At 66.9% G+C, this 53,318-nt stretch carries 44 protein-coding genes, 1 tRNA gene, 1 pseudogene and 2 riboswitches (1 of these 48 only partly in view); of the genes and pseudogenes, 20 read left to right on the forward strand and 26 right to left on the reverse strand.

What is annotated here, in order from left to right; all coding sequences use genetic code 11:
• Positions 1–151, forward strand: partial view of a hypothetical protein gene (locus JYA52_RS11970; protein WP_205653402.1) — the 3' portion only. It extends 503 nt beyond the left edge of the window; only the last 151 of its 654 coding nucleotides appear in the window; its start codon lies beyond the left edge, outside the window; it ends in the stop codon at positions 149–151.
• A gap of 43 nt (positions 152–194) precedes the next feature.
• Here the strand turns inward: JYA52_RS11970 and JYA52_RS11975 are convergent, their stop codons facing one another.
• Positions 195–965, reverse strand: coding sequence for a hypothetical protein (locus JYA52_RS11975; protein WP_205653403.1), 771 nt, complete (start codon positions 963–965; stop codon positions 195–197).
• Between the two features lie 86 nt (positions 966–1,051).
• On the opposite strand from JYA52_RS11975, the gene JYA52_RS11980 reads away from it, so the two are divergent.
• The 4 genes from JYA52_RS11980 to JYA52_RS11995 all read left to right on the forward strand — a co-directional run bounded on the left by JYA52_RS11980 (position 1,052) and on the right by JYA52_RS11995 (position 5,001).
• A tRNA-Arg gene (locus tag JYA52_RS11980) sits at positions 1,052–1,124 on the forward strand.
• 1 nt (position 1,125) lies between these two features.
• On the forward strand, positions 1,126–1,662 hold the full coding sequence (locus JYA52_RS11985) for a DUF6314 family protein (RefSeq protein ID WP_240460250.1): 537 nt from the start codon (positions 1,126–1,128) through the stop codon (positions 1,660–1,662).
• Positions 1,659–2,081 carry an NUDIX hydrolase gene (locus tag JYA52_RS11990; protein WP_205653404.1) on the forward strand — a complete coding sequence of 141 codons (423 nt, stop codon included), beginning with the start codon at positions 1,659–1,661 and terminating at the stop codon, positions 2,079–2,081. The genes JYA52_RS11985 and JYA52_RS11990 overlap by 4 nt, the downstream gene beginning before the upstream one ends.
• A 145-nt stretch (positions 2,082–2,226) precedes the next feature.
• Positions 2,227–5,001 (forward strand): galactose oxidase family protein, encoded by a 2,775-nt coding sequence (locus JYA52_RS11995; protein WP_205653405.1) that lies wholly within the window; start codon positions 2,227–2,229, stop codon positions 4,999–5,001.
• 105 nt (positions 5,002–5,106) lie between these two features.
• On the opposite strand, the gene JYA52_RS12000 is transcribed toward JYA52_RS11995, so the two are convergent.
• Positions 5,107–7,020 (reverse strand): ABC transporter ATP-binding protein, encoded by a 1,914-nt coding sequence (locus JYA52_RS12000; RefSeq protein WP_205653406.1) that lies wholly within the window; start codon positions 7,018–7,020, stop codon positions 5,107–5,109.
• The gene (locus JYA52_RS12005) at positions 7,017–8,681 is read right to left on the reverse strand and encodes an ABC-F family ATP-binding cassette domain-containing protein (protein ID WP_205653407.1); all 1,665 of its coding nucleotides are present in this window, start codon (positions 8,679–8,681) and stop codon (positions 7,017–7,019) included. The genes JYA52_RS12000 and JYA52_RS12005 overlap by 4 nt, the downstream gene beginning before the upstream one ends.
• A 194-nt stretch (positions 8,682–8,875) precedes the next feature.
• Between JYA52_RS12005 and JYA52_RS12010 the strand changes: the two genes are divergently transcribed.
• The 6 genes from JYA52_RS12010 (at position 8,876) to JYA52_RS12035 (ending at position 13,736) form a co-directional block, all read left to right on the forward strand.
• Positions 8,876–9,634 carry a hypothetical protein gene (locus JYA52_RS12010; RefSeq protein ID WP_205653408.1) on the forward strand — a complete coding sequence of 253 codons (759 nt, stop codon included), beginning with the start codon at positions 8,876–8,878 and terminating at the stop codon, positions 9,632–9,634.
• Positions 9,631–10,371, forward strand: coding sequence for a hypothetical protein (locus JYA52_RS12015; protein ID WP_205653409.1), 741 nt, complete (start codon positions 9,631–9,633; stop codon positions 10,369–10,371). Before JYA52_RS12010 ends, JYA52_RS12015 begins: the two co-directional genes overlap by 4 nt.
• Positions 10,372–10,411: 40 nt before the next feature.
• Positions 10,412–11,161, forward strand: a complete 750-nt coding sequence (locus JYA52_RS12020; RefSeq protein ID WP_205653410.1) for a hypothetical protein — start codon at positions 10,412–10,414, stop codon at positions 11,159–11,161.
• 267 nt (positions 11,162–11,428) lie between these two features.
• Positions 11,429–12,247 (forward strand): amino acid ABC transporter substrate-binding protein, encoded by an 819-nt coding sequence (locus tag JYA52_RS12025; RefSeq protein ID WP_205653411.1) that lies wholly within the window; start codon positions 11,429–11,431, stop codon positions 12,245–12,247.
• Positions 12,248–12,913 carry an amino acid ABC transporter permease gene (locus tag JYA52_RS12030; protein ID WP_205653412.1) on the forward strand — a complete coding sequence of 222 codons (666 nt, stop codon included), beginning with the start codon at positions 12,248–12,250 and terminating at the stop codon, positions 12,911–12,913. It begins immediately after the preceding gene.
• Complete coding sequence (locus JYA52_RS12035) at positions 12,900–13,736, forward strand: amino acid ABC transporter ATP-binding protein (RefSeq protein ID WP_240460251.1); 837 nt, start codon at positions 12,900–12,902, stop codon at positions 13,734–13,736. Before JYA52_RS12030 ends, JYA52_RS12035 begins: the two co-directional genes overlap by 14 nt.
• Positions 13,737–13,797: 61 nt before the next feature.
• On the opposite strand, the gene JYA52_RS12040 is transcribed toward JYA52_RS12035, so the two are convergent.
• The 10 genes from JYA52_RS12040 to JYA52_RS12085 all read right to left on the reverse strand — a co-directional run bounded on the left by JYA52_RS12040 (position 13,798) and on the right by JYA52_RS12085 (position 25,069).
• On the reverse strand, positions 13,798–16,824 hold the full coding sequence (locus tag JYA52_RS12040) for an alpha-mannosidase (RefSeq protein WP_205653413.1): 3,027 nt from the start codon (positions 16,822–16,824) through the stop codon (positions 13,798–13,800).
• Positions 16,825–16,999: 175 nt separating this feature from the next.
• A complete protein-coding gene (gene fdhD, locus JYA52_RS12045; RefSeq protein ID WP_205653414.1) occupies positions 17,000–17,872 on the reverse strand; it encodes a formate dehydrogenase accessory sulfurtransferase FdhD in 873 nt (290 codons plus the stop codon).
• A gap of 86 nt (positions 17,873–17,958) precedes the next feature.
• Complete coding sequence (locus tag JYA52_RS12050) at positions 17,959–19,425, reverse strand: molybdopterin molybdotransferase MoeA (protein WP_205653415.1); 1,467 nt, start codon at positions 19,423–19,425, stop codon at positions 17,959–17,961.
• Positions 19,422–19,772 (reverse strand): DUF6457 domain-containing protein, encoded by a 351-nt coding sequence (locus tag JYA52_RS12055; protein WP_205653416.1) that lies wholly within the window; start codon positions 19,770–19,772, stop codon positions 19,422–19,424. The genes JYA52_RS12050 and JYA52_RS12055 overlap by 4 nt, the downstream gene beginning before the upstream one ends.
• A gap of 33 nt (positions 19,773–19,805) precedes the next feature.
• Entirely contained in the window at positions 19,806–20,486 is a 681-nt protein-coding gene (gene mobA / locus JYA52_RS12060; protein WP_205653417.1) for a molybdenum cofactor guanylyltransferase, read from the reverse strand.
• 22 nt (positions 20,487–20,508) lie between these two features.
• Positions 20,509–21,009, reverse strand: a complete 501-nt coding sequence (locus tag JYA52_RS12065; protein WP_205653418.1) for an HNH endonuclease — start codon at positions 21,007–21,009, stop codon at positions 20,509–20,511.
• 223 nt (positions 21,010–21,232) lie between these two features.
• Complete coding sequence (locus tag JYA52_RS12070; protein WP_205653419.1) at positions 21,233–22,018, reverse strand: NlpC/P60 family protein; 786 nt, start codon at positions 22,016–22,018, stop codon at positions 21,233–21,235.
• A 99-nt stretch (positions 22,019–22,117) separates the two neighbouring features.
• Positions 22,118–22,792, reverse strand: a complete 675-nt coding sequence (locus JYA52_RS12075) for a C40 family peptidase (RefSeq protein WP_372433827.1) — start codon at positions 22,790–22,792, stop codon at positions 22,118–22,120.
• A gap of 70 nt (positions 22,793–22,862) precedes the next feature.
• Positions 22,863–23,040: riboswitch (cyclic di-AMP (ydaO/yuaA leader) on the reverse strand.
• Positions 23,041–23,170: 130 nt separating this feature from the next.
• Positions 23,171–23,989, reverse strand: a complete 819-nt coding sequence (locus JYA52_RS12080) for a M23 family metallopeptidase (RefSeq protein ID WP_240460252.1) — start codon at positions 23,987–23,989, stop codon at positions 23,171–23,173.
• 6 nt (positions 23,990–23,995) lie between these two features.
• Positions 23,996–24,228, reverse strand: a riboswitch (cyclic di-AMP (ydaO/yuaA leader).
• Between the two features lie 145 nt (positions 24,229–24,373).
• Positions 24,374–25,069 carry an iron-dependent transcriptional repressor DtxR gene (locus JYA52_RS12085; RefSeq protein ID WP_205653421.1) on the reverse strand — a complete coding sequence of 232 codons (696 nt, stop codon included), beginning with the start codon at positions 25,067–25,069 and terminating at the stop codon, positions 24,374–24,376.
• Positions 25,070–25,409: 340 nt separating this feature from the next.
• Between JYA52_RS12085 and serC the strand changes: the two genes are divergently transcribed.
• Positions 25,410–26,540 (forward strand): phosphoserine transaminase, encoded by a 1,131-nt coding sequence (gene serC, locus JYA52_RS12090; RefSeq protein WP_205653422.1) that lies wholly within the window; start codon positions 25,410–25,412, stop codon positions 26,538–26,540.
• Positions 26,541–26,687: 147 nt separating this feature from the next.
• Here the strand turns inward: serC and JYA52_RS12095 are convergent, their stop codons facing one another.
• Entirely contained in the window at positions 26,688–27,248 is a 561-nt protein-coding gene (locus JYA52_RS12095) for a DUF3027 domain-containing protein (protein ID WP_205653423.1), read from the reverse strand.
• 6 nt (positions 27,249–27,254) lie between these two features.
• Positions 27,255–27,638 carry a cold-shock protein gene (locus JYA52_RS12100; protein ID WP_205653424.1) on the reverse strand — a complete coding sequence of 128 codons (384 nt, stop codon included), beginning with the start codon at positions 27,636–27,638 and terminating at the stop codon, positions 27,255–27,257.
• 183 nt (positions 27,639–27,821) lie between these two features.
• Here JYA52_RS12100 and JYA52_RS12105 point away from each other — a divergent pair, with 183 nt between their 5' ends.
• From JYA52_RS12105 to JYA52_RS12130, 6 genes are all read left to right on the forward strand, one after another.
• Positions 27,822–28,055 carry a hypothetical protein gene (locus JYA52_RS12105; protein ID WP_205653425.1) on the forward strand — a complete coding sequence of 78 codons (234 nt, stop codon included), beginning with the start codon at positions 27,822–27,824 and terminating at the stop codon, positions 28,053–28,055.
• 10 nt (positions 28,056–28,065) lie between these two features.
• Positions 28,066–30,564 (forward strand): helicase-associated domain-containing protein, encoded by a 2,499-nt coding sequence (locus JYA52_RS12110; protein WP_205653426.1) that lies wholly within the window; start codon positions 28,066–28,068, stop codon positions 30,562–30,564.
• A 13-nt stretch (positions 30,565–30,577) separates the two neighbouring features.
• On the forward strand, positions 30,578–32,224 hold the full coding sequence (locus JYA52_RS12115; protein ID WP_205653427.1) for a DNA repair helicase XPB: 1,647 nt from the start codon (positions 30,578–30,580) through the stop codon (positions 32,222–32,224).
• A 61-nt stretch (positions 32,225–32,285) separates the two neighbouring features.
• Positions 32,286–32,999: a response regulator transcription factor gene (locus tag JYA52_RS12120; RefSeq protein ID WP_205653428.1), complete on the forward strand. Its 714-nt coding sequence runs from the start codon at positions 32,286–32,288 to the stop codon at positions 32,997–32,999.
• Positions 33,000–33,001: 2 nt separating this feature from the next.
• The gene (locus JYA52_RS12125; protein ID WP_205653429.1) at positions 33,002–34,531 is read left to right on the forward strand and encodes a sensor histidine kinase; all 1,530 of its coding nucleotides are present in this window, start codon (positions 33,002–33,004) and stop codon (positions 34,529–34,531) included.
• Between the two features lie 116 nt (positions 34,532–34,647).
• Entirely contained in the window at positions 34,648–34,938 is a 291-nt protein-coding gene (locus tag JYA52_RS12130) for a WXG100 family type VII secretion target (RefSeq protein ID WP_205653430.1), read from the forward strand.
• 4 nt (positions 34,939–34,942) lie between these two features.
• Here JYA52_RS12130 and JYA52_RS12135 read toward each other — a convergent pair whose 3' ends face one another.
• From JYA52_RS12135 to JYA52_RS12160, 6 genes are all read right to left on the reverse strand, one after another.
• Complete coding sequence (locus JYA52_RS12135) at positions 34,943–35,929, reverse strand: RNase H family protein (RefSeq protein ID WP_205653431.1); 987 nt, start codon at positions 35,927–35,929, stop codon at positions 34,943–34,945.
• A gap of 181 nt (positions 35,930–36,110) precedes the next feature.
• A complete protein-coding gene (gene groL / locus JYA52_RS12140) occupies positions 36,111–37,739 on the reverse strand; it encodes a chaperonin GroEL (RefSeq protein WP_205653432.1) in 1,629 nt (542 codons plus the stop codon).
• A 291-nt stretch (positions 37,740–38,030) separates the two neighbouring features.
• On the reverse strand, positions 38,031–39,329 hold the full coding sequence (locus tag JYA52_RS12145) for an ABC transporter substrate-binding protein (RefSeq protein ID WP_205653433.1): 1,299 nt from the start codon (positions 39,327–39,329) through the stop codon (positions 38,031–38,033).
• 32 nt (positions 39,330–39,361) lie between these two features.
• Entirely contained in the window at positions 39,362–39,565 is a 204-nt protein-coding gene (locus JYA52_RS12150; protein ID WP_205653434.1) for a cold-shock protein, read from the reverse strand.
• 159 nt (positions 39,566–39,724) lie between these two features.
• A complete protein-coding gene (locus tag JYA52_RS12155) occupies positions 39,725–40,387 on the reverse strand; it encodes a LytR C-terminal domain-containing protein (protein WP_205653435.1) in 663 nt (220 codons plus the stop codon).
• A 50-nt stretch (positions 40,388–40,437) separates the two neighbouring features.
• Positions 40,438–40,800 carry a DUF3263 domain-containing protein gene (locus JYA52_RS12160; RefSeq protein ID WP_372433822.1) on the reverse strand — a complete coding sequence of 121 codons (363 nt, stop codon included), beginning with the start codon at positions 40,798–40,800 and terminating at the stop codon, positions 40,438–40,440.
• Positions 40,801–40,907: 107 nt separating this feature from the next.
• Here JYA52_RS12160 and JYA52_RS12165 point away from each other — a divergent pair, with 107 nt between their 5' ends.
• The gene (locus JYA52_RS12165; protein WP_205653436.1) at positions 40,908–41,726 is read left to right on the forward strand and encodes a uracil-DNA glycosylase; all 819 of its coding nucleotides are present in this window, start codon (positions 40,908–40,910) and stop codon (positions 41,724–41,726) included.
• On the opposite strand, the gene JYA52_RS12170 is transcribed toward JYA52_RS12165, so the two are convergent.
• Complete coding sequence (locus tag JYA52_RS12170) at positions 41,698–47,760, reverse strand: Ig-like domain-containing protein (protein ID WP_205653437.1); 6,063 nt, start codon at positions 47,758–47,760, stop codon at positions 41,698–41,700. The genes JYA52_RS12165 and JYA52_RS12170 overlap by 29 nt on opposite strands.
• Before the next feature lie 122 nt (positions 47,761–47,882).
• Here JYA52_RS12170 and JYA52_RS12175 point away from each other — a divergent pair, with 122 nt between their 5' ends.
• Positions 47,883–48,722, forward strand: coding sequence for a siderophore-interacting protein (locus tag JYA52_RS12175; RefSeq protein WP_205653438.1), 840 nt, complete (start codon positions 47,883–47,885; stop codon positions 48,720–48,722).
• A gap of 40 nt (positions 48,723–48,762) precedes the next feature.
• Here JYA52_RS12175 and JYA52_RS12180 read toward each other — a convergent pair whose 3' ends face one another.
• From JYA52_RS12180 to JYA52_RS22480, 4 genes and pseudogenes are all read right to left on the reverse strand, one after another.
• On the reverse strand, positions 48,763–50,259 hold the full coding sequence (locus JYA52_RS12180) for a threonine/serine exporter family protein (protein WP_205653439.1): 1,497 nt from the start codon (positions 50,257–50,259) through the stop codon (positions 48,763–48,765).
• 48 nt (positions 50,260–50,307) lie between these two features.
• Positions 50,308–51,381: a lipid II:glycine glycyltransferase FemX gene (locus JYA52_RS12185; RefSeq protein WP_205653440.1), complete on the reverse strand. Its 1,074-nt coding sequence runs from the start codon at positions 51,379–51,381 to the stop codon at positions 50,308–50,310.
• A 120-nt stretch (positions 51,382–51,501) separates the two neighbouring features.
• Positions 51,502–52,914, reverse strand: a complete 1,413-nt coding sequence (locus tag JYA52_RS12190; RefSeq protein WP_205653441.1) for an L-serine ammonia-lyase — start codon at positions 52,912–52,914, stop codon at positions 51,502–51,504.
• Positions 52,915–53,154: 240 nt separating this feature from the next.
• A pseudogene (locus JYA52_RS22480) lies at positions 53,155–53,318 on the reverse strand (serine hydroxymethyltransferase); the annotation flags it as partial.

Consider the following 53,318-nt stretch of genomic DNA (forward strand, 5'->3'; position numbering starts at 1 on the left):
CGACGCCGGACAAGTCGCCCTGGCGTCCTTCCTCACCGTGGCGGGCTGGGTGCTGCTGGTGCTGAGCCTGCTTGCCGGCGGAGCCGCCGTCTTCCTTGGACGCCGTCCCTCGAAGCGTGCTGCGCAGGCCAGTCCCCCAAACCAGCCCTGACGCAGGCTCGGCAAGATAGGCACGGGAACATAGGCCCGGGAGACTAGTCCGCGCCGGCCCTGAGCGCCTTGTGGACCGCACGTTCGTGATGGACGCGCTGGGCCACGACGAGGCCGGCCGCACTCAGGCCGATCGTGATCGGATAGCCCATCAGCCGCTCCAACGTGCCGGGTTCGGGCACTTTCATGTCGGTCAAACCACCGGTGACCAGAGCGCTGAGGGACACGACCCCGCACGCGAGGATGAACCTGCCCAGCGGCGTCTGCCCCAGCCACAGCCCGCCCAGCAGCAGCAGCGCGAGGGATCCGGCGGCGAAGTACATGACGGCCCCCGTATAGTGCCACCTGGTGTCCATGTCCTCGGGCACCAGCCCCACAATGATGGTTCCGGCGCCGGCCGTTCCGGTGAGGACGCGCGTGCCAACCGCCGCGTACCACGGCACTTCGCCGCTGTGGCTGGCCGCCACCCGCACTCCGGGCCGGGCGGCAATCCGCAGCAGCGCCGAACTCAGCAGCAGGGCACCCAGCAGCATCCCCATCCCCTGCACCACAAACGAGGCGTTCATCAGCGGGTGTAGCGGCGAGCAGACGCTCCGTTCATGAAAAACGCCGCAAGAAACGGCGCCGAGGTCGCTGATGAAGCCGGTCCGGCGGTCATAGGGTTCGGGGCCGGCCCAGGCCCCGATCACGGCCGCCTCCGCCACGAAATACTGGACCACGCTGAGCACGGCCCAGGCACCGATGTACTGCCTCGTGGAGGCGGTGTCGGGAAGGAATGTTCCCCGGGCGGACGGTGCTTGTGCTGCGGCGGCCATGCCAAGAGCGTAGTACGTGCCGGTACCTTGTATGCTTGTAAGCGTGTCCGAACGGGCCGGCCCCCAGCTGGCAGCGACGGACGCCCGCCCTCGTAGCTCAGTGGATAGAGCACGGCTCTCCTAAAGCCGGTGTCGTTGGTTCGATTCCAATCGAGGGCACTTGAATCTGCAGCCGTACTCCGGGCTCCGCGCCTATCTGTTAGGCACGTCGCAGGCAGGCGCGTCCCAGGCAAACGCGTCCCGGGGACGCTGGTCCGTGGAACGGACCCTTTTCGACCGGGCAGCGGGCATCCGCGGAACCTTTACCGGCGTCGTGATCTTTTCCGAAACGGACGACGGCGGCCAGCTGCGCTTCCACGAGGAAGGCACCGTGCGCTGGCCTGCTTCGGACGGCGGAACCTTCACCGGCCCTGCCATGCGGGACTACCTCCTCAAGCCCACGGACTCCCCCGACGCCCTCGACATGACATTTCCCGACGGCCGCCCGTTCCACAGGATGAGCTTTTCCGTGGACGCAAGCCAGGACCAGCACTGGTGCGATCCCGACACCTACCGCGTCAGGTACTCGCTGCTCGGTCCCGACGCCTTCAGCTATGTCTGGGACGTCGCGGGGCCCCGCAAGGACCTGCTGCTGGAATCCGTGCTCCGCCGTCAGCCTGCGGCACACGATGGCGAACAGTTAGGCTCATACGCGTGAATCCGCGCATCATTGTCTCCGCCGTCTGCGTCTACGACGCCGCCGGACGGCTCCTGACCGTCCGCAAGCGCGGCACGGACAAGTTCATGCATCCGGGAGGGAAGCCCGAGCCCGGCGAGACTGCGGTGCAGGCCGCAGCGCGGGAGCTCGAGGAAGAAGTGGGGATCGTTGTTGACCCGCGCGAGCTGGAGCTCATGGGCGTGTGGCTCGCGGACGCGGCCAATGAGGCGGCAACGGAAATCGAGGCAACTGTGTTCCGCGCGCCGGGCACCTGGATTGCCCACCCCTCTGCCGAGATCGCGGAAATCCGCTGGCTGGACCTGGCGGCGGAGCTGCCCGCCGACCTCGCGCCCCTGCTCACGGACCACATCCTGCCGGCGCTGGCCGCACCGGACGCGCGGGGCACCGCCCACACCTGACGTCCCTCGTCCCGGCTTCACGGGCCCGCACATCACGCGTGCCTTCGACCCCTTCCATGCCTTCATCCGCCGCCCAAGGTTTTTCCAACCTGCCCGGCCTAGCCTTCGTCTTGTCGTGGGGGGCTGAAGCCAGACGGAGGCGTTGATGTTTCGAATTGTATCCGCAGTTACGGCCGCATTCCTGCTAGTCACGGGGTACGTTGCCGTGGTCCCGCACGACGATGCGTCCAGCGCGCCGCCCGGACCACACGAGCACATCCCGGTGCTGCCGGCCTCGGAGCCGGCCCAGCCGCCATTGCCACGGGACGGGTGGACGGTTTCGGCCAGCGACGAAGAGATTACGGGCGAGAACGGCGGGGCCGCCAACGTCCTTGACGGGAACCCCGCCACGTTCTGGCACACCAAGGGGTCCGCGTCTGCTGCCCCGGTGCCGCATACCCTCACCATCGACACCAAGGTGACGCAAAATATCTCCGGGCTCCGCTATCTCCCACGCGCCGACGTCGAGAACGGCCGGATCGGCAGCTTCGAGATCACGGTGAGCACGAACGGCACCACATGGGGCGCCCCGGTGGCCCACGGGACCTGGGCGGACAACAGTGCCGAGAAAAGCGTGACGTTCGCGGCCGTAACGGCGCGCTATGTCCGGCTGCAGACCACAGCCGAGGCCGGCAACCGCGGATCGTGGAGCAGCGCCGCGGAGGTCAACCTGATTGGCCAAAGCGACGGCGGCATGATGACCACCCTGGCTGTGAACGGGGCACAGGGATCCTGGGGTCCCACCATCAACTTCCCGATTGTTCCGGTCGCAGCGGCGCTGCTGCCCGGCAACAAGCTGATGGCCTGGTCCTCCTACTCCGCCACCACCTTCGGTGGCACGAATGGCTACACGCAGACGTCCATCCTGAACCTCGGCACCGGCGCGGTGACCCGGACCGCCGTGGCCAACACCGCCCATGACATGTTCTGCCCCGGGACCTCGATGCTGCCGGACGGGCGGATCATGGTCAGCGGCGGCAGCAACAGCACGAAAACGAGCCTGTACGATCCTGCGGCCAACACCTGGACCCGGGGACCGGCCATGACGATGGGCCGCGGATACCAGTCCAACGTGACCACGTCCACCGGTGAGGTGTTAACCCTCGGCGGATCATGGTCCGGCCAGGTCGGCAACAAACACGGCGAGCTGTGGTCCGCGGCCGGCGGCTGGCGGGCGCTGCCGAACGTGCTGTCCGACAATATCCTGACCGACGATCCCGATGGCGAATTCCGTTCCGACAATCACGCCTGGCTGTTTGCCGCCCCTGGCGGCCGGGTGTTCCATGCCGGGCCGAGCCGGCAGATGAACTGGATCTCCACCACCGGTGCCGGCAGCATCGCCTCGGCCGGCTTGCGGTCCGACAGCGCGGACGCGATGAACGGCGATGCCGTGATGTACGACATCGGCAAGATCCTCACCGTGGGCGGCGCGCCTGCGTACTCGGGCGTGGCTGCCACGCCGCGGGCCTACACCATCGACATCAACAACGGAGCCACCGCGGCCCGGACCGCGGACATGGCCGTCAGCCGGTCGTTCGCGAACGGGGTCGCGCTGCCTGACGGCAAGGTGCTTGTGGTCGGCGGTCAGGCCACCCCCGTTCCATGGACCGACACCAACGCCAGGATGTCTCCGGAAATCTGGAACCCGGCGACCGGACTGTGGACCACGATGGCTCCGATGGCCATTCCCCGGACCTATCACAGCGTGGCCCTGCTGCTCCCGGATGCCCGGGTGTTCGTCGGCGGCGGCGGGCTGTGCGAGGGGGACTGCAACACCAACCACCTGGACGGAGAGATCTTCACCCCGCCGTACCTGCTGAACGCCGATGGCAGCGCGCGCGTCCGGCCGAGGATCGCGGCTGCACCAACGTTCGCCACACCCGGCAGCACGATTGCCGTGACCACCGGGGCGCCGACCACCAAGTTCTCCCTGATGCGGATGAGCACGGTGACCCACACCGTGAACACCGACCAGCGGCGGATACCGCTGACCGCAACTGCGGTCTCGGGCAACACCGCGTCGCTGAGGTTGCCGTCGGATCGCGGCGTGCTGGTGCCGGGCAACTACATGCTCTTTGCACTGGACGCCAACGGCGTGCCGAGCGTCGCCTCGACGATCAACATCGGTACCACGCCACCTGCCCCCTCCGGGCCGAGCATCGCCAGTGCCGCTGATACCGTGGCGGCCGGAGCCGACGGCGTGCTGTGGAACTACCGGGCCACCGGCGCTGGCGGTATCCAGCCGCGGCACATGATCGGCAGCGGCTGGGCCGGCCTGGCTAAGGGGTACGTGATCGACTGGAACAGCGACGGCGTCTACGACATCGTCGCCCAGTGGAAGGACGGGCGGCTGAATTACTACCTTGGAAAGCACGGTGGAGGATTCGCTCCGGCCCAGTCCCTCGGCGGAGGATGGGGCAGTTACCACGTGACGGTCGGCCGCTGGCGCACAGCCGACAAGTACCCTGGCATCCTGGCCTACGACGCGGCCGGAAGTCTCTGGTACTACGGCAACGGAACCGGAAAAACGTTGTCGCCGCGCACCTACGGCGGAAGCGGATGGCGTGGCCTCTACCTCACCATGGCTGACTTCGACCAGAACGGGACGCAGGACCTCCTCGCCAAACGCAGTGACGGCAGCCTCCTGCTGTACCGCTCCAACGGAACCGGTGGCTTCGTCAACCAAACCAGGCCTGTGGTCGGCACAGGGTGGAACAGCATCAACAGCATCACCAATGTGGCTGGATTCACCCCCGGAAGTAACGGACTCATCGCCCGGCTCACCGACGGCCGGCTAGCCCACTACCCCTACAGCAAGGGGACCTGGGGTACCCGGACCTTCATCAGCGGGGGCTGGGGCCCCTACAACATCTTCCGGTAGCGCCCCAGCAAGCGGCCGGACGGCCTGGCATATGGGCAGGGCCCTGGAGACATTCCTCCAGGGCCCTGCCCATGTCTCTGCCACCGACCTGATGGCTGGGTAGAGCTAGAGCTCCGGGACGGCTTCCTCAGCCACTGCGGTGGCCTCGGCGAACTGCGTCCGGTACAGCTCGGCGTAGCGGCCGTCGGCGGCGAGCAGCGCCGTATGGGTGCCACGCTCCACGATCGAGCCGTCCTCCACCACGAGGATGACATCGGCGGCGCGGATGGTGGACAGCCGGTGGGCAATCACGACGGCGGTGCGCCCCTCGAGTGCCGCGCCCAGCGCCGCCTGCACGGCGGCTTCGTTGGTGGAGTCCAGTGCAGCTGTTGCCTCGTCCAGGATGACCACGCGTGGCTGGGCGATCAGCAGCCGGGCGATGGTGAGGCGCTGGCGCTCCCCGCCGGAGAGCCGGTAGCCGCGTTCCCCCACCACGGTGTCCAGCCCGTCCGGAAGCGACCGGATCATGTATTCAAGCCGTGCTTGGCGCAGCACATCCCACATGTCCTCGTCGGTGGCGTCGGGACGCGCCAGCCGCAGGTTGGAGGCGATGGATTCGTGGAAGAGGTGCCCGTCCTGGGTCACCATCCCGAGGGTGGCGCGCATCGAGTCGAACGTCAGGTCGCGGACGTCCAGCCCTGCTGCGGCACCGCGGCCGCCGAGGCGCACGGCGCCGGAGTCGACGTCGTAAAGCCGCGAGAGCAGCTGCGCGATGGTGGATTTCCCCGCCCCGGAGGAGCCCACCAACGCCACGGTCTGCCCCGGTTCCACCCGGAAGCTGATGCCGTGCAGCACCTCTTCGCCGCCGCGCGTGTCCAGGGTGGAGACTTCCTCCAGCGACGCCAGGGAGACCTTGTCCGCCGAAGGGTAGGCGAACCGCACATCGTCGAATTCCACGGCGACGGGCCCCGGCGGGACCTCCACGGCGTCCGGCTTTTCCTGGATGAGCGGCTTGAGGTCAAGGATTTCGAAGACGCGTTCAAAGCTGACGAGAGCGCTCATGATCTCCACGCGGGCGTTGGACAGTGCGGTGAGCGGCGCGTAGAGGCGGGTGAGCAGCAGTGCCAGCACAACGACGTCGCCCGGTGCGAGCTGGCCTTCGATGGCGAGCCAGCCGCCCAGACCGTACACGAGGGCGAGCGCGAGGGCCGATACCAGCGTCAGCGCGGTCACGAACGTGAACTGCAGCATCGCGGTCCGCACGCCGATGTCACGGACGCGGCCGGCACGCAGGGCGAACTCGCGGGATTCGTCGGCGGGGCGGCCGAAGAGCTTGACGAGGGTGGCACCGGGGGCCGAGAAGCGTTCCGTCATCTGGGTGCCCATGGCCGCGTTGTGCTCCGCGGCTTCGCGGCGCAGGTCCGCCAGCTTGGAGCCCATCCGCCGGGCAGGGATGAGGAAGATGGGCAGCAGGACCATGGCCAGCACGGTGACCAGCCATGAGGTGTTGAGCATGACCACGAGGGTGAGAATGAGGGCGACGACGTTGCTCACCACCCCGGACAGCGTGCCCGCGAAGGCCGACTGGGCACCGATGACGTCGTTGTTCAGCCGGCTGACGAGGGCGCCCGTGCGGGTCCGGGTGAAGAAGGCAATGGGCATTTTCTGCACGTGGTCGAACACCCGGGTGCGCAGGTCAACAATGACCCCCTCGCCAATGGTGGAGGACAGCCAGCGGCTCACCATGCCCAGCGCCGCTTCGGCGACGGCCACGGCGGCGATCAGCGCCGCCAGGCGGATCACTTCGCCCGTGCCGGCCGCAGCCACGATGGCATCAACCACCTGGCCGGCAAGGACCGGTGTTGCCACGGCCAGGAAGGCCATGGCCACCGACACGGCCACGAAGGCGATGAGCTTGCCCCGGTGCGGCCGGGCGAAGCCCATGACGCGTTTCAGCGTCTCCTTGGAGAACGGCTTGGAGCCGCTCTTGGCCCGAGTGATGTTGTACAGCGAGCGCCAGGCGACGCCATCCATGCTCATTTTTTCTGCTCCATTTTTCCGGTCATGGCTTCAGTGACCACGCCGTTGCCCACGTTCCAGCGCGCATCAAGCCGGACATTCTCCAGGAGGCGGCGGTCGTGGGTGACCAGCAGGAGCGCGCCCTCGTAGCTCTCCAGGGCTTCCTCCAGCTGTTCGATCGCCGGGAGGTCCAGGTGGTTGGTTGGCTCGTCCAGGACCAGCAGGTTGACACCGCGGGCCTGCAGCAGGGCCAGGGCGGCACGGGTGCGTTCACCCGGCGAGAGCGAGTCCACGGCGCGGGACGTGTGGTCGGCCTTGAGGCCGAATTTAGCCAGCAGGGTGCGGACCTCTGCCGGTGTCTGGTCGGCCAGCACAGCTTCGACAGCGTCGCCCAGCTTTAGGTGGCCGGCCAGCAGCCCGCGGGCCTGGTCGATCTCGCCGACGGCCACCGAGGCCCCTCTGGAGACGTTCCCGGAATCCGGTTCCTGAAGGCCGAGCAGCAGGCGGAGCAGTGTTGACTTGCCCGCACCGTTCGGGCCGGTGATCCCGATCCGCTCACCGGCGTTGAGCTGCAGGTTGACCGGTCCGAGCGTGAAGTCGCCCTGGCGGACCACGGCGTCCCGGAGTGTCGCCACCACGGAGCTGGACCGCGGCGCCTGGCCGATACTGAACTGCAGCTGCCATTCCTTCCGGGGCTCGTCCACGACGTCGAGCCGGGCGATGCGCGATTCCATCTGCCGGACCTTCTGCGCCTGCTTCTCGGATGACTCGGTGCTGGCCGCACGCCGGATCTTGTCGTTGTCCGGGTTTTTCTTCATCGCGTTGCGGACGCCCTGGGAGCTCCACTCGCGCTGGGTGCGTGCCCGGGACACCAGATCCGCTTTCGTGGAGGCGAACTCCTCGTACCGTTCGCGGGCGTGCCGGCGGGCGACGGCGCGCTCCTCGAGGAACGCCTCGTAGCCGCCGTCGTAGACTGCCACCGAGTTCTGGGCGAGGTCCAGCTCAACGATCGTGGTCACGCAGCGGGCCAGGAACTCGCGGTCGTGCGAAACCAGCACGGCGCCTCCGCGCAGCCCCTGGACGAAGGCCTCCAGCTTGGCAAGGCCGTCCAGGTCGAGGTCGTTCGTGGGCTCATCCAGCAGCACGATGTCGAAGCGGCTCAGCAGCAGGGCGGCGAGCGCCACCCGTGCGGCCTGGCCGCCCGAAAGCCCCGTCATGTCCGCGTCCGCCCCGACGTCCAGGCCGAGGTCGGCGAGGACAGGGGGAATCCGCTCGTCCAGGTCGGCTGCGCCGGAGGCCATCCAGCGGTCGAAGGCCAGGGAGTACGCATCGTCCGTGCCGGGGCCTCCCCCGCCGAGCGCCTCGGCTGTGGCCTCCATGTCGGCGGTGGCGCTGGCGCAGCCTGTGCGGCGGGCAATGTAGGCGCCTACCGTCTCGCCGGCGACCCGTTCGTGTTCCTGCGGGAGCCATCCCACGAAGGCGTCCGCGGGAGCCAGGCTGACCGTTCCGTCCTGCGGCTCATCCACTCCGGCAAGGAGCCGGAGCAGGGTGGATTTGCCGGCTCCGTTCGCCCCGACCACGCCGACCACGTCCCCGGGCGCCACGGTCAGGGAAAGTCTTGAGAAGAGGGTGCGGTGGTCATGACCGCCCGCCAGGTCCTTCGCAACTAGGGTTGCCGTCATCTGTCCATCCTCTCACCGCTGCCCGGATCGGCCCGAAATTCCGGCGGGCATGAAAGAACCCGCTGGTCCGGACTTGGGGGGTGTACGGACCAGCGGGTTCGAGAAACTAGCATAGTGGAAGCAGCGGCCCGCGTAAAATCGATAGTGCCGGCAGCTACCATCGTGCCAATCATTCGTTCAGCAGAGAGCGTTCCATGCCACTCCCCGCCAAAGCGTTCCAGCGCTGGCTGCACGGCATTGCACCCGACACCAGCATGGCCGACGTCTGCAGGCTGTCGCAGGTCAAGCGAACCACCCTGGCGCAGCAGCTCGTCCGGGGCAAAGTGGCCGAGGCAACCGTGGTCAGCATCAGCCGGGCGTTCAATGTGAGTCCTGTAACTTCCCTTGCCTACTTCGAGGTGTACCGCGACCTCGCCGGTCCCCTCGTCCCGCCCACCAGGCAGGAGCTGGTCAGCCAAATCGCCACCGTGGACCTGCTGCGCGCGGTCATCGCCCGCACGGCACCGGAAGAAGGCGGCGGCGGGGCCGAGGAGTCAACGGCCCGGCCCGCCGAATCATGGGAGCTCAGCCCCGTACCCCACGCAACCTCCGTGAAGAACTGGGTGGACGCAATCGACGACGGCGAACTCCGGCACCGAGTCTCTGCCGCCACGGGAATCGCCCCGCAGAATTATTCCGCGCAGCTGACCGCGAACCGGCTTGCCCCCGAAGTGGCGATCGCCACCTCCCGGGCTGCCGGCGTCGGACTGGCCGGCGGACTGGTGGCCACCGGACTGATCACGGAAGCCGAAGCAGGCTGGGCGGCGGGCGCCCGCAGGGCCGCCCTGGACGGGCTGTCCGACGGCGAACTCACCGCACTCGCGGGAGATCGCCTCCAGACTCTCGGGAAGGCGCTGCGCCGTCAGGAACATGACCAGGAACAAACCGAGAAAATCTGGGAGAATCTGGGATGATCGAGATCCTGCAATGGACCACCCTGGTGGCGTGCGCTGCGGCTACCCTGTCCCGGATCCCGAACCTGGTCCGCAAGAAAAACAGGTCCCTCTTCTACATCTTTGCGTTGATGACCGTGGCCACGCTCCTGAGCATCAAGGCCCCGTATCTGGCAATCGATGGCATGCTGGGCAACACGAACGTGGCCAACCTCCTGTTGCGCTTCATCATCTTTGGCGCCATCTACTTCCTCGGCATGCGGATCGCCAAAGGGTTCGGAGACGTCCACGGCCTGCAGTTCATCCGGGGACGCGCCGGAACCGTGGTCCTGGGGCTGATCTCCCTTGCGCTGCTGATTCTGTTCGCCCTCATGGACAGCGAAGGCTCGTCCGTGGGAATGATGGATGTCTACGCCAAGGACGAACGGAACAGGCTCCTGGTGGAGTACTACGGTGCCGCCGGCCGCGCCTACCCTGCCTACGTGTGCCTGGCCATCCTGCCTGCCATGCTGCGCGCGGCGGGCAGCACCCTGCCGGCCATGCTCCGGATCAGCGCCCTGCTCCTGGCGGTAGGCGGGATAGCCATCACGCTCAGCCTCCTCTTTCCGGTGATTCCGCCCGCGCTGGGATACCTGACCTTCATCATCAACTACACCGCCATCCTGTGCTTCGTCTTCGGCCTGATGCTGATCTGGCTGGCCAAGGCGATGGCCCGCAGGAAGGTCCCGGAGCATATCCGGAAGCCCGCCGGCACCTAGCAGTCCACCAGCAAACCAAAAAGATCCGGGGGTACCCCGCATGGTCGAGATCCTGCAATGGACCACCTTGATCGTTTGCGCCTTGGCCGCCGTCTTCCGTATTCCGAGCGCCCTGCATGGCAGGAACCGGTCGCTCTTCCTGGTTTTCCTGCTGGCCACCGCGGCGTCCGTGCTGAGCCTGGAGCCGTTCTACCTGGCCATCGATGGCGCCGTGGGCGGTATTAATATTGCCCACCTCCTGTTGCGGCTCATCGTTTTTGCCACGATTTACCTGGTGGCGCTGCTCGTGTGCAAGGCTTTTGGGGCCGCCGGCTCCCAGCATCTTATCGCGGGTCCGGCAGGTCTCGCTGTGCTGGGCATTTTCACGGCTGCCCTGGTGACCGTCTTTGTACTGATGGAGCCGGAAGCTTCCTCGGTGGGGCTGGCGGGAATCACTGACACGAGCGCCCGGAACGCCGCGCTGCTGCCGTTCTACTGGGCCGTTGCCCGGGGCTACCCGGTGTACGTCGTGGTGGCCCTGCTGCCCGCCCTGATCCGGACGGTCAACAGCCGCCTGCCTGCCCTCGTCCGCGTCGGCGCGGGCTTCATGGCGGGCGGCGCAGCGGCCACTGCTGCGGGGTTCCTGCTTGAATTCACCGGCCCCGGGCCTGGCGTCCTGCGCTCAGCTGTCAACAATGCGGCCGTGGTCTTCTTCGTGCTCGGACTGGGATTAGTGTGGCTGGCCAGGGTGAGGGCAATCGGTTCCCGCAGGCCAGGGGAAAGACGCGGGACGTCATCTACTGAAAGGTAGCCTGATGGGATTCACAAAATCATTAGATCGTGAGAGAATCATGAATGTGTGAAAGCAGCTGCTGCCTGGGCCTCCGTTAATCCGGAGGACCGTGGCGCCTGCCGGAGCATACATTGGGGGGATGAGTGGTGGCGGCCGTTGGGGACCGCCCCCACTCAGCCTGTTTAAGGCCTGGTTCCGGCCCCCGTATGATGGCGAAATAAAAGGACGTCACCCGGGCGTTGCCGGTACGAAGCCCCTACGCAGCCAGCAGAAGAAGGAACCGCCATGAACCGCCTCCATACCCGCCGCAGTGCAATCGCCGCCTCTCTCGCCGGCCTGGCGCTGGCACTGTCCGCCTGCGGCGGCTCGCAGGCTCCGTCGGCAACCAGCGGCTCGGATACCTCGCTGAGCGATGTGAAGTCCAAGGGCGAGATCGTGATCGCTACGGAGGGCACGTACAAGCCGTTCAGCTTCCACGCCGAAGGAGCGGGCGACCTCACCGGGTTCGACGTCGAAATCTCCAAGGCTGTGGCGGACAAGCTGGGCGTGAAGGCCAAGTTCGAGGAGACCCAGTTCGACGGGATCTTCGCCGGCCTTGACGCAAAGCGCTTCGACACCATCGCCAACCAGATCTCCGTCAATGCCGAACGCAAGGCAAAGTACGACTTCTCCACTCCGTACACGGTCTCCACCGGCGTCATCGTGACCAAGGCGGACAACAGCAGCATCACGAGCTTCGAGAGCCTCAAAGGCAAGACCACGGCCCAGTCGCTGACGAGCAACTTCTACAAGATGGCCGTGGACGCCGGCGCAAACGTCCAGTCCGTTGAAGGCTGGGCGCAGGGCGTGACGCTGGTCCGCCAGGGCCGCGTGGACGCGATCGTCAATGACAAGCTCACCTACCTGGATTACGCCAAGACCAATCCGGACTCTGGCCTGAAGATCGCCGCCGAAACCACGGAAAAGTCGGAAAGCGCGTTCGTCTTCCGGAAGGGTTCCACGGAACTCACCTCAGCCGTGGACAAAGCCCTGGCAGATCTCAGGGCGGACGGCACCCTGGCCAAAATCTCGGAGAAGTACTTCGGCGCGGACGTCACGAAGTAAATGCCGTTCAACTGGGACCTCGTCTGGAGCTCCTTCGGCCCGATCATTGCCGGTGCTGTCACGGGCACGATCCCGCTGACCCTGGCCTCGTTCGCGTTCGGCCTGGCCCTGGCGCTGCTGGTGGCGCTCATGCGGCTCAGCCGAAACGCCGTGATCTCCGGGGCGGCTCGGTTCTACGTGTCCGTGATCCGCGGAACGCCGCTGCTGGTACAGCTCTTCGTGATCTTCTACGGCCTGCCCAGCCTGGGCGTGAAACTGGATCCCTGGCCCAGCGCCATCATCGCGTTTTCGCTCAACGTCGGCGGCTATGCGGCGGAAGTGATCCGGGCGGCCATCCTCTCGGTCCCCAAGGGCCAGTGGGAGGCCGGACACACCATCGGCATGTCGCGGGGACAGTCACTGCGCCGCCTCATCCTTCCGCAGGCGGCCAGGGTATCCGTGCCACCGCTGTCCAACACGTTCATCTCCCTGGTCAAGGACACCTCGTTGGCCTCCCTGATCCTGGTCACCGAACTCTTCCGGAACGCCCAGCAGATCGCTGCCTTCAGCCAGGAGTTCATGGTGCTGTACCTTGAAGCCGCGCTGGTCTACTGGGTCATCTGCCTCGCGCTGTCCTCGGGACAATCCGCCCTCGAAAAGAGATTGGACCGCTATGTCGCCCACTAGCCCGCCCTCCGGTGCTCCCTCAGGCGAGCCCGGCCGCGACGGCAGGCCCCAGCCAAAACCCGTGCTGTCGGTCCGCAACCTGGCCAAAGCCTTCGGCAGCAACGTGGTGCTCCGGGACATCGACCTGGACGTGCGCCGCGGGAACGTGGTAGCCCTCATCGGGCCTTCGGGCTCCGGCAAGACCACAGTGCTCCGTTCGCTGAACGGACTGGAAACGCCCGACGCCGGCACCGTCACCTTCGCGGACACCGCCACCGGCAAGGACCTGGCGCTCGACTTTTCCGCCAAGGTGGCCAAGAAGGACATCTCGGACCTGCGCGACCGCAGTGCCATGGTCTTCCAGCACTACAACCTCTTTCCGCACATGACGGTACTGCAGAACGTCATCGAAGGCCCGGTCCAGGTGCAGAAGCGCAAGCGCGCAGAAGCCGTCGCCGAGGCGGAGAAACTGCTGGCCCGGGTCGGCATGGCGGAAAAGCGCGACGCCTACCCGTTTGAGCTCTCCGGCGGGCAACAGCAGCGGGTGGGCATTGTGCGCGCCCTCGCCCTGAAGCCCCAGCTTCTGCTGTTCGACGAACCCACGTCAGCCCTGGACCCGGAACTCGTTGGCGATGTCCTGGGCGTCATCCAGGAACTGGCCGAAGAGGGCTGGACCATGGTGATCGTCACGCACGAGCTCGCCTTCGCCCGGCAAGTGGCCGACGAGGTCATCTTCATGGACGGCGGCGTTGTGGTAGAGCGCGGACCGGCGGCAGAGGTGCTGCGGGCGCCGCGCCAGGAACGCACCCGTCAGTTCGTCCGGCGGCTGCTTCACGAGTTCTAGCGGCACGTTTTTTCGGGGCGGCAGGCCGCCGGCCTGCCGCCCCTGCGAGCGTCCAAACCTCTCAGCGTTCGAACCTCAGGGTGACCAGCTGGAACGGTCGCAGCGTGAGGTCCGCCGAGTTCTTTCCCGCCACGACCCCCGGCGCCTCGACCTTCCGCTCCAGCAGATCCACGGTGTGGATGTTCCGGACTGGGAAGTTGGCCGTGAGCCGACCCTCGGACCGTTCGCCCAGCGACTCGTACAGTCGCACGATGACGTCCCCGGACCCGTCCTCCGCCAGCTTCACGGCTTCCACCACAAGCGCCGCGTTATCCACGGAAACCAGCGGCTCCACGGGATGCCCGCCCTGCACGGTCCGCGGCGCGAGGTTGGCGCGGTAGCCCTCCTCGACGGCGTCCGCGATGCCGGCGCCGGGCCGGATCCAAATATCCAGCACGTGGCGGCCGCGGTCTGCCTGCGGGTCGGGGAACTTCGCCGCCCGCAGCAGTGAGAGCCGGACGGTGGTGGTGGTTCCGCCGTCGTTCCTGATGCTCCGGGCGACGTCGTGCCCGTAGGTGGAGGCGTTGGCGATGGCCACGCCATACCCGGGTTCGGCCACATGGATCCAGCGGTGTGCGCAGATCTCGAACTTCGCAGCCTCCCAGGACGTGTTGACGTGGGTGGGCCGGAAAACGTGGCCGAACTGGGTCTCGGCGGCCGAGCGGTCGGCCCGGAGATCGAGCGGGAACCCCAGCTTCAGCAGCTTCTCGCGCTCCTGCCAGTCGATGTCGGTGGAGATGCCGAGCGAACTGCCGCCGGGCGCCAGGGTGATGCGCTGGATAATCCGGGAGGCACCGAAGATCCGCCCAACCACGACGACGGCCTCACCGCCGTGCCGCTCCAACGCCACCGACGCTGCGTCGGTCAGGGACGTGACGTTCCGCCGGTAGAACTGGTCGATGTCCCACGCGTCCCATTCGTTGGGGGTGTCGCGGTGCAGTTCGAGGTGGTTCCCGAAGTCGCCCGGGGCTATGGCTTCCCTGCCGCTGGCGTGGTCGCGCAGTGAGGTCAGCAGTCCGTTGGCGTCCAGCACCGCACGGATGATGCCGTTATCCAGCACGAAGCCGCCGTCCTGCGCGGTAACCTCCACGGATTGGCCTGCCTGGAAGGGCCGGGCGGCAGCGAGCGCCGGGACACCTGCGCGTTCGCTGGGACCTGCGTTGAGCAGGAACTCCTCGCTGCCCTCCCCCAGCGCAGCGGCCGCGGCCTGGCTGATGAGCTGTTCGAGTCCCTTGGCCACGGCGGCGTAGTTCCGTTCGGCGTCCTGATGTACCCAGGCGATGGAGCTGCCGGGCAGGATGTCGTGGAACTGCTGCAGGAGCACCAGCCGCCATAGCCGTTTCAGCTCGGCTGCCGGGTAGGCGTAGGAGCCTCCGGTGCGGACCGCCGCTGTGGCGCACCACAGCTCGGCTTCACGGAGGAGGTGCTCGCTGCGCCGGTTTCCCTGCTTGGTGCGGGCCTGGCTGGTGTAGGTGCCGCGGTGGAGTTCGAGGTACATCTCCCCCAGCCACACGGGCAGGGCGGTGTACTCGGCCTGGGCCTGCTCGAAGAAGCTGCGTGCTGTCCCGATCCGGACCTTGGGCGAGCCTTCCAGGTCCGCGGTGCGGTGGGCGGCGGCAAGCATTTCCCGGGTGGGGCCGCCTCCGCCGTCGCCGTATCCGAAGGGGACCAGTGAGATGGTGCCGTGCCCGTGGTCCCGGTAGTTGCGTTCGGCATGGGCGAGTTCACGGGCAGTGAGCTCCGAGTTGTAGGTGTCCACGGGCGGGAAGTGGGTAAAGAGCCGTGTGCCGTCAATCCCTTCCCAGTTGAAGGTGTGGTGCGGCATCCGGTTGATCTGGTTCCAGGAAATCTTCTGCGTCAGGAACCACTGGCTGCCGGCGGACTTGACGATCTGCGGCAGCGCCGCGGAATAGCCGAACGAATCCGGAAGCCACGCCTCCTGGCATTCAATGCCAAACTCGTCCAGGAAGAAACTCTTGCCCTCCAGGAACTGCCGGGCCATGGCTTCCCCGCCGGGCATGTTGGTGTCCGATTCCACCCACATTCCGCCCACGGGGACGAACTGCCCTGCCTTCACCTTCTCCCGGATCCGCCCGAACAGCTCGGGATAAAATTCCTTGATCCAGGCCAGCTGCTGCGCTGAGGAACAGGAGAACACGAAATCGGGATCATCGTCCATGAGCGCGACCACGTTCGAAAACGTCCGCGCGCATTTCCTCATGGTCTCCCGCACCGGCCACAGCCAGGCGGAATCAATGTGGGCGTGGCCGGTGGCGAGCAGCCGGTGGGCTGAGGCGTAGGCGGGCCGGGCAAGGACTTCAGCGAGCGCTTCCCTGCCTGCCGCCGCGGTGCCCGGGACGTCGTCCGGGTCCATGGCGTCCAGCATTCGCTCCAGAGCGCGGAGGATCTCGTGGCGGCGCGGCAGCTCCATCGGCAGCTCATGCATCAAGCCCCGGAGGGCCGCGATGTCTTGCTGCAGCTCCCAGACCGACCGGTTGAGTTCGGCGATGGCAATGCTGCCGAGCCGGTACTGCGGCTGGTCGCCGGCGGTCGCTTTGTCCCCGTACGGCGTGGCCGCGAAGGTCCAGCCCTGGGCCACATCGGGGTTGGCCGCAGCTTCGACGTAGAAGTCCACAGCCATCCCGCTGCCCAGCAGCTTGAGTGGGATGTACTGGTTGCGCGGCGAAATTGCCTTGATGACGCTGCCGTCCGGCCGCCACGCGGTGCCTTCACACTGGAAGCCGGGAATTTCGGTGGTGAACCCGATGTCCACCACCATCTCCACCTCGGTATCCGGCGCGGTCCCCCACGAGTCGGGAACCTCGCCCTGGAGGCGAAGCCATTTGGTGCCCCAGGGCCGGCCCCAGGCGGCGCCGTGTTCCTGCGGCAGGAAATCCTGCCGCAGCGCCTCCGTGACGGGGACGGGCTCATCCGGGACGTCCCAGCTGCTCAGGGTCAGGGGTACGCTTCGCGAGTAGATCGCGGGGGTGATCCGCTCCCGCAGGAAGCGGTCGAGACGGACTTCCGTGATCCGGCGGTCGTCGTGCACTGTGTTCCTCTTTAATGCGTGAGGCTGGCGGCGCCGGTGCCGGCTGCTTCGCCGGCCTGGGCTTCATCCAGCTGATGTCCGGGCAGGTTCGCTGCCCTGAAAGAGCGGATCAACGTGTCCATTCGATGGATAAAATCTACTGCGTCGTGCCTGATTAGCCAAGCGTCCGCGGCTGCTACCGGGGCAGGTCCGCCGGCAGCGAAATGCGGTGTCCACCGGTGTAGACGTTCAGGCTGCTCCCCCTGCTGAAGCCGGCCAGGGTGACCCCGCTGGACTCAGCAAGTTCGACGGCGAGGCTGGACGGGGCACTGACAGCAGCCAGCACCGGGATGCCCGCCAGTGCCGCCTTCTGCACCAGTTCAAAGGACGCACGGCCGGACACCTGAAGCACCGTGCCGGACAGCGGCAGGCGCTGCTCACGCAGCGCCCAGCCCACGACCTTGTCCACGGCGTTGTGACGCCCGACGTCCTCGCGCAGGCACAGCAGCCGGGCGGCGCCGTCGTCGTCGATGCTGAAGAGGCCGGCGGCGTGCACGCCGCCCGTGGCCTCGAAGACGGCCTGTGCCTCCCTGAGGAGGTCAGGCAGGGATGCGAGGGTGCCCACGGGAACCGTGAGGGTGTCATCAGCCGGGCTGAAGTGCGAGGACTTCCGGACAGCCTCGATCGAATCCGTACCGCAGATCCCGCAGGAACTAGATGTGTAGACGTGGCGTCCGGTGTCCGGGAGCACGACGTCGGGCCGCAGCTGGGCTTCCACGACGTTGAAGGTCTGGACGCCGTTTTCATCCTCGCCGGCGCAGAACCTCAGCGAGATGAGCTGGTCGGGGCTCCATATGACGCCCTCAGAGACCAGGAATCCTGCCACCAGGTCGAAGTCGTCCCCCGGAGTGCGCATGGTCACGGAGTAGGAAAGACTCCCGAGCCGGATCTCCAGCGGCTCCTCCACGGCCAGCACGTCCTCACGGTGCCGCACAGGAAATTCGAGGGCGGATGGTGAGCCGTCCAGGACGTATCGGTGAATCTTGCGTCGTTGCGTCACGCGTCCCATCGGGTCACCCCTGGTGCCAGCCTGTTCATGACTCCATCATTGCAAGTGCCGTGCCAGTACACCAACGGCATCAGCGGCGGGCTCGCCTACTGATCCAGCAGCGCACTCCAGTCCACGGGGCCGCTGGCCGCGGCAGGCTTGCCGGCGGACCGGTTGCCCGCCCTGCGCGGCAACGACTTGGATTTCGATTCGCGGGTCTTGGGCTCGGGAATGGCCGGCCCCCATGGCAGCGCAAAGGCTGGAACGGCCTCTCCCAGCTGGACACCGTGCGGAGGCACCACCATCACGCCGTCGGCGGAGGCCAGTCCCCGCATCATCCCGGGCCCGGTGTGCTGGGAGGGCGAGGCCATGCCGTAGAGGAGCCGGAACGGCAGGAGGCGGGTCCGGCCGGGGTCGGGCTCGATCATGGTTCCGCACGGCACCTCCTGCACGGGAGGCATGGTGCCGTGTCCAAGGGCCGCGAGCAGCGGAGCGCCGACCGTGGACAGCGCCATCATCGCCGCGAGCGGATTGCCGGGCAGACCCAGTACGAAGCGCCCGTCCGGAAGTTCGGCAAGGACAGCCGGGTGGCCGGGGCGCATCGCCACGCCGTCGATCACGAGCCGTCCGCCGAGATCAGCCACGGCTCGCCTGAAGTGATCGGTACCGGACACTCCGGTACCGCCGGTAGTGATCACGACGTCGGGAGGCAGGGCGGACGCTGACGCCTCCGCCATGGGATCGTCCGGTCCGGCTGCCGGACCTTCGTCCTCCAGCGCTTCCAGCCACTCGCCGTAGCTGTCCCCAATCCTGACCTGCCGGGTACAGATCCCGCCCAGCATCTCCACCACGGAAGCCAGCTGCGGGCCGAAGGTGTCGCGGACCTGTCCTGCTTCCGGGAGGCCGTGGTCGACGATCTCGGAGCCCGTGAGCAGCAGCGTTACCACCGGTTTGCCCACGACCTTCACATGGTCGTGGCCACCCAGGGCGGCGAGTGCCAGGTGGGCGGGGTTTAGTGTGGTTCCGGCCTTGACCAGCACCTCACCGGCAACGGCTTCTTCGGCCGCTTTGCGGATGTGCTGGCCGTTCCGCGGTTCGCCGGGGCGGGCGCCACCGCCGAGCGCCAGTACCGGCAGGCCCTCATCGTCCTTGGAAATAACGCCGCTTTCACGGCGCAGCACGGCCTTGGCGCCGGGGGGAATGAGTCCGCCGGTCACGATCACGCTTGCCTGGTGCGGCGCGAGGCGTTGCCCGGGTTCAGCAAGGATCCAGGGACCGGTGCCGTTCACGGCCCACCCGTCCATCGCGGAGGAAGCGTAGTGGGGCATGTCCTGCAGCGCGGTGATGTCTGCGGCCAGGGTCCGGCGGAGGGCTTCCCGCAGGGGAACCGAGCCGGCAGGGATCGGAGCGGCACAGTCAAAGGCGGCCTGCCGTGCTTCTTCCCAGGTGTGCGCCAAATGTCCGCTCGGCGCAGGCGCAGCGGGTGCTTCGTCCTCCGTCGAACTGGCGTCCTCGGCTGGGTTCATGGCCGGCTGGGCGGCCTCGGCGGCGGGATGTCCGGGGGCGGCGGTCATTCCCCCGGTGTCCCGCTGGGAGCCGGAACGCCGGTGGAACTGCCTGCAACCGGCGGGACGGAGTCTTCCCCTGCCTCATCTGCCGAGTACGCCTTGGAAACGGACCGGGCGACATCCATGGCGGCCTTCATCGACGTGGCGTCCGGCGCCTGGCCCGAACCTGACGCAAGCCCTGCGGCAAAGCCAGCGATAAACGTGGTCAGCGGCGCGGCGGGCCGTACCACCGAGTGCGCGGCCACCCCCGCAAGGGACAACACCTCATTGACGTCCACCTGCACGTCTTCGAGCTCAAAGGCCCGTAGCAGTAGGCGGCACCACTCCTCAAGCGTTTCGTCCTGGCTTTTCATGCCTGCCTCCAAACTCAACTGCGGCTGCGACGTTCAGCCCGGATGATTGCTGGCGTCCACTCCCAATATGGCGGCATCATCCCAGGTATCCACATCATCTGTGGAGCCGGCGGGGACAGTGACAGCCTGTAAGTCAAGACTAGCAAGCAGAGCGAAAACTGACCCATGGTTCAAAGCGTTCCGGGCCGCCGCATCCGCCACAGCGCGTTGCAGTGCAGCAGTGCGGTAAAAGGCTGCCAAGGGCTGGCGCCGCCCGTCACCGGAAACAGCCATGGCGCCGTCCTTGCCCGCGCCGTCCCTGCCCTTGCCGCCCTGGAGTGCTTCCAGAAGGGCTCTCACGGCCTCGGCCGCGCGGGGCATGTCACACGCCAGAACAAGAACATAGGCATCGGCGTCAGCGCCAGGCTGCTCAGCGGGAACGCCGGGATGGGCCGCGGGCGGGCTGCCGGGTGCCCGGTCCGGGGATCCCAGCCGCGCCAGGCCTGCTGCTATCGCCGCCGCTGGCCCGGCGAACGGCGGATCCTCGCGGCAGCTCAACACGCCAGGGGGAAGGTCCCGGAATTCAGGCCCCACGACGACGAGACGGCGGGCACCGCGGGCGGCCGTGACCGACCGGTGAAGCAGGGTCTCGCCGTCATAGGTCAGTTCGGCCTTGGGCGAACCGCCGAGCCGCGAAGAACGGCCGCCGGCCAGGATTATTGCGTCAAAGTACACATACCAAGCGTAGTGCCAGGCGTCAGGCGGCCGTCTCCGGAAGCAGGAACGGATCCCATGCAGGGGTCGGCTTCTCCAGTTCCTTGATTTGCCACATGGTGCCAACGGGCGGCGCCGGGACGAAACGCAATTTCCAGCCCATTTCCGCCGGAGTGTGGTCCCCCTTGACGTTGTTGCACCGGAGGCAGGCCGCCACGAGGTTTTCCCAGCTGTCCGCACCGCCCCGGGATTTCGGCTGGACGTGGTCTATGGTGTGGGCTGCCTTGCCGCAGTACGCGCACCGGTGGCCGTCCCTGCGCAGCACCCCGCGCCGGCTCACTGCGGTGACCATGTTGTAGCGCGGCCGGATATAACGGTTGAGGAGGATCACGGACGGGCGTCCCATGATGTCCTTCGGTCCCACGACGGGATCGTCACCTTCGGCAACCACACTGGCTTTTCCTGTGAGCACAAGGACCAGCGCCCGGCGGAAGGTCACAACCGCCAGCGGTTCATATCCAGCATTCAGAACGAGCGTGCGCATGCGCATACCTCTTCACGGCCGCACCCGGCAGAGGCGCGAGGGCCGGCTGCCCTCTGCATGTCCGGGCTATGGATCGACACCACAAGAGTAAACACTCCTAGCGCATATCGACGAATCGGCCAAACATTCGGCCTCGGCGTGTCGGTGTTGCAGGAGCGCCGATTGAAGACAAAAGGACCCCTGCCGCAGGGGCAGGGGTCCTTCTAAAGCCTTGGCTTGTGTCTTAGCCGCCGACGCGGATGAAGACCGGGCCGGAGCCTACGTTCACGCTGAACAGGGAGGTGGTTCCGCCGTTCCAGCCACCGTGTACGGCCTGGCCGTTGCCCACGTAGACGGCGATGTGGGCCAGGCCCATGCCGCCGTTTTCGTAGTAGGCGAGGTCGCCCGGCTTGGCTTCGGCAGCGCTGACGGTGCGGCCGAGTGACAGGTAACCTGCCGGCCAGCCGTGGTAGTTGATGCCCACAGCGGCCAGCGAGTTCGTGGCCAGTGCGGTGCAGTCCTGTGCAACGCCCAGCTGGGCGTAGGCAGCAGCGGCAATCGAAGCTCCCTTGCCGCTGGCCGAGGACGTGTTGGCAGCAGGTGCAGCCTCGACGGCGGCGGTGGCCTGGACTGCCGGAGCGGCGGGGGCTTCCACGGCCGGAGCCTCAACTGCGGGCGCGGCTTCCTGGACGTTGACGACCGGCTTGGGCGCTTCCACGACGGGAGCCGGGGTGGTGGAGATGGCCGGCTTCTCGTAGGAGATGGCGATGCTCGATGCAGCCGAAATCGGCGCGGAAGCAAGGGACTGGACTTCCAGGGTGGACGTAGAAGCCGAGTCGCGCTGAACGTTGGTCTCGGCGGCGTTGGCGGCAATGCCGCTGGTCAGAACGAGTCCGGAGGCAGCAGCGATAACAGCAGCCTGGCGGCCCACGCCACCGGCGTTGTCGCCGACAGCCTTGGCAATGACGGACAGCGAGTTGGTCTTGGTGACCTCGGCGCGGTGGCGTGCAATGGTCGCACGTGTAGTCATGGTTTCTCTCTTTCGTGTTCCGCAGCCCGCTGTAGCAGGCCGCGGTTTAGCGACGCGCCGGCGTCTTGGGGGTACGCCGAATCGTCTCGAATGGGGTTCTTAGCGAAGGGTGTAGAACGAAGACGTGCCCGTGGCGGACACTGCGTGCAGGATGGTGCCCTGCGAGGGGTTCAGCGCGCTGATCATCATGCCGTTGCCAACGTAGATGCCAACGTGCGCACCGCCGTTCTGCATGACCAGGTCACCGGGAGCGGGAGTTGCGGTGGGCTTCATGGCCGTCCACGCGTTGACGCGCGGAATGCTGATGCCCGCCTGTGCGTAGACCCACTGGGTGAAGCCGGAGCAGTCCCAGCCGCCGGGAGTGGTGCCGCCCCAGACGTACGGGCTGCCGATGCCGGTGTAGGCGATGCCCGCGAGGCCTGACGTTGCGCCCGAGCGTGCAGCATCAACCAGTTTCCCGGCCTTGGCCGCGATGGTTTCAACAGCGGCTTCGGGGCTGGCAGTGTCATCGCTCGACTGCGGAGCGATGGTCTCGATGACGGGGGCTGCCTCGGTGGTGACGGCAGGACGCTCGAAGGAGACGGTTGCGGTGGGCGCGGCGGTCACAGCAAGCTGTGTCGCCTGGGATCCGGACTCAGCGGAGGCGGAAACGCCAATGTTGGCATCGGATGCGTTGGCCGGCATGCCGACGCTCAGGACAAGACCTGAAGCGGCCGCAATGACTGCTGCCTGACGACCTACTGTGCCTGCATTGGCGCTTACTGCCCTGGACACGGAGTCCAGCGGGTTCTTACGAACCGTTTGCGCACGGTGGCGCGCAAGATTGTGGCGTGAAGACACGAAGGTAGCCTCTCCCAATGCCTACGAGGTGAGCTGTCGGATTCGGATGGGAGTCACCCGGCCGCGCCGCTTCCTGGGAAGCTTTGCGACTTAACCCCAAGGTCTTCTTGCGAAGACCAAAATTGGTTCCCCCGCCTCTGCCAGACGATGTAATGCGAACGGACCTTGAGCGGTGGCAGAGTTAGGCAATCCACTCGAGGGCGTCAACTTCGGAAAAGTTGACGCAGTTTAGACGGTACAGCAGTTGGGAGCGAATGTCACATTCAGGTCACGGCATGTCACAGGAATGTGGGAGCTCACCATCGGCTTTGCTTAGAGCCAGCCTTCGGGATCAACGACTTCTCCGTTGACCATCACCTCAAAGTGGAGGTGGCAGCCGGTGGATGCGCCGGTGGTCCCGCTGAGTGCCACCGCGTCGCCCCGGGTGACCTTCTGGCCGACCTGGACGCTGGATGACGACAAATGGTTGTACGTGGTTTCGAGGCCGTTGCCGTGATCGATGACAACCCGGTTGCCACCGCCGTACTCGTGCCAGCCTGCAAATGTGACTGTGCCGCTGGCCGCTGCGAACACCTCTGTTCCGCACTGGGCCGCGAAGTCCTGGCCGCGGTGGAACTCTCCGGCGCCGCCGGTGATCGGGCTCACGCGGTATCCGAAGGGCGAGGACTTCACCATGGTGGTCAGCGGCATGCCAAGGCTGCCGACTGAAGCTGCGCGGCTGATGCTGCCGGCGGATTGGGCGCTCAGGAGCTGCTTGAGCTTGCCGTCCGGATCGCCGGCTGTCGAGACGGAGGTGCGGCTGAAGTCGATCTTGGCTGCCGCTTCTGCGGAAACCTGGGGCTGCGGGGCTGCGGCACCGGCAGAGGCACTCTGGTCGGCCGTGGCCATGACCGGGCTGGTGGCGGGGACCGTGACGGTCAGCAGGAGTCCCGAGGCGGCCAGGGCCACGCCGACCTTCTGGCCAACTCCGCTGGCAGCGGCGAAGTCCGCGACTTGGCGGAGGGGACTGCGGTGATTCCGCGCTTGACGCTGCGCATCGCGGGGTCGCTCGGCGGCGACCGCTACGGTCGTGCGGGGCTCCGCAGCGGGGCCGGTAGCGCGGCGGCGGCCCCGGGCATTCTGCATGGTCAAGAACGGTTCCTCTCTGGATAGCCTGCGAAGTTAGCTGTCGGATTCGGGTCAGAGAGTTCATCGACCCGGTCCGCAAGGCAAGCTTTTTCGGCACAGGGGTATCCCGGGAGATTCCGACTGTGGAAGGAGGCTTGCTGCTGCGGACTTCACCCCAAGGCCGTCTTTCGACGGCCAGTTGTGGTTCCTCCGCCTCTGCCAGAAGGTGTTTCGAGCGACTGGTCCGCTGGCAGAGTTCGGCTCCGGATCAGGTAACGCTTTAGTATCGGCGCTGCGACTTAACTATAGGTGATTAAAGGTCGCAGTAATAATTCCGTTATCTTCGCTGTGCACAAGTTGTAGGTCATCCTGCCAACTGATGTCGGACAACTCACACACCGTTGTGGCTCAGGCCACCCGCACAAACACGTGGGCAGCGACCTCGGGCGGCAGCTCAAGGGCGCCTTCGATCCCGGGGACGCGGACGGAAATGTACTCCCCCACGCGCTCCAGGGAAACCGTCGCACCCGGGCGGATTCCACCCTCGTCCAACTGCAGCAGGAGCTCGGGCTCGACCTGGATCGGTTCTGCAAGCCTGCTGACGGTGACCCGCGAGTCCGGGCCGTATCCGGCCATGGCATCCAGCAGGTTCATGACGCCGTCGGTGAACGCCCGTGATGGCTCGCCCCCCAGCGCAGCCAGCCCCGGAATTGGGTTGCCATAGGGCGATTCGGTGGGGTGGTCCAGCAGTTCATAAATCCTGCGCTCCACGCGTTCGCCCATCACGTGTTCCCACCGGCACGCCTCGTCGTGGACGTAGGCCCAGTCCAGGCCAATGACGTCCGCGAGCAGCCGCTCGGCCAACCGGTGCTTGCGCATGACTTCGGTGGCGCGCTTGCGCCCTGCCTCCGTCAGCTCCAGGTGCCGGTCGCCGGAAACCACCACCAGCCCGTCCCGCTCCATCCGGCCGACGGTCTGGGAGACTGTGGGGCCCGAATGGCGGAGGCGTTCGGCAATGCGGGCACGCAGCGCCACGATGTTCTCTTCTTCAAGCTCCAAAATGGTCCGAAGATACATCTCCGTGGTATCGATCAGATCCGTCATTCAGCTCAGCTCCTCGAGCACAGTACTTGCGTCCGTCCCACCGTACCGCGGGCCACCCGCCTGGCGGCCCGGCATCCAGCTGCCGCGGCCGCAATCCGACGGCGGAGCAACACCGGCGTTCCGCCCGTACGTCCACCAAAAGCTTAGCCTATTTTGAATTACTCCAGATAATTCGGTGTTGGTGCCCGCTCGTCTCAATGACTGGACTGTGACGGCCGCGGTTCCCGGGATTTCCGCGTCTCAGGCAGAATAAAAGGGGCCTTCGCGGGCGGCCACCACTGACCGCCGGTCACCCCTGTCCCCGCCGATCCGCATGTCCATGCCGAGAATTGGAGCCCCTGTGAGCGAGTCCAGCATCACTATCCCAGCAAACCTCCTGCCCAAGGACGGACGGTTCGGCGCCGGACCTTCCAAGGTCCGGCCCGAGCAGGTCGAGGCGCTGTCCGCGGCCGCCACGACGCTCCTGGGCACGTCCCACCGCCAGGCGCCGGTGAAGAACCTCGTCGGCTCGGTCCGTGAGGGCCTCAGCGCGTTCTTCCGCGCTCCCGAGGGCTACGAAGTGATCCTCGGTGTGGGTGGCTCAACCGCTTTCTGGGATGTGGCGAGTTTCGGCTTGGTGGAGCAGAAGGCGCAGCACCTCTCCTTCGGTGAGTTCGGTTCGAAGTTTGCCGCGGCCACCAATAAGGCACCGTTCCTTTCGGACTCCAGCATCATCAAGTCCGAGCCGGGAACATGCCCCGAGCCGCAGGCCGAGGCAGGAGTCGACACCTACGCCTGGCCGCAGAACGAGACCAGCACGGGTGTTGCCGCCCCGGTCAAGCGGGTGAACGGCGCCGACGCAGGTTCCCTCGTCCTCGTGGACGCCACGTCCGCCGCCGGCGGGCTGGACGTCGACGTCGCCGAGACCGACGTCTACTACTTCGCGCCGCAGAAGAACTTCGCTTCCGACGGCGGCCTGTGGCTGGGGCTCTTCTCCCCCGCCGCGCTGGAACGTGCCGCCCGGATCAAGGCCAGTGACCGGTGGATCCCGGACTTCCTGGACCTGCAGACGGCGATCGACAACTCCAGGCTGAACCAGACCTACAACACCCCGGCGCTGGCCACCCTGGTGACCCTCGACGCCCAGGTGCAATGGCTGAACTCCAATGGCGGCCTCGACTTCGCCGCCGGCCGCACTGCTGACTCCGCGGGCCGCATCTACAAGTGGGCCGAGGCCTCTGAGTTCGCCACTCCGTTCGTCGCCAATGCCGCGGAACGCTCCAACGTCATCGCCACGATCGACTTTGACGACTCCATCGATGCCGCCGCCATCGCCAAGGTACTGCGCGCCAACGGCATCGTCGACACGGAGCCGTACCGCAAACTGGGACGCAACCAGCTCCGCATCGCAACCTTCGTGGCGATCGAGCCGGCGGACGTCTCGGCACTGCTGGAGTGCATCGACTACGTGGTGGGCGAGCTGAAGAAGTAATCTCCCCGCGCGCCGCTGCCACAGGCAGCGTGAGCTTTCGACGGCGTCGTCCGGACTCGTGTCCCGGACGGCGCCGTTCGCCGTTCTGAAGGTGGACATCAGTGTCCGCCCTCGAGGCGCTCAGTCCCGGACGGGCGCAACGCGTGCTTAGCCCCGGCCGGAGGTCTCCGCGTCGGCGTCTGTTGCGGCATCATCCTGGCCGCCGTCGGTATCCTCCGGGGAAGCCTCCGGCTCCTCCGCGGTGCCGACGCCTGCTTCAGACACGCCTGCTTCGGACGCGCCGGCCTGGGGTGCGCCCTCGTCAGCCGCGTCATCATCCTGGGCATCCTCCGGCCGGACACGCTCCGCCCACGGAACCCACTCCGGCGCCAGGATCGAGTCGTCGGACGGCAGCAGGCCCAGCTCGTTTACCGTGACCACCTTGGACCGCGAATTGCGTGTGAGCACGGCGTACCACTGCCAGCCGCCGTACCCGGGCAGCCTGGATTCGAAGAGGTGGGTCACCAGGCGGTCACCCTCCGTGCGCGCTGCCAGGTGTTCGCCGATCTGCGATGCCTTGGCGATGCCTTCGATGGCGGTCCGGGCCACGTCAACGGCTGCCGCCAGGACGGCGTCCGGTTTGCCGGTGCGCCAGACCGGGACACCGGTTCGCTTTTTGGGCGCCTTAGGCTCCGCCTTTGATGCGGCCTGTTCAGGTTCCGGGTTCATGAGGACCTAGGCGTCCAGCTCGTCGGCAACCTTACGCAGGGCGGCGGCGATGGCCTTGCCCTTGTTACCGTCCGGGTATTTGCCTGCTGACAGGGTGCCGGACAGGTTGTCCAGCACCGTGACGAGATCCTGCACCACAGGCGCGAGGTCCCTGGCGTTGGGCCGCTTGGCCTTGGCGATGGACGGCGTCTTGTCCAGGACGCGCAGGCCCAGCGCCTGGGCGCCCTTGCGGCCGTCAGCCACACCGAACTCCACCCGGGTTCCGGCCTTCAGTTCGGTGACGCCCCCGGGCAGCGCCGACTTGGGCAGGAACACTTCCTGGCCGTCCTCGCCCGCGAGGAATCCGAAACCCTTGTCCTTGTCATACCACTTGACTTTGCCGGTAGGCACGTGTTCAACCTTCTTCGTTCTGACTGTCTAGACATGTCCGGCAATCACCGCATCCGCACCGGTGTGCGGGTTCAGGGTATGACTGCCTGGTCCATGTTGGTCTGCTCCTTCAAGGTTATCCTGACTGGCTCGGGATTCCTGCTTCTGAGGCGCAGTCGCGGCCGGACTGTTAGCGTTACGTGCATGATATCCACGCGTTTCCGGCGTCCCCTGATGGTCGCCGCAGCGGTCCTGGCAGTGCTTTCCCTGGCGGCCGTGGGAACGGTGATGGCGATGGCATACGGCGGCCAGGCCGCCCCGGCCCCGATTACCTCCACTGCTCTCTATGGGCTTCCGCTCGCTTTCGTCCTGGTGTTCGTGCTCGTGATCGACAGCATTGCAGCACGGCGCCGGGCAGGAAACGGCGGCGGGCGGTAACGTTGGACTGATGTCCCTTATTCGTGCGCTCAGCAAGGAACTGGAGGCACGCAGCGACGCGTCGTTGCGGGCCCTGTTCGTTGCGCGACCGGATCTGATGTCGCCGGGCGTACCGGATTTCGCGGCGCTGGCGGCCCGCGCGAGCGCCCGGGTCAGCGTGCAGCGGGCGCTGGAACGCCTCAACCGGCCGCAAATGCAGGTGCTGGAGACCCTTCACCTCTGCACGAACACCGATACCGGGCACAGCGCATCGGCCGCGGGCGTGAAGAAACTGGTCGCCGGCTCTTCATTGGCCGCTGTGGAACGAATCCTGCTGTCGCTCCAGGAACTGGCACTGGTCCACCGCGCCGAGCCCCCTCACACCGCCAGCCCTTCTGCCCACCGGCAGCGTTTTTACCTGCCGGTCGGCAGCCTGAAGGACGTTGTGGGAATTTATCCCGCAGGGCTGGGCCGCAGCTACACCGAACTGGTCCGCCTGCAGCCGGCGTTCGCCCAGCGCGTCGTCCAGCTGGTCGGCGAACTGCACCGCAGCGGTGCCGCGGTCCAGCCGGCCACCACCCCGATGGAGGCAGCGCTGGCGCTGCAGCACTGGACCTCCTCGCCGGAGGCCTTGCGTGCCATCCTCGCCACGGCACCGGAACGCACGACGGCGCTGCTCGCCCGGTTCAGCAATTGGGCCATGGGGGCCGTCCCCCAGGCGCAGCGGAAAGCGTCCGTCATCGGCGAGGGGCACGACGTCGGACCGGTGGACTGGCTGCTGGCCCGTGGCCTGCTCGTGCCGCTGGACGCGGCGCACGTTGAACTGCCCCACAGCGTCGGGATCTCCCTCCGGGGCGGCGCCGTGATCGATAATTTCTCCCTCACTCCTCCCAAACCCACGCTGGGAACCACCACCGCATCCCTGCGCCGCAACGCCGCCCTGGGCGCAATCGCCGAAACGCTGCGGCTCACCGGGGAGTTGCTCCATGCGGTCCGGGAGCAGCCACTGGCCACCCTGCGGAGCGGCGGGGTGGGCATTCGCGAGATGCGCCGGCTTGCCGATGCCTTGCGGGCGGACCAGCATACGACCGCCGTCCTTCTGGAGTTCTGTGCCCTGTCGGGGCTGATCCGGCTGGACGTGGACAGCTCCTGCTGGGTGCAGCCGCCCGAATTGGAGTGGCTGGGCCTGCCCCGCCAGGAACAGTGGCTGTGGCTTGTCAACGCATGGCTTGCCAGCGAGCGCGCCCCCTCCCTGGTGGGGCAGCCGATCAACGGCCAGCCCGCCGGACCGCCGAGCCACCGCACACCTGCCGCGACCGTCGTCAATGCGTTGTCCGCCGAGGCCCAGCGGTCCGATGCGCCCGTGGTCCGCAAACGAATCCTGGAGATACTCCAGGAACTGACGCTCGAAGCCGAGGCTCCGGACGGTACTGCTCCCGTCCTCGACGCCGATGCCGTGCTGCAGCGCGCCGAATGGCAGCAGCCACGCATGGCCCGGCGCTTCAGCTCACTGATCCGGGGAGTCCTGGCGGAGGCAGAGCTGCTGGGCCTGATCGGATCCGGCGCACTCAGCCAGCTGGGGGCAGCCATCGCGGCCGACGCGCCTGACGACGCCATGGACATCCTCGGCGAACACCTGCCGGCCGCCCTGAACCATGTCCTGCTCCAGGCGGACCTCACCGCTGTTGCGCCGGGGTATTTGAGTCCGGAACTGAGCCAACAGCTGCAGCGAATGGCAGACGCCGAAGGGCAGGGTCCGGCCACCATTTACAGGTTCTCCGTGCAGTCCATCCGGCGGGCCCTGGACGCGGGACAGGACGCCGCCACCATCCTGGACTTCCTCCGAAGGCACTCGGCCACCGCCGTTCCGCAGCCCCTGGAGTACCTCATCGAGGACACTGCCCAGCGGCACGGAAAGCTGCGCGTGGGCGCCGCGGGCAGCTTCATCCAAAGCGACGACGAAGCAGCGCTCGTGGAGCTGGCAGGCGAAGCCGCGGCAGCCTCGCTGAACCTGGTCCGGATCGCCCCCACCGTCCTTATCTCCCACGCACCGCCGCGGCAGACGGCGCTGGTGCTGCGCGGGCTGGGACTCTCACCCGCCGTCGAAGAACCGGATTCCGCCGTCGTGCGGCTGAACCGCACCGCACCGGTTGCCGGAGCGGGCGCACGCCCGGTGTACAGCGCGCCGCGGACGGCCCCACCCGACGCAGACATCACCGCCCAGCTCGCGGTGCTGCGCAGCCATGCTGCCGCGGCCAGCTCCAACGGCCACCGGCCGAGCGCCGCCCTCAACGGCGGCGAGGAAGCCACGCAGCTGGGGCTGGAGACCCTAAGGAAAGCCATTCGGCTCAAGCAGCGGGTCACCATGAACGTGGTGGACAGCCTCGGGAATGCCAGGCTGGAAACCGTTGTTCCGGTATCCGTAACCGGCGGACGCGTCCGGGTGTTTGACCCCGCGAAGGACACCGAGCGGGTGCTGTCCATCCACCGGATCATCGATATCGAAGCAACAGGGGAAATGCACCCGTGAAGGATTTCGCCGCGTGAACGACGGACCGCTGATTGTCCAAAGCGATAAGACCATCCTCCTGGAAGTCGACCACGAGCAGGCCACCGAAGCCAGGCACGCCATTGCGGCCTTCGCTGAACTGGAGCGCGCACCGGAGCACATGCACAGCTACCGGCTGACTCCCCTGGGTCTGTGGAACGCGCGGGCCGCGGGCCTCGACGCCGAGAAGGTCCTGGACACGCTGCTCAAGTACTCCCGTTTCCCCGTGCCGCACTCGCTGCTCATCGACGTTGAAGAGACCATGTCCCGCTACGGGCGGCTGCGGCTGGAAAAGGATCCACAGCACGGGCTCGTCATGCGGACCAGTGACTACCCGGTCCTCGAGGAGGTCAGCCGTGCCAAGAAGATCCAGCCGCTGCTGGGACCGCGCATCGATGGTGAGACCGTGGTGGTTCACTCCTCGCAGCGCGGCCAGCTGAAGCAGCTGCTGCTCAAGATCGGCTGGCCCGCGGAGGACCTGGCCGGATATGTGGACGGCACACCCCATCCGATCATGCTGGACGAGTCCGGCTGGAAGCTGCGGCCGTACCAGCAGCTGGCGGCGGAGAACTTCTGGGCCGGCGGCAGCGGAGTGGTGGTGCTCCCCTGCGGCGCCGGCAAAACCCTGGTGGGGGCCGCCGCCATGGCTACCAGCTCCACCACCACGCTTATCCTCGTCACCAACACCGTTTCCGCGCGCCAGTGGAAAGACGAGCTGCTCAAACGGACCTCACTCACGGAAGCCGAGATTGGCGAATACTCGGGCGCCGTCAAGGAAGTCCGGCCTGTCACCATCGCCACGTACCAGGTGCTCACCACCAAGCGCGGCGGACTGTATCCGCACCTCGAGCTGGTTGACGGGAACGACTGGGGCCTGATCATCTATGATGAGGTCCACCTTCTGCCCGCGCCCATCTTCCGGATGACGGCGGATCTGCAGGCCCGGCGCCGCCTGGGCCTCACGGCCACCCTTGTCCGCGAAGACGGCCGCGAAGGCGAAGTCTTCAGCCTCATCGGCCCGAAGCGCTACGACGCGCCCTGGAAGGACATCGAGGCGCAGGGCTACATCGCCCCCGCGGACTGCGTGGAGGTGCGCGTTGATCTGCCCCGCGACGAACGCGTCGCCTACGCCATGGCCGAGGACGCCGACAAGTACCGGCTGTGCGCCACGTCGGAAACCAAGACCCTGGTGGCGGAGCAGCTGGTGGAAAAGCACCGGGGCGAACAGGTGCTGGTGATCGGCCAGTACATCGACCAGCTCGACGAGCTCGGCGAGCGCCTGAACGCACCGGTGATCAAGGGCGACACCTCCGTGAAGGAGCGCCAGCGACTCTTTGACGCGTTCCGGGCCGGCGAGGTCCAGACGCTCGTCGTCTCCAAGGTGGCGAATTTCTCCATCGACCTCCCCGAGGCGTCCGTTGCCATCCAGGTGTCCGGCTCTTTCGGTTCCCGGCAGGAGGAGGCGCAGCGGCTCGGCCGGCTGCTGCGGCCCAAACAGGACGGCAGGGCGGCGCGCTTCTACTCGCTCGTGGCGCGGGACACCCTGGACCAGGACTTCGCCGCCAAACGCCAGCGGTTCCTGGCCGAACAGGGCTATGCGTACCGGATCATGGACGCCAAGGACGCCGGCGCGGTGGGATAGCCCACCGAACACACAACATTCATCCAGAAAACTCCCAGATACTGGGAGCATCATGGGAACTATGAAAAAGAACGGTGCCGAAGCCAAGCTCCTCGTGGTCGACGACGAGCCGAACATCCGCGAGCTGCTGTCCACGTCATTGCGGTTTGCCGGATTTGAAGTGGTGTCCGCCGGCAACGGGCGCGATGCCCTGGCCGCCGCAGAAGCCCATGCGCCGGACCTGGCCGTCCTGGACGTCATGCTCCCGGACATGGACGGCTTCACCGTCACGCGCAGGCTGCGCGCGGCCGGCAAGCACTTCCCTGTCCTGTTCCTGACCGCCAAGGACGATACCGAGGACAAGGTCACCGGACTCACCGTGGGCGGTGATGACTACGTCACCAAGCCGTTCAGCCTCGACGAGGTGGTGGCGCGGATCCGCGCGGTGCTCCGCCGCACGCAGCCCATGCTGGACGATGACGAGGCCGTCATCCGGGTGGACGACCTCGAGCTGGATGACGACGCCCACGAGGTGCGCCGCGGAGGAACCGTGATCGAGTTGTCGCCCACCGAGTTCAAGCTCCTGCGGTACCTGATGCTCAATCCGAACCGGGTCCTGTCCAAGGCACAGATCTTGGACCACGTCTGGGAATACGATTTCAACGGCGACGCGTCAATCGTTGAATCCTACATTTCCTACCTGCGCCGCAAGGTGGACATTGATCCCGAAGCCCCGGCCCTGATCCAGACCAAGCGCGGCGTGGGCTACGTCCTGCGGACAGCAGAAAAGCGCTGACCTTGCTCGAGCGTTGGAAGTCCGCCACACTCCGGTCACAGCTGGTGGCCATCATCATGGCGCTGATGCTGGTGGCCCTCGCGGTGACGGGGGCGGGTACGCTGACGCTGCTGCGAACGTATCTTGAGGGCCAGGTGGACGACAAACTCCAGGCCGCCGTCCAGTCCGCCGAGCGGCAGCGGTCCTTCAACCAGCTGATTGCGCCGAACCCTGTGGTCCCGACGGATTACACCGTCACCGTCTATTACCCCGGCTCTGTGGCAAGTAACCTGGACGGCAAGCCCGACCGCCCGGACATCGATTCCATCTCCCTGGATGAAGCCCGGCAACGCGGGTTGAAGCCGTATCAGGTCCGGGGCAGCGACGGCAAGAACTGGCGCGTGGTCGCGGTGAGCGTGGTCGACAGCGACCAGGAGCGGGCTGTCGTGGTTGTCGGGCTGCCGCTCTCTCCGGTGGACGAAGTACTGCGCCATGCCACGCTCGTGGTCGTTGGCGTGGGCCTGCTGGCCATGATCCTGGCCTCCTTTATCGCGTCCTGGACTGTGACACGGTCCTTCAGGCCGCTGGCCCGGGTCGAAAAAACAGCTGCAGCCATTGCAGCCGGGGACCTGTCGCGCCGCGTGGCCGTGGAAAACCCGGCCACTGAGGTGGGCCGCCTTGGACGGTCGCTGAATGCCATGCTCGCCCACATCGAGGCTGCCTTTGCCGCCCGGATGGCCTCGGAAGACCGGATGCGGCGCTTCGCGGCGGACGCATCCCATGAACTGCGGACTCCGTTGGTGACCATCAGGGGCTACTCAGAGCTCTACCGCCATGGTGCCCTGCAGTCCGACGAGGATATTTCCAGCGCCATGGGCCGGATCGAGAGCGAGGCCAAGCGGATGGGCTCCATGGTGGAGGACCTGCTCCTGCTGGCCCGGCTGGACGAGCAGCGGCCGCTGCAGCAGAAACCCGTAGACCTGCAGCTGCTGGCCCATGACGCCGTCGTGGATACCCAAGCCAGCGACAGGGACCGCAGCATCACGCTGCTGGGACTCGACGGTGGAAACGCCGTGCCTGCTCCCGTTCTCGGCGATGAGGCAAAGCTCCGCCAGGTGGTGGGAAACCTCGTGGGCAACGCCCTCAGGTACACGCCCGAGGGGACGCCGATCGAACTCGCCGTCGGCGTACGGACGGGTGAGGATGGGGAACGGCGGGCTGTGCTCGAAGTCCGCGACCACGGACCCGGCATTCCGGACAGTGAAGCGCCGAAGATCTTCGAACGCTTCTACCGGTCGGACACGTCCCGCACGCGCGACACCGGCGGCAGCGGCCTGGGCCTGGCGATCGTGGCCGCCATCGTGGGCTCACACGGCGGCTCCGTCCGGGTGAACGCCACCGAGGGCGGCGGGGCCACGCTGGTGGTCAGCCTTCCCCTCCGGGACGAGTCACTGGAAACCCCCAGTGGGGACGGGGCGAGCGAGGATCTGGGAAGCCGGGACGACGGGCCGGACCGGGGAAGCCACGGCGGTGGGCAGGTTATCCACATATAGGGGTTTCCTGTAGTGGCTGGGGCGGCCGTGTTCGTAGGCTCGACCCAGTGGGCCGGACGATCTGCCCGCTACCGGTCATCCAGTGCCGGTCCATCGCGCGTCGAGAGGCCCCAGCCATGAGCATCATTTCCGTCGATACCGAACTCCTCCAGGTGAAGTCAGCAAACGTCAAGGCGACCGTCGACCGCATCAGCGCCGACGTGCAGGCGATGAAGCTCGGCCTGGACGAACTCCAGGCCACGTGGCGGGGTTCGGCAGCCACCAACTTCCAGGCCCTCGTCACGGAGTGGACCCTGACGCAGGGGAAGGTGGAAGCGTCCCTGGCCTCCATCAACCTCGCGTTGTCGTCCGCGGCCTCCACGTACGCCCAGGCGGAGCAAGGCAACGCCCAGCGCTTCAGCTACTAGCCTGTCAGGCCTCCGGCGTGCCCTGGTGGAAGCGGAGGCGCCACTGTCCGCCGTCGAGGACCCAAACGGAGCTCCGCAGGGCCGCACCGTCGCGTGAGTGGCTGCGGTAGGTCAGCAGGATGGTGTCCGCGCCGATCCGCTCGGCACCGATCAGCTCCAGCTCCATCGGGCTGCCGGGGCTTTCCTCCAGTGACATCATCATGGCGTCGCGGGTCCAGACCCTTCCGGAGCTGCCGATCTCCATGAATTCCGGATGCAGGAGCACGCCTATCCGGCCAATATCACTGCGTACGTCCGGGCGGAGAAGCTCACGTTCCAGCGCCTCGACGGTCTGTTCCGGGCTCGGGTCGCTGCCCGGCGCGGCGAATGCGTCCGCATCCAACTCGCTGAAAAGGTCCGGCTCCGGTTCGCTGAAAAAGTCCGGTTCCGGTTGGCTGAAAAGGTCCGGCTCCGGCTCGCTGAAAAAGTCAGGTTCCCCGGTCTCATCAGAGTCCGCACCGGCAGCGGATGCGCCGGGGGCGTCCGCCCTGCCGAAACCTGGTCCGGACCGTGCGGCGATTCCCTGCTGGTAGGCAAGTGCAACAGCCCGGGCGCGCTCGTCGGCTGCCTCGTTGAGGTCGTGGCCGGCGTGGCCCCTGACCCACTCGAAGGTGTACTTCCGCCCCACCAGTTCCCTGTCGATGTCCTTGAGGAGGTCCACGTTCAGCACCGGCTTGCCGTCCGCCTTGCGCCAGCCCTTGCGCTTCCAGCCCGGCATCCATTTGGTGATGCAGTTGATGACGTACTGGCTGTCGCAGAGGATGTGCAGGTCCTCCTGCGGGACATGTGCCGTGGCGCGGAACAGATCCAGCACAGCCATGAGCTCACCCTGGTTGTTCGTTCCGTGCGGCCACCCTCCGGCGCGCCAGCAATCGTCGTTCACATACCAGGCCCATCCGGCCGGACCGGGATTTCCTAAGGCCGAACCGTCGGCCGCTGCTGTAATCGTCACGAATCCATCCTGCCAGACCCTGCCGACACTGAAATTCAGCCCCCTCCTGGAACGGGGCGCCCGCACCTTCCGGCACTCAGGCGCTGCCGTTAACGAGCAGCGGCGGCCCCACCCGAAGGTGGGACCGCCGCCGCCTGACGCGTGCTTCACTGGGAAGCTTCAGCGAATGGACGTCCGGGGGTTAGAAACCGCCCATGCCGCCCATCTCGTCGCCGCCGCCCATGGCCGGAGCGTTCTTCTCCGGCTTGTCGGCAACGACTGCCTCGGTGGTGAGGAACAGTCCGGCAATGGAAGCCGCGTTCTGCAGCGCAGAGCGGGTTACCTTGACGGGGTCGTTGATGCCGGCAGCCAGCAGGTCGACGTACTCGCCGGTTGCGGCGTTCAGGCCGTGGCCTGCGGGCAGGCCGCGGACCTTGTCGACCACAACGCCGGGCTCGAGGCCAGCGTTGAAGGCGATCTGCTTCAGCGGAGCATCGATGGCAACGCGGACGATGTTCGCGCCGGTTGCTTCGTCGCCGGTCAGGTTCAGGTTGGCGAATGCCTTGAGGCCTGCCTGGATCAGGGCAACGCCACCGCCGGCGACGATGCCCTCTTCAACAGCAGCCTTCGCGTTGCGGACGGCGTCCTCGATGCGGTGCTTGCGTTCCTTGAGCTCAACCTCGGTTGCGGCACCGGCCTTGATGACTGCAACGCCGCCGGCCAGCTTGGCCAGGCGCTCCTGCAGCTTCTCGCGGTCGTAGTCGGAGTCGGAGTTTTCGATCTCGGCGCGGATCTGGGAAACGCGGCCGGCGATCTGGTCGGCGTCGCCGGCACCTTCGACGATGGTGGTCTCGTCCTTGGTCACAACCACCTTGCGGGCGCGGCCCAGGAGTTCGAGGCCAGCGGTCTCGAGCTTGAGGCCAACTTCCTCGGCGATGACCTGGCCACCGGTGAGGATGGCGATGTCGGCGAGCTGGGCCTTGCGGCGGTCACCGAAGCCCGGAGCCTTGACGGCAACGGACTTGAAGGTGCCGCGGATCTTGTTGACGATCAGGGTGGCCAGGGCCTCGCCCTCGATGTCTTCGGCAATGATCAGCAGCGGCTTGCTGGACTGCATGACCTTTTCGAGGACAGCAACCAGTTCCTTGACGTTGGAGATCTTGGAGTTGACGATCAGGATGTACGGGTCCTCAAGGACCGTTTCCTGGCGCTCGGTGTCCGTGACGAAGTACGCGGAGATGTAGCCCTTGTCGAAGCGCATGCCTTCGGTGAGCTCGAGCTCCAGGCCGAAGGTGTTGGACTCCTCAACGGTGATGACACCTTCCTTGCCGACCTTGTCGAGGGCCTCGGCAATGAGGGCGCCGATTTCGTCGTCACCGGCAGAGATGGAGGCCGTGGCGGCGATCTCTTCCTTGGTTTCGATTTCCTTGGCGTTGTCCAGCAGTTCGCGGGTTACCGCTTCAACTGCCTTCTCGATGCCGCGCTTGAGGGACAGCGGGTCAGCGCCGGCCGCGACGTTGCGCAGGCCTTCCTTGACGAGGGCCTGGGCCAGCACGGTAGCCGTGGTGGTGCCGTCGCCAGCGACGTCATCCGTCTTCTTGGCAACTTCCTTGACCAGCTCGGCGCCGATCTTCTCGTAAGGATCGTCCAGCTCGATCTCCTTGGCGATGGAAACACCATCGTTGGTGATCGTGGGGGCGCCCCACTTCTTTTCGAGGACGACGTTGCGTCCACGCGGGCCGAGGGTGACCTTGACGGCGTCGGCGAGGATGTTCAGGCCCCGCTCAAGACCGCGGCGTGCCTCTTCATCAAATGCAATGATCTTGGCCATAACGGCAGTAGTCCTTTCGGGACAGTCGTTAAGAATGAACCTCGCTGTGGTGCCCGCGACGGACGATCGTTCCTGCAGGCCTCTGTACGCCGGCAGTCCGGATCTCACCCCAACCAGGTATTTCTTCGCTCCATACTCGGCCGCCGCTGACATCGCTGGCGGCCGGGGCCGGGCGACGCGTTAGCAGTCGATATGCAGGAGTGCTAATCAATAATTAGCACTCCCCCGGGGAGAGTGCAAGCAGTAGGCGCGAAAACCGGGGCGCTCCCGGGGCGGCTTCGCTCCCAGCGATCAGCCCGCCGCCCGGCTGGCTGTTTCGCTGCCGGTGAGTTTCGCCCTGTTGTCCGCTCCGTAGGTGAACACCATGTAGCTGGCCACCGTCACGTCGCCGTTCGCATCGAACCGGACCGGGCCTGACTCACCGTCATAATCCACGGCCGTTCCCGCCCTGACGCCTGCCAGGCACTCCTTGTACGTCCTGCATACCGCGGGGTTGCCTGCCGGCTGGGTGCCCGCGCCGGCGGACCCGCCGGATACGGCGATGAGGTTCGCAGCCACGGAGGCACCGGCGTCGTCATCGGCCGCGGCAGCCGCCAGTGCTGCGAGGTTGACAGCATCGTAGGTCTCCGCTGCGAAGGTCATGTCTTTGAGGTTCTTGTCCACGGCCACAAGTTCGCCCTGCAGATGGGCGGAGGGGAACACCCCGGGGACTATTCCGCGGGTGCCGTCCAGGGCCTGGGAACCGAGGTCCGAGCCGTATTGCCTGAAGGCACCGTCCGCCAGGATCAGCTGCTTCCCCGACAGGCCCGCGTTGTGGAGTTCTGCGATGGCACCCTGCGCACCCCCGCGGGCAATGACGACGACGGCGTCCGGGGATGCGTCCGCGGCAGCCGCCGCCGCTTTCCGGGACTCGCCCGCCTTGAAGCCCGCCGTGGTCACGGGCTCCAGGCCGGCACCCTTCGCGGAGGTTGAGACGGCCGCCGACACCTCCGTGCCGTAGGCGCCCTCCTCGTGGACGACGGCGAGGCTCTTCGCGCCGCCGTCCTTGGCCAGTTTCACCAGCACGGCGGCCTGGGCGGCGTCGGACGCCGCGGTGCGGAAGTAGTACCCGCCGCTCCGGTACTGGCTCAACTCGCCTGCCGTGTTGGCGGGCGAGATGAGCGCGACTTTGGCCTTGGACAGCACGTCGATGGCGGCGGGAGCGCGGCTGGAATCGGTGGGCCCGATCACCACGTCCGCCTTGGCGTCCACGAGTTCCCGCGCCTGCGCTCCGACGTCACCGCCGACCTTTTCCGGCAACAGCTCGACGGGCCTGCCTTTGTGGCCGCCCGCCGCGTTGATCTCCTGCACGGCCAGCTTGGCGGCTGCCAGCTGGGCCCCGTTCAGGAAGGCCTGCGTTCCCGTGCTGTCCAGGATCAGCCCGATCCGGAAGGTGCCGTCGCCGCTGGCTTCCACCGAAGCAGTCCGGGCGTTTTCGGCTGACCCGGAGCACGCGCCCAGCGCCAACACGGCCGCAGTACCCCAGGCAGCAGTACCCCAAAAAGGAGTGCGGGCGGAGCTCGTGGTTCCGGTCCGCCGTCGGGCGGTCACCTGGGCAAGCCTCCGGACGGCGCGGGCAGCCACTAGGCGGGCCGGACGTTTTCGGCCTGCGGGCCCTTTTCGCCTTCGCCGACCTCGAGCTCAACCCGCTGGCCCTCCTCGAGGGCGCGGTAGCCATCCACCTGGATGGCGGACCAGTGCACGAAGACGTCGTCGCCCGTGCCGTCAACGGTTATGAAGCCGTAGCCCTTTTCAGCGTTGAACCACTTCACGGTTCCCAATGCCATGATCTCCACACTTTCAGATTGCTTCCGTAAGGCCCACCTCAGTGTGTGCCGTGAATTACGCGCCGAAGACTCAAAATCACTCTATCCACTGCGCCCCCGCGCGAGGCAGACGGACAGCCGGACCCGGACTCAATAGTTATTCAGGCGTAACCCAAAACGTCACTGGAATCCGGGGCCCAGCACCACGGCAACGGATGTCTCGAATCCTGCACTCTCCACGAGTGTGGTGATGTTCAGCAGCTCCCCCAGGGCCTCGGCCCTGCCTTTGCTCTCCGCACCGGAGTAGAAGATGACGGACTCCTGCTGCGGCGCGCCCTGCCAGTTCGCTACCTGGCCCAGGGTCCAGCCGTCGGCCTTGAGGGTGGCGCCCACGCGGCCAGCCAGGCCGGATGTCAGCGTGCCGTTGTAGACCGAGACAGGGAGCGCCATGTCCACGTCTGAGGCGAGCGCTTCGACGGATGCCGGATCAGATGGCGAGGCCGATGGGGACGCGGCCGCCGAGGCAGCGGACGATTCGGCGTCGGACGGCGGGACGTCGGCCGCCGAGGCGGCGGATGAGGTCTCTGCCGCGGAGGGCGTGGCCGAGGCGCCGGCGGACGGCGAGACGGCCGCGTCCTTGGCTGACGACGGGCCGGCAGCGGCGTCGAAGCCGAGCTGGGGAAGCAGGACAAACGAGGCCAGGCCAACGGCGAGGGCCCCGGTTCCCACGCTCAGCACGGGCCACAGACGGGGGCGCCTGGGTGCCGCAGCGGAGCGGTGTACGCCCTGCCGGGAAGTGACCTCGGGGACCCTGTCGAATTCGTCCCGGGCATAGTTGGTCATGGTGAAAGTGACGTCCTTGTTGGTCTTTGCCGGCAGTTCGGCACTGGCGGTTACGCGTCGGACCCCAAACGGCGTGCAGTGCGGGCCCGCTGACGTGACGTACGTAGTCTACGCAATCTCTTGACCAGCATGGGGTCGTGCGCCAGCGCATGCTCGGTATCGATGAGGGCGTTCAGGATCTGGTAGTAGTGCGTCGCGGAGAGGTCGAACAGCTCCCGGATGGCCTGCTCCTTGGCTCCCGCGTACTTCCACCACTGCCGCTCCAGCGCCAGGATCTGCTGCTCGCGCTCGCTCAGCGGCGAGTCCCTCAGCTGGAAGTCATCCAGCAGCGACCCGCGCCGCGGCCCGGTTTCCGCCTCCGCGCCTGCCGCCGTGGACTGCTCCGCGAGATGGTCCTGCAACGGCTCGGCCACTGCGCACTCCTTCGCTGATTACGGTGAAAAGTCCAGCCTCCATGTTACGGAGTTATAACAGCATTGTCATTTACGCCGCGTTACGCGGTGCGGCTGTCGCTGGGAGAATGATCGATGTGACTGAACCTGAACCCCTCTTCGAACTGCTGCCGTCCGACGCGGCGGGCCCGGGATTCGCCGAGATGGCCGGGACGCCGCTGGAGGAGCTCGTGGCCGCTGACTGGGCCCAGGCGCTGGCCGGGGTGGAGGACGAACTGAGGGCGGTCCTTTCCTTCCTGGCAGGGGAGGTGGCGGCGGGGCATCAGGTGCTGCCGTCGCCGTCGAACGTTTTGAGGGCATTCCGGCGGCCGCTGGCGGACGTGCGGGTGCTGATCGTGGGCCAGGACCCATACCCGACTCCGGGCCATGCGGTGGGTCTGGCCTTTTCGGTGGACGGCCGAACGCGGCCCATCCCCCGCAGCCTGGCGAACATCTACAAGGAACTGGAGTCGGACCTGGGGTACCCCGCGAGGGTCCACGGCGACCTCGGTGCCTGGGCAGACCAGGGCGTGCTCCTGCTCAACAGGGTCCTGAGCGTCCGCGAGGGCGCTGCCGGCTCACACCGCGGCAAGGGCTGGGAGACCATCACGACGGCGGCGGTCTCCGCCGTCGCCGCCCGCCGGACGTCCGACGGCGGCAGGCCCCCGTTGGTGGCGGTCCTGTGGGGAAAAGACGCCGAAGGCATCCGCCCGCTGCTGGGCGACACCCCCGTGGTGGCCAGCGTCCACCCCAGTCCGCTGTCAGCCTCCCGCGGCTTCTTTGGTTCGCGGCCGTTCAGCCGCGCCAACGCCCTGCTCGAAGAACAAGGCGTTGGCGCCGTGGACTGGGAACTTCCGGCGCTGGCACCGGCAGCGGGGGCTACTGGCAGACCAACGGCTGGCCGCTAAGCGCCTGGCCCGCAATGCGCACATAGCGTGACGCGGCGTATCCGCTCTTCACGGCCCACTGGTTCGCCGAGGAGCCCCGGAACGTGTACTGAGCGTTGGTCCCCGCGCAGTTGACCGGACGCACCTGGCCGTTGGCCATCCATTCGCCGCCGTCCGCGAGGCAGTTCACCTGGTTGTCGGCTGCGCTGGCCTGGTAGCTGGTCCAGGCACAGAGGCCGCCGAACTCACCGTTGACCGTGAAACTGATGTTTTGATATGTCCGGCCCCCCGCCCGCAGAACGTCACTGCGGTTGCCGTCGCTGTCAACCGTGGTGATCAACACCTCCACGTTCTGGTCCGGCTGGTCCCCCGCGAAAATCTCGCCGCCGCCGGCGGGCAGCACCCCGGACGGCCCGGTTCTGCCGTCGTCGGGATACCGGCTGCTCCACTCGAACCTCGCCACGGGCCTGCCGTTGGCCGCCGGAGGCGCAACCGTTGTCCGGACCTGCGTGTTCCCGTGATGGAATCCGTCAGTGATCGCCTGGAACGGCTTCCCGAAGGGAGCCACCGGGTTGGCGTCCGTGAAGGGACCCGGGTACGACTGGCCGTCCACGACGTTGGTTGCGCGCACCCCCACGGTGTAGGTGCCGTTGTTCGCCAGCCCCGGTATGACCCTGTTGGAAGGCACTGCAGCGACCGGGCCCCCGTTCACCCGGTACTCATAGACGGTTTCCCCCGCGGCGGCGCCGCCGGTGGCGGCCGGCGCGGTGAATGCCAGCTGGGCGCTGTTGTCCCGCGGTTCCGCACGCAGCCCGTTGACGGGACCCGGAGCCCCCACGGCCCGCCGGGGATCGGACGGCGCGCTGGCACCCGAATATCCGGCCTTGTTCCGGGCGGCCACCGTAAAGGTGTAGCCGGCGTCGGAATTGCCGACCGTGAAGACGGCACTGGTCCGGCCACCCCCGACCACCTGCGACGCGTCCGGCGAACCGGGGTGGGAGGAAACCACCGTGTACTCGGACACGGCATCGCCGTTGCCGTCCGGTGCCGCCCAGTTGACCTGGATGACCGAGTTGCTGGCCCCCGATGTTGCCAGGGTGCTGCTCGGCCTGCCGGGAACGGCAGGCACGCCGGCGGGGATCTCGGCGGCCGAGAAGGGGCTCCATTCCGACGGCGTGGGGGCCTTGTTTTTCGCCCGCACCTGCACGCGGTACGACGTGCCGTTGGCCAGTCCGGTCCAGGTGTAGCTCAGGCCGGGACCAGCCGTCCGCACGGCTGCACCCGCCGGCGGGGCCGGCGAGATCTGGAGTTCGTAGCCGCCGACTGCCGAGCCCGTGGTCCTGGCCGCCGGCCAGCTGACTTTAAGCTGTTTGTCCCCAAACTGCAGCGTCGGTGCCTGGGGCGCCTCGGGCCGCTGATCCGGGCGTGCCGGCGCGGAGGGCGCCGAGGCGTCCGATGCTCCGATGCCGTTCACGGCCACCACGCTGAAGGTGTATTCGACGTCGTTGGTCAGCGACCCGATGGTGCAGGTGTTGGCGGGGCACAACTTCGAAACGCCGTTGGTACCGGTCACCCTGTAGCCGGTGATGGCAGAACCGTTGGCAGCCGGCGGCGTCCATGTCAGCACCACGGTGCTGTCCCGCACCTCGGTGGCCACGGGGGTTCCCGGTCTGTCCGGCTTCGCCTTGACCGTCAGCCTGATGCGGCCCTCGGCCTGGCGCCGGGGGTCGGCCGTTTTGTCCTGAACCCGGTACCTCACCACCATGGTTCCCACGAACGAATCCGCGGGGCGGACGTCCACCGCATCCCCTGACACGGTGGCGCTGCCGTTGCCCGTCTCCACGGCTGCGCTGACAAGTTTCAGCGGGGCACCAGGGAACGGGCTGATGTCGTTGGCCAGCACCCGGACCTGCCGCGTTTCACCGGCCCTGGCCTCGGCCACCTCGTCGTCGTTGGCCACCGGCAGCGGACGAAGTGACGGCGTCAGGTCGACCTGGACCGCTGCCTGGGCCGAAAGGCCGCGCGGGTCCGTCACGGTCAGCTGGAGCACGCCGCCCGGCTCCGGCGCATCGGCGTCGGCCCTGATTCTCAGGGACATACCCTGCACGCTGGCAGTGACTCCCCGGGGAGGCTGGCCACCCAGTGCGACCTTCAGTTTGCCGCTGTCAGCGGGGTCCGGATCCGATACCAGGGGCTCGAGGTCCACCACCGTTTCCTCCCCCTTGACCACGGCGGCGCGGGTGGAGGACACGGCCGGCGGGTGGTTCCGGTTCGGATCCGGCAGCACGTTGATGCCCACTGTCAGTACCGAGGTCAACGTGTCAGGGGCGTCGACGGGACCATCGGCCACCTCGAACGTCAGCGACGCCGGCCCGGCGTAGTCGTCGGCGGAGGTGAAAACGAGGGACGTTGCATCCTTGACCAGCGGCTTTCCGTTGCCGGCAACCGCCGAAACACGGGAGTCCACCGTGATCCTGGGGGTGCGGCCCTGCCGGACCACCACGGCGTCCTCCAGGTCGACCGCCAGCTCCGCTCCGCTCACCACCTCCAGGGGCGCAGGGCTCTTGAGCGCAGGGCGCTGTTCGGAGGTGCCGGGCACGTGGATGAACGCCGTGGATGCCAGCCCGTCGAGGTCCGTGACGGTGTAGGGGATGATCCGGGGCGCGGGCAGCAGCGTGATGTTGACACGGCCGTCAGCGCGCACGGCGGCGTCAGTGGTTCCTGCGGCCAGCAGCACCTTGAGGTCGGAGGTTACGCCGTCGGGGTCCACGTCGTTCGTCAGTACGGGTACGTCCACGGCGGACTTCCCCAGCGTCTCGGCGAAGGACACCCGGTCGTCCCGGGAAACCGGCGCTTTCCGCGGCGCGGCGGGAGTGACATCGACCTTGACGGTGCCCGTAGCCTGGCCTCCCCTGCCGTCGGAAATCCGGTAGCGGATCACGACGGCGCCCGTGGCGGCCGGCGCGGTGAACCGCACCTTTCCGTCTTCCACGGACGCGTTGAGCGCCGCATCCGCTTCAGTCCCGCCCCGGACGAGCGCCAACGCATCGCCGTCGGGATCTGAATCGTTGTGCAGCACGTCGACGGCGACGTCTCGGCCGGGTTGGACGGCCAGGGCGTCGTCGGCTGCCACTGGCTGCTGGTTGGCGCCGGCGGCGGCACCGATGCCAACCGCCACGGTGGCTGTGCTGCGTACCCCGAACGTGTCCTCCACAACGTAGCTGAAGGCATCCTGGCCGGAGGCTTTCGCCGACGCTGTGTAGTCCACGTATGTGGCGCCGACGGTGACGGTTCCGGAGCCGGGGGCCTTGTCCAGCCCGACCAGTGACACGGAGTCTCCGTCCGGGTCTATGCCCTCCAGCGGAACGTGGATGCGGGTGGTGCGGCCGGCGATCGTGCGGGCTGTCAGGTTCTTCGGTTCCGGCCGGGAATTCTGGTCCGGGCCGCCGCCTTTGATCCGGATGGTGACCTGCGCGGAGGATTTCTGTCCGTCCGGACCCTGCAGCACGTAGATGCCGTGCACGGTCTTCGCGGTGGGTCCGGCCTTGAACCGCAGGACGTCGCCGGAAATGCCCAGCATCCCGTCCCCTGCTTCCACTGTTTGCGCGAGTTCCGGTTTCAGCGTCAGCGCTGCGCCGTCCGGGTGGCTGTCATTGGCCAGCACGTTGACCGTTGCCACGTCGTTGGCGCGCACCGTGATTTCGTCCGGGACAGCGCGGGGCGGCCGCAGCCGGGCAGGAGCGGGCACCGGCTGCACCGTCACTTCACCCACGGCGCTCTGCTGCCCGTTGGACACCGTGTACGTGATGACGGCGGGCGCCGCCAGGCCCCGCGCATCGGTGATCTTCAGGACACTGTGGTCCAGGACGGCAACGGACAGCGGCGATCCTGAGGGTACGTAGACCGATTGGATGACCAGCACGCCGCCGGCGGGGTCGACGTCGTTTGCCAATGCATCCACGAGGGTCTGGCCGCCGTGCGGAAGCCGCGCCACGTCCCGGACTGCCACCGGGGCACCGGACCCGCCGTTAGTGACGTCGATCCTGACGAGTCCAAGTTGGCTCGCCGGTCCGTTGGTCACCTGATAGGTGACGTAATAGGTGCCCGCCGAAGCGGCGTTGAAAACGAAGGTCCCGGCGTCGTACCGGGGGGACACCCTGGCTGCTGGCGGTCCTTCGATCCGTGCCAGCCTGAGGGTGGAACCGGCGGGGTCGAAATCGTTCTCAAGGGGGGATATCACCGCGTCCTGGCCCGCGACGGCGCTTACGTGGTCGGGATTTGCCACCGGCGGCAGGGTTCCGCGTGCCAGCACCTCCACGGTGACCTTGCCCTCGCTTTCGGCTCTGCCATCCGATACGCGCAGGGTTACCTCCTTGCGGCCGAGGGTGGTTCCGACGTCCTGGAACTGCATCAGTCCGTCCGGCCGCACCTGGACCTGGTCATCGCCGTTGCCCGCTGATGCTGCCTTCAGGAAAAGGTCATCGCCGTCCGGATCAGTCCAGTCCGTCAGTACGTCCTGGCTGACGGACTTTCCCTGTTCGAGCTGGATGACGGTCCTGCGCTTTTGCGTCGGCGGGCCGTTCTCCGAGTCCTTCCGCACGGCGAGGGTGACCTTGGCCTGGGCGCTCTTGCCGCGTCCGTCGTCCACCTGGTAGGCGAATTCGGAGGTTCCCGTGGTTCCTTCCGGGACGGCGATCTGCAGGGCGGATCCGTTGTAGATGGGCTGCGCCGTGGCGTTGCCCGGCCCGGAACCCTGGACCTTCACGGTCAGCAGGTCACCGTCGGGGTCGGAATCGTTGTCCAGCGGGGTCAGCAGCGTGGTCTTGCCCGGCCGGACACCGAAGACGTCGTCCTGGGCGTTGGGCGCCCGGTTGGGTTTGGTGCGGTCAGGCAGCTGGTTCAGCGGATTCTGGTCGGCGGCGTCCTCCTTCTCCTCCTCCGAGCGATTCGGCGGAGCCTGCAGGTCCTGCCAGTTATTGACGAGCTGCATGGTCTGCTGCACGAGCCAGACGTTGCCGCCGCTGGTGTCGTTGAGCACGACGACACTGCGGTTCACCCTGAAGACGAGGTCCGATTCGTTGCCGGCCCCGGGCACATCGGCCAGCTTGTCTCCGCCGTCGTCGGCGCAGTCGCGCAGATAGACGTTGCTCTTGTTCCAGGCAGCGTGCACGCAGCCATCCAGCTGCACCGGGCGCACGGGCTTTCCGTTCTTGCCTGCGGACTTTACGGATGGCTCTCCACCATCCAGCGGCTGCCCGATCAGGCTGTTCTGCGTTGCCACCGCCACGAAACTGCTCGCGGGTCCTGCCTGCTGCAGGCGCGCCCCCTTGCCGTCCGGGATGTCGACGGTCCTGCCGCCGGGCAGGTAGAGCCTGCCGGAATCGCTGTCGAGGAGCACGGCCTCGGTCCCCACTGTGCTGAGCTGAAGGTTCCTGGCGGCGGAAAAATCGGCGTACGAAGCGGTTGCCTTGCCTCCGGCTGTTCCGTCAGGTTCCACCGTTATCCGGCTGACCTCGTGGGCGGAGGGGTCGGCGATGTAGGCCGCTCCGTCCGCTCCAATGAGGGCCTGCAGGTCCGGCGCCCCGGAAATCACCGGCTCTGAGGTTTTCCTGTCGAAGCTCCCCAGGCTGTCGGTCGAGGCCAGCCAGGCTTCGCCGGTCTCCGGGTCCGCGAAGACAAAGGCGCCTTGGCCTGCCGAGGCGGTGACGCCGTCGGGAAGCCTGACCGGTTCCCCCAGGCGCATGGCCGCAGGGTCCACGGCGGTCAGCGCGCTGCCCTCGTCCACGAAAACCTCGCCGGCATGCTGGAGGATGTCAAAGCCTGCCCCCGGCGGCGTAACCCCACCGTCCAGGGTCTTCGAGGGATAGTTGAGCCGGGCGGTCATCCCCATGCCTTTGTTGGTCACCCAGACGCCGCCGTCGTTGAGATCCACGTCGGCTGACTTGACTCCCGGATACAGGATCGCCGCAGCCGCCACGACCGCCGTGACGGCGGACAGGCCAGTGGCCTGCACCAGCCTCCCGCTCTTGGCGAAAAACCTAGGTCGCTTTGGCATGGGTGTCCCCCGGTCGGCAGCAGTGAAGTTCCCGTCAATTAGACCAACAACCGCAGTAATCTAGCGAACCCGCAAGGCAGCGGAGGGAGGTCCCGCACCGAACTTAGCCTAGGCTTACTTTCATGACTACTGTTCCTGCCGCCACCTCCGCGACCCGGAAATCCCGTCCACAGATCAACCTGACCGTGCTGCGCCGTGAGCAGCTTTCGGCGCATATGGTCCGGATTGTCGTCGGCGGCGAGGGGTTCGGGGACTACGTCAACAACGACTTCGTGGACAGGTACGTCAAGATCGCCTTTCCGCAGCCTGGTGTGGCCTACCCCGAGCCCCTCGACCTGTGGGCCGTCCGCGAAACGATGCCGCGGGAGCAGTGGCCGTTCACGCGCACCTACACGATCCGCTGGGTGAACGTGGCCGCGCGTGAACTTGCCATCGACTTTGTCATCCACGGCGACGAGGGCCTGGCGGGTCCGTGGGCCGCGTCCGCCCAGCCCGGCGACAGCCTGATGTTCACCGGTCCCGGAGGCGGGTACAACCCCGATCCTTCGGCGGACTGGATTCTGCTGGCCGGCGACGAAGCGGCCATCCCGGCCATCGCGGCCGTTATCGAGTCGCTGCCGAAGGACGCACGCGGGCTGGCGTTCCTCGAAGTGGACAGCGACGCCGATATCCAGCCGATTTCCGCCCCGGCCGGCATCAAGGTTGCCTGGCTCCAGCGCAGGGGCGTGGCCGCGGGCGACAGCGACCTGCTGGTCAGCGCTGTGCGGGAGTCAGCGTGGCCGGACGGCAGGGTGGATGTCTTTGCGCACGGCGAACGGGGCTACATGAAGGGCCTGCGCGAGGTGCTGTTCCGCGAGCGCGGCCTGGACCGTAGCCAGGTATCGCTCTCGGGCTACTGGGCCAAGGGACGGGTGGAGGACGCCTTCCAGGCGGAGAAGAAGCTCCCGATCGGAAAAATCTAAAGATCTAACCGGCAAGATCTAAAGATCTAGCCGGGGCCGGCTAGCGGCGGCGCGCCCGCCGTCGTTCGTTGCTCGCCAGGCCCTTGGTGAGGGGCCGCGCCAGGGTGTCTCCAAGCACAATCCCTCCGGCCACGCCGAACACAATGGCCCCGGCGCTGAGCATCCCGCCGGCACCCAGCAGGATCTCGGATTCCTCGATGGTCAGCACGTACATCGACCGGAATATGGTGAGCCCGGGCAGAAGGATCAAGCCGGCTGGCACGGCGACCACCAGCTGCGGGGCGCCCATCTTCAGCGCCACCACACGGGCCAGCAGGCCGATCACGACCGCCGCCACAGCCGGTGAAAAGCGCGGCCCGACGGCGAGTGATTCCGCAGCGATGAGCGCCAGGTGCCCGATGACGCCGACACCTGCCGTCGGAAGCAGCAGCTTCCAGTCCGTCTGTTCCGTGATGCCGATGGCCACGACGGCGATGGCCACCATGATCACCTGCGCCCACAGCGGATACGCGGGCGGGAAAGACTCCGTGACGTCGATGGGTTCCATGCCGATCCTGTCCCCCACCACGAACGCTACGGCGATCCCGGCAACGAGCGCCCCGAACGTCAGCAGCGTGGACAGGAACCGGCCTGCCGCCGTGACGGGGAAGCCGTTGATGGCGTCTTGCACCGAGGACACGAGCCGGCCCGTGGGCAGCAGCAGCAGGATGCCGCCCACCACCACAATGGCCGGGGCAAGCTGGATCCCCACGGGGCTGCCGAACCGCCACAGGAGCAGCGCGATGATGGTGACCACGAAGGAACAGGCCGCCGTGATGAAGAAGTCCGGTGTCCGCCAGCGGCCCAGCTTCCGGGCCAGCAGGCTGATCAGCAGGTTGGATGCGAAGGCGACCGCCGACGCCCCCGGGCCGCCGCCGATCACGCCCACGAACAATGCCGAGAACACAGCGAACGCGACCGTGACCATCCAGCGCGGGAACGGCTTGGGGCTGCGGACGATCTCGTCCAGGCGCCGGACGGCCTCGTCCCTGCCGACCCCGCCGGCCACGATGTCGGTGACGAGCTGGTGGACTTTTGCCAGGCCTGCGTAGTTGTTGGTCCAGGAGCGCACCACGCGAAGCAGCGCTATGGGCGTTTGGTCCGGGGCCGCGTAGTTGATGCCCACCGACTGGTTGGTGATGTCCACCTCGATGTTGCTCAGGCCGAGCGCCGCGGTGACAGCGATGATGCTGGTTTCCACTTCGAGGGCGCCTGCGCCGTACCGGAACATCGATTCGGCGAGCCGCAGCGCGAAGTCCATGGTCTTCCGCGCCGACGTGTCGACGCCGGCCACCTGGATCATGGGGTTGGCGTAGGGGCTCCCGGTGAGCCGGTCCACGATGCTCAGCGGCGCCGTAGGCGGGTTCTCCCCTTGCACCAGGCGGCGCAGCATGCGCTTGGCGGCGGCGTTCTGGCGCAGCTGCGAAGCGGTCAGCGGCTGCGTCTTGGGCAGGCCGTCACTGATGGGGCGCCCGGCTCCTTCGGGTTTCTTCTCCACTCCGGCCTCCCTCCATGCGTTGCCTTGGTTTATTTGTTGCTGCCAGTCCTAGTAGAACTGCTTTCCCGTCCGGCGGGTGTACACCTGCCGCGCCACCCGTTCGCCGGCGGCCATCCAGGCCTTGTACTTCAGCGGGCTGATGACCTGGTCGTAGCAGCCCACGAAGTCCGTGACGGTCTTGCTGAAACTGGTCTTGAAGAGGCCCAGCCCATGGAACGGGTTGGACGTGTCCTTCAGCTGGTCGCTGGGCGGGGTGCCGCAGAAGTCGTATTCCGTGCAGCCAAGTTCCTTGACCTGGTTGATTGCCGTCCACTGCACGAGGTGCGAATCGCCGTACTGGCTGCGTTTCTGCAGGGACCCTCCGTCCTTATAGGTGCCCTTGCGTCCGTAGTTGATGACGAAAGCTCCCACCGAGGGGACGCCGTTCTCGTACACGAACAGGAGCCGTCCCTGGCCGCGCTTGATGAAGTTGGTCCAGAACTGGCGGTAGTACTCGTACTCCCGGACCCGGACCTGCGACTTCGCCTCCACGGTGGTGGTCATGAGCCCGTACATGGCACGGAAGTTCTCTTCGCTCGGTTCCACGTTGTGCACCTCAACGCCTTCGCGGATGGCGCGGCGGACCGCGTTCCGGCCGCGGGAGTGCAGGTTGCGGAGCAGCTGGTTCTCCTCGGGGGAAATATCCAGGAGGGCGGTGGAGTCGTTGGGCTGCAGGTTGTGGGTCTTGACCAGCCCCGCCCCTTCGATGACCTGCCGGGCCTGGTCGCTGAGCACGATGTCCGGCTCGATCTTGATGGCGAAGACGCCCAGCCGCGCCCTCCTGACGAAGTCCTCGTTGGCTTTGGCGATGCCGGGAATGTCTTCCACGTCGGCTACATCCGGTCCCTTGATGAGGTACCAGAGCTTGCCCAGCACCGGAAAGCTCTTTTCCAGGACGAGGTTGTAGCTGAGGTAGTCGGCGGTTTCGTAGACCAGGTGGAGGGTTTTCCAGCCAAAGTGCTGCTTGACGTCAGCGAAGGCCTCTGACTGAAGGAGGTTTCCGCCATTCGGATTCGCGGTGACGTGGGAATCCCAGTTGGCGACCTCCTCGGAGGTGGCAAAGCGGGCAGTGAATTCTCGCAAGTGTGCCGTGTCCAATCTTCGCGTACGTGTCTGCAGCTGGTGCCCGATGAGGCAGCCTCAAGTCTATCCGTCCAGCACGTGCCCGCGCCGAATGCCCGGCGTCGCCAGTGTTGCGTCTGTTCAGCACTCCACGACGTTGACGGCGAGGCCGCCCATGGCCGTTTCCTTGTACTTCGAGCTCATGTCCCGGCCGGTTTCCCGCATGGTGACGATCACCTCGTCGAGGGAAACCCGGTGCGAGCCGTCCCCCCACAGCGCCATCTTGGCGGCGTTGATGGCCTTCGCGGCAGCGATCGCGTTGCGTTCGATGCAGGGCACCTGGACGAGCCCGCCGATGGGATCGCAGGTCAGGCCGAGGTTGTGCTCCATGGCGATTTCCGCGGCGTTCTCCACCTGTGACGGCGTGCCGCCCATGACCTCGGCCAGGCCCGCGGCAGCCATGGACGACGCCGAACCCACCTCGCCCTGGCAGCCCACCTCTGCGCCGGAGATGGATGCCTGCTCCTTGTACAGGACTCCGATCGCGCCGGCGGTCAGCAGGAACTTCACCACGACGTCGTTCCGGTCCTGCTGGCTTGCCGTGTCCATGCCGGGGGCGAAGTGCAGGGCGTAGTACAGCACCGCCGGGATGATGCCCGCTGCGCCGTTGGTGGGGGCGGTCACCACCCGCCCGCCGGTGGCGTTTTCCTCGTTGACGGCCAGGGCGATGAGGTTGACCCATTCCTGCCAGTACTTGGGGTCCCGGTCCTTGTCCTCCTTCAGGAGGCGTTCGTGCCAGTCGGGCGCACGACGGCGGACCTTCAGTCCGCCGGGCAGCAGCCCCTCACGCTTGAGGCTGACCTGCACGCAGCTTTCCATCACCGAGTAGATGTGGAGCAGGCCTTCGCGGATTTCCTCCTCAGAGCGGGAGGCGCGTTCGTTGACCAGCATGATCTCGCCGATGGACAGCCCCTTGGACTGGCAGCGGCCGAGGAGTTCCGCGGCGGTGCGGAACGGCAGGGGCAGTTCCTTCTTGGATTCCTCGAGTTCCTGCTGTGCCGCGTCCTCTTCGCCCTCGCGGACGATGAAGCCGCCGCCAACGGAGAAGAAGGTCGCCTCGTGGAGGACCTCGCCGGCGGCATCGAAGACCGTAAACGTCATGCCGTTAGTGTGCCGCGGCAGGATTGTCAGGGGACGCAGCACCATGTCCTTGACGCCGTAGGGCAGGGGAACACCGTTCCCATCGCCAGCACCGGCGAGCTGCAGCATGCCGGTTTCCGCGATCGCGGCGAGCCGGTCCTCCACCTCATCGGGCAGGATCAGCTCGGGGTGGAAGCCTTCGAGCCCGAGCAGGATCGCGGTCATGGTGCCGTGGCCATGCCCCGTCGCCGCCAGCGAACCGTACAGGTCCACCCGCAACGACGCCACGCGGTCCAGCCTGCCGGAAGACTTCAGCTCTTCGGCGAAGACCGCGGCGGCCCGCATCGGTCCCACGGTGTGTGAACTGGACGGCCCTATTCCGATGGAAAAAAGGTCAAAGACTCCAACGGCCATAAATCAATCCTAACTAGACAAGTCATCGGGTGGGGTGGGAGCCGGACATCCTCTGCATGCTCGGTCGCGAAGACGCCCGCTGCGCGGACGTGACGCTCCCTTAGACGCATGCTGCCGGATGCCCGGCCCCCTCCGAGGGGCCGACAGGCCGCGGTTTTCGAAAGCGTGCGTCAAAGCGACGAAGGAGCAGCACGCGTGAAAACTGGGGCCTGCCGGACCCGGAGCCAGCGCCGTTGGAAGTCAGCCGAAGTTGGCAACCGACGGGTAGAGCGGGTGCGCGGCGGCTAGTGCCTCGACCCTTGAACGCAGGCCGGACAGGTCGGTTCCGGCGTCGGCCATCAGTGCCTCGGCGATGATGTCCGCCACCTCTTCGAACGCCGCCTCACCGAAACCGCGGGTTGCCA

The sequence above is a fragment of the Arthrobacter pascens genome (assembly GCF_017052465.1).
Classification (GTDB): domain Bacteria; phylum Actinomycetota; class Actinomycetes; order Actinomycetales; family Micrococcaceae; genus Arthrobacter; species Arthrobacter pascens.

Bases quoted from the DNA above. Each gene is read 5' to 3' on its own strand.
- JYA52_RS11975 (WP_205653403.1), bottom strand. From the start codon at position 965: ATGGCCGCCGCAGCACAAGCACCGTCCGCCCGGGGAACATTCCTTCCC.
- JYA52_RS11995 (WP_205653405.1), top strand. From the start codon at position 2,227: ATGTTTCGAATTGTATCCGCAGTTACGGCCGCATTCCTGCTAGTCACG.
- JYA52_RS12000 (WP_205653406.1), bottom strand. From the start codon at position 7,020: ATGAGCATGGATGGCGTCGCCTGGCGCTCGCTGTACAACATCACTCGG.
- JYA52_RS12005 (WP_205653407.1), bottom strand. From the start codon at position 8,681: ATGACGGCAACCCTAGTTGCGAAGGACCTGGCGGGCGGTCATGACCAC.
- JYA52_RS12010 (WP_205653408.1), top strand. From the start codon at position 8,876: ATGCCACTCCCCGCCAAAGCGTTCCAGCGCTGGCTGCACGGCATTGCA.
- JYA52_RS12015 (WP_205653409.1), top strand. From the start codon at position 9,631: ATGATCGAGATCCTGCAATGGACCACCCTGGTGGCGTGCGCTGCGGCT.
- JYA52_RS12020 (WP_205653410.1), top strand. From the start codon at position 10,412: ATGGTCGAGATCCTGCAATGGACCACCTTGATCGTTTGCGCCTTGGCC.
- JYA52_RS12025 (WP_205653411.1), top strand. From the start codon at position 11,429: ATGAACCGCCTCCATACCCGCCGCAGTGCAATCGCCGCCTCTCTCGCC.
- JYA52_RS12030 (WP_205653412.1), top strand. From the start codon at position 12,248: ATGCCGTTCAACTGGGACCTCGTCTGGAGCTCCTTCGGCCCGATCATT.
- JYA52_RS12035 (WP_240460251.1), top strand. From the start codon at position 12,900: ATGTCGCCCACTAGCCCGCCCTCCGGTGCTCCCTCAGGCGAGCCCGGC.
- fdhD (WP_205653414.1), bottom strand. From the start codon at position 17,872: ATGGGACGCGTGACGCAACGACGCAAGATTCACCGATACGTCCTGGAC.
- JYA52_RS12050 (WP_205653415.1), bottom strand. From the start codon at position 19,425: ATGACCGCCGCCCCCGGACATCCCGCCGCCGAGGCCGCCCAGCCGGCC.
- JYA52_RS12055 (WP_205653416.1), bottom strand. From the start codon at position 19,772: ATGAAAAGCCAGGACGAAACGCTTGAGGAGTGGTGCCGCCTACTGCTA.
- JYA52_RS12065 (WP_205653418.1), bottom strand. From the start codon at position 21,009: ATGCGCACGCTCGTTCTGAATGCTGGATATGAACCGCTGGCGGTTGTG.
- JYA52_RS12070 (WP_205653419.1), bottom strand. From the start codon at position 22,018: ATGACTACACGTGCGACCATTGCACGCCACCGCGCCGAGGTCACCAAG.
- JYA52_RS12085 (WP_205653421.1), bottom strand. From the start codon at position 25,069: ATGACGGATCTGATCGATACCACGGAGATGTATCTTCGGACCATTTTG.
- JYA52_RS12095 (WP_205653423.1), bottom strand. From the start codon at position 27,248: ATGAACCCGGAACCTGAACAGGCCGCATCAAAGGCGGAGCCTAAGGCG.
- JYA52_RS12105 (WP_205653425.1), top strand. From the start codon at position 27,822: ATGATATCCACGCGTTTCCGGCGTCCCCTGATGGTCGCCGCAGCGGTC.
- JYA52_RS12110 (WP_205653426.1), top strand. From the start codon at position 28,066: ATGTCCCTTATTCGTGCGCTCAGCAAGGAACTGGAGGCACGCAGCGAC.
- JYA52_RS12120 (WP_205653428.1), top strand. From the start codon at position 32,286: ATGAAAAAGAACGGTGCCGAAGCCAAGCTCCTCGTGGTCGACGACGAG.
- JYA52_RS12130 (WP_205653430.1), top strand. From the start codon at position 34,648: ATGAGCATCATTTCCGTCGATACCGAACTCCTCCAGGTGAAGTCAGCA.
- groL (WP_205653432.1), bottom strand. From the start codon at position 37,739: ATGGCCAAGATCATTGCATTTGATGAAGAGGCACGCCGCGGTCTTGAG.
- JYA52_RS12150 (WP_205653434.1), bottom strand. From the start codon at position 39,565: ATGGCATTGGGAACCGTGAAGTGGTTCAACGCTGAAAAGGGCTACGGC.
- JYA52_RS12155 (WP_205653435.1), bottom strand. From the start codon at position 40,387: ATGACCAACTATGCCCGGGACGAATTCGACAGGGTCCCCGAGGTCACT.
- JYA52_RS12165 (WP_205653436.1), top strand. From the start codon at position 40,908: ATGATCGATGTGACTGAACCTGAACCCCTCTTCGAACTGCTGCCGTCC.
- JYA52_RS12170 (WP_205653437.1), bottom strand. From the start codon at position 47,760: ATGCCAAAGCGACCTAGGTTTTTCGCCAAGAGCGGGAGGCTGGTGCAG.
- JYA52_RS12175 (WP_205653438.1), top strand. From the start codon at position 47,883: ATGACTACTGTTCCTGCCGCCACCTCCGCGACCCGGAAATCCCGTCCA.
- JYA52_RS12190 (WP_205653441.1), bottom strand. From the start codon at position 52,914: ATGGCCGTTGGAGTCTTTGACCTTTTTTCCATCGGAATAGGGCCGTCC.